The sequence below is a fragment of the Paenibacillus artemisiicola genome (assembly GCF_017652985.1).
GTDB classification, from domain to species: domain Bacteria; phylum Bacillota; class Bacilli; order Paenibacillales; family Paenibacillaceae; genus Paenibacillus_Z; species Paenibacillus_Z artemisiicola.
In genome coordinates, this window is record NZ_JAGGDJ010000026.1 from 1 (window position 1) to 57,671 (window position 57,671).

The window sequence follows — 57,671 nt, forward strand, 5'->3', positions numbered from 1 at the left end:
ATTTGATACTTCTTTGAGAATAGCAAGTTTCTCCAACGCACTATACTTTCCTAGAGACATGAAAAAACTCCCCTTACGATAACAGGTTTTATTATTTCACCTGTCTACCGTATGGGGAGCATATCAATCATCGGCTGCCGTCGTTGTGCTAACGGGGAGAATAATTCCAGTATGTGGTATTATTAAACTGGGCCTGAACTCTAAGTTCGGTTGTGTTTCGTTGAAGTTATAACCCCAAAAATACTGTGGAGGAACTATTAATTATGGAGGTACTACCCATGAGGAATATAGATTACACGAATTATTTTTGGCAGGATGAAGCTATTAGACTGCGTGCGATACAGCCAGAAGATTGGGAAAGTCATTACATTAACCGTTTCGATACACCGGCACGGCGCTTGTTAGAATACTCTGTTGAGCTGCCACCTACCGTTTTAGAAGCTAAAGCTTTTGCAGAAAACTTCTCTGACTTTTCATCGAATCGACTTATGTTTACAATTGAGAATTTGAATGGTGAAAATGTTGGAGGAATTAATTTAAACAGTATCAATGAAAGAAATGGTACCTTTAGCATCGGGATTCAAATCGACAGAGATCATCGAGGAAAGGGATACGGTACACGGGCTGTACATTTACTCTTGAAGTATGCATTCTTCGAGCGGAGGCTTAATAAATTTAATGATTCTGTTCTTGAAGGGAATGAGGCATCGGCTGCAATGCTTAGGAATGTGGGGTGTATTCAAGAAGGGATTCGTCGTCAAGTAGTGTACACTAATGGAAGATACTACGATTCCATATTGTTTGGGCTAACCAAGGACGAATATATAGAACGTTTTCTCAAAGGTTCTGTGTAATCATACAGAACCAGAAATTAAGCGCTAACGGGACACGATAGTTCAATCATGACATGACGGCGGCCGGACCCAGAACGATAGGCTGCCGTCTTTGCGTTAACGGGCAGGTTTGTAGTACAGACTTCACGAATTAAATACCTGAATGTAAGGCATTGCTTTAGTGCTATATGTGACTTGAAGAAAACATAAATGAGGATGTCGAGAAAATGCGTTTAATAGAATCAATTCAGCCGGACAAAATTATGGTTAATGAGGTGGTTTGCATAAGATGTAATAAAAATGCGTTCCATCTACAAAGACATAAAACGGAAGGTGTAGCCAAAATAAAATGTACATCTTGTATGAATGGATTCTTTTTATTTGATAGTGGAGAACATTGGTATGATGTTTATGAAAAAAATCCGCCAAAAATAAAATGCAAACAATGCAAGAATGATGAGTATAAAATCTTTGCAGGGTTGCAATATCGAGAAATAGGAGGAGAGATATCTTGGGTATATATTGGTTCAAAGTGTACCAATTGTGAAAAAGAAGAGATTGAAGTCGATTGGAAAATAGATTATTCACCAACAAACGATTTAGAGAAAATTCTCTTTGATGAAGAGTTGAATCAGAAAAAGGAAAAGCTTGTATTCGATTTGTTACTTACTGATGAGGATTTTCATAAAGCTACAAAATTTTTAAATGGATTGGACCTAATTAATGGAAACAACATGAGAAAGTTTTATTATCATGTAGGCATGAAAGGGCAAGTTTATATGCTACAGTGGTCTGAAGATGAAGCCGAGGAGAAACTGCGGAAATTAATCGAATGGATTGATGTTAATTTGAAAAAATGGGGCAAAAAGCAATCATTTGCAAGTGAAAGTCTGTTATATTAGAACGCGAAAGGAGCTTGTTTTTGACTGAAGGTGAAGAATATCTTAGGATGTATCCTCAATTGAGAAAATGGATTAATCAATGCAATGCTTGTCAAGATACTGGATACAAGCCTGAATTGCCGAAAGAACTTTCAACCTACGGCGGTGAAACATCTTTCGCAGCAAAAAATCTTAGGAAGTTTTTCAAACCACTCCCATTAAATGAAATTGGTCTTTGTGCTGTTTGTAATAGATTTAATTGAACTACACATAAACGACGGCAGCCGGTCTCAGAACGATCGGCTGCCGTCGTTGCGCTAACGGGCAGGATAGCTCAATCGTATCTCGAATACTTTTGAATTGGAGTATTTAAGAAGTTCGCAAAAAAGAAGTTATCTGAATCCGGTGAAATACCAACTTTGTCTGAGGTGATTCAATGGAGTACAAGGATTTAAAAAACCTAATTCATGTTGATTTAATTGATTATAAAGAGATAGAGGGTATGAAGCTTATTTTACGTTTTAGAATTCATAGAGATTCAAACGAACAATCTTATACAGATTTGATTAACTTCGTAGGTGATACATCGTTAGATCAAGATGATGCTAAATTTCCATTAATTGAAATAGCGTTTGATTCTTATATAGGATTTTCAATAAGGAAGGAAAGTTACACATTATGGGATGATTATGAAGAGTTTGAAGGTAAGATATTTCGAGTTTTTGAGAAATCTAGGTACTTAGATTTTATTAGGTTAGCGACCTTTGCATCTGAAGAACACCCAGGTCCATTTAAACATTATGGAGTGGCAGGATTAAACCATATTGTAGACATTATTTCCTCTGATGATCCCATAGTAAGGGTCTAATCATTAGGTAGCTCAAGGAAGTACCGGCATCAGATAACACCATATTCACGCATCGGGCATTCGCACTTCATTAAGTTAAATGGGAACGTTAGCTCCAAAGGCAGGGAGGGCGCAAACCAGATATGGAGTCCAGACGATCGGTAAAAGCCTTTATTACATGGGAAAAAGACCCTGCACAATTTCCATTAAATATGTGGATAACGGACATTATTGTGAACTATGGTGAGCTGAAGGGAAAACATATAATTGGGAATTCATGGATGGTACCTGTGAGAATTACAGGCTTTGTTGCAGGTACCTGGGATACATTTGCAGACGTAGGTTTTCTTGTTGACGAAGCCCCTTGGCATCTCCTTGTAAGTGGATATACCTTTAGACTTTGGGCTGGGAAAGAGATTGCGACAGTCAAAATCCTTTAGCATTTCGGTACGTTTTTTATTGAGCCTATTTATGATTCCCTCATACGCTCGGTTGCCGTCGTTGCGCTAACGGAAAGGATAAATTAAAGTTGTTTCTCAATATTAAGCAAACAGAGATTTTGCGTAGTTGGTAGCTGATTTGCAGTACCTTCGTAATTGGCTGACCCTACGTTAACATTCGACTGCTATGCTGTGAGCGGGAGCGTCATGCTTATCCCGTTCTTTGACTTGCGTGGAATCGCAATAATTGCGGATTATCCAAGCCAGTGAATTTAAATCAATAGATATGACGATTAAGCACGGATACGCGCCAATTATCGGTAAAAGAAGGTGGCAGCTATCAAATCTTGGTTTTCGAGCCGAAGTCTACGCGTGGGGAAACGAACGGAACGCGGACGGCTCTTTCGAAAAAATCTGGCGATTGTGCTGTTCATCTCCAGCGTACCGATGGCGCTTATTGCCTTCAGCACGTATTTGATCAGTTCGAAGCAAATCGAGCGGGAAGTCGATTATACGCATCAGCTTCGGCTGATTCAGACGGCGGATCAGCTGAAGGAGCAATTCGGTCAGGTAGAAATCATCGTCAGTCAATATGCGCAGCAGGATTTGTTTCAAAATCAGCTGAATCACGAATCATATCAGGATAATTTTCGCCTGGCGCAAAATATGTTCGAGTTGCTTACGCGCCTTAACTCTGCCGATCGGATGATCAAGCGGGTTCAAATGTATGACAAGCGTGATGATACGCTGATTTCACCCGATGAAGGTGCTAGGGCCATTGTGAACCGACAGGATCGGGATAAGTATGCCGCGCTGCTGGATTCCGGTGAAGGGTTCTACTGGAAGTTCGGCGTCACTTCGAACCCCGACGCCCCGCTGACGTCGATGACACTCATTCATAAGCTGCCGGTGATCGCCACGGATCCGTATGGCGCATTCATCATCGACCTGGATCCAGAAGAAATGAACAGCCTGCTTCGCGTCTTAAATCCCGAGAATTCAGGCGCGGCGTTTATTTTGGACGATCAGATGGATTGGATCGCAAACGGCGCGGCGTCGGCCAGTCCACTTGCCGCCGCATTGCGGGATGAGATGGCGAAGGGCAAGAACGCCGGAGCATCATCGTTCAGATTCGATTGGGACGGTCAGACGTATGCGGTCGGACAGTACGAGCTGCCGAAGGTAGGCTTGAAATTCATAACGGCGACACCACTTAGTCTGCTGAGCCGGCCGACCATCCTTTTATCCCGGTTGATGATCGTGGCCAGCTTCGCCGGGCTGGTCATCGCCTTCCTGTTATCCTGGGTTGCGACCAACCAACTGTATCGTCCGATCAACAGGCTTGTGGGTTTATTTCGCAGCAAGCGGATCGGATCGGGATCGCATGACAGCAGGGATGAGCTCGCATTTATCGAGAAGCAGTGGCAGCATTTGACGTATGAGAGCCGGGAGTTTCAGGAGCGGTTCGAGAACAGCCTGCCGGCGCTTCGCAACGCGTTTCTAATTCAGTTCGTGGACGGTCAATATTATGTCATGTCGGAGCAGGAAATTCGGAAGCGGATGGAATCGTACGGCTGGAAGGTCGAAAGCAGAAGCTTCTCTTTCACCACTATCGAGCTGTTCGACCTTCCGGGGCAGGAAAACGGCTTCTCGGGCGGGGATGATAAGCAGCCAATTACTTTTGCCGCGGCCAATATCGTCGAAGAGCTGCTGCGCAGCCGTGCTCAGGACGTGAGCGTGGTTAACATCCAAGGCATGTCGCTGGGCATATTCCTAGCCTTCGAAGGGGTCGGGAACAAGGAGCAGCTGAAGGTGAAACTGATACAGCTTTCCGAGGAGATCATCCATTACCTGTACACGATGCTGAAGGTGAACGTCACGATCGGCGTGGGGAAGTTGACCGATCAGCTGAAATCGATTCCGGATCTGTATGCGCAGGCGAGGAAGGCGCACCGTTTCCGCGACCTGGATGCTGTCAATCAAATAATCGATCTAGACGGCTGGACGGAAATCGATTATGACGGCTTTACCTATCCGATGACGGCCGAGAAGGAGGTTTTGCAGGCACTGCGCACAAGCGATACCGGGGAAACGATGCGTCTAATCGAATCATTCATTGCGGAGCTTCACGCGAACTCCACCCAGGAATTCTACGTGCTACAGGGGATGCAACAATTGCTGGGCAGCATCCACTATACCCTGATTCAATCGGGCTGCAATCTTCATGAAATCTATGGCGTTGGCAATCTTTACGAAGAGCTTACCGGGCTGCGCAATAGCAGTGATGTGCTGTCATGGTGCCGATCGAGGTTGATCGAACCGTATATGCGCTGGGTCGCGGAGACGCAGGGCATGAAGCTGAAGCAGCTGGTGGAGCAGGTCATCATGGTCATTCACCGCGAATATATGACGGATATCACGCTGGAGTCGTGCGCCGATCTTCAGGGCACGTACATGAAGAAGCTAAGCCTCGGCTTTAAGCAGGTTACGGGCATGAATTTCATTGATTATTTGACCAAGGTTCGTCTGGACAAGGCGAAGGAACTCTTGCGGGAGACCGACAGCAAGATTCATGACATCGCCGAACAGGTAGGCTACCAGCCGTCGTATTTTACGCGCATCTTCAAAAAATACGAAGGCAAGACACCTGGTCAGTATCGCGGGGCATTGGGACAATCGTAAGTGGAGCACAATAGTAGACTGCGGGTGACAGCCTGCAGTCTTTTGTTATTTGCTGGACCCCCAGCCGCGTCGCAGTCTGCGGAGGGGAATTGCCGCAACATTCCGGGATTTCCGGCGATGGGACAAATATTCTTTTGGGATTGTAAAGGTGAAAAACCGGGCAGAGCCGCATAAATAGTAGACTTTCTGGCAGCAAACGAACGAGAAAATATGTCTCCTTGCCGGAAAATTGGTTGCTGCCTACAATCAAACTCGTGAAAGGAGGAGAGGCGCAATCAATCATTCAAAAGCAATCCCGGGCGCAGCCGGGGCAGTCGAACAAAGCAGGACGAAACGGAAAAAGGCTATCGGCCGGATCATGCGTGACAGGCAGCTGATCTTGCTCGCGCTGCCGGGCGCGGCGTTCATGATTCTATTCAAGTATGTACCATTGTGGGGCTTGATCATCGCCTTTATGGATTACTCGCCGTATAGGGGGCTGCTGCATAGTGATTGGGTAGGTCTGGCTCATTTTCGTCGCTTTTTCGAGAATTCGGATTTTATCCTGCTGTTCCGGAATACGCTGGGCATCAACCTGCTCAGCCTAATCTTCTTCTTCCCGCTGCCGATTATCTTGTCACTGCTGCTCAACGAAGTGCGTAACATGGCGTTCAAACGGATCGTGCAGTCCATCGTGTACCTGCCTCATTTTTTATCATGGGTTATTATCGCCGGCCTGTGCTTCCTCCTGCTCGGCTCGGAGGGCGTGGTCAACAAGCTCATCGCCGCCGCGGGTATGCAGCAGGTCGACTTTCTGACGAATCCCAAGCTGTTCTGGATCTTGCTGACGGCTCAATCGATCTGGAAGGAAGCGGGCTGGGGCACGATCATCTTCCTCGCGGCGATCGCAGGGGTCGATTCGAGATTATACGAGGCGGCGAGAATTGATGGAGCCGGCCGGCTGCGGCAGGCATGGCATATTACGCTGCCGGCGATCCGGGGCGTGATCGTCGTGCTGTTTATCTTGCGGATGGGCCATATGATGGACGTCGGCTTCGAGCAGGTGTATCTCATGGCTAATGGTGCCGTCGCCGATGTGGCGGATGTTTTCGACACCTATGTCTATCGTTTGGGCATCCAGCAGAGTCAGTACAGCTTCACGTCGGCGGTCGGCTTGTTTAAGTCTGTGATCGGATTCATTCTGGTGCTTATTGCCAACAGCTTGTCCAAACGTTTCGGGGAGGAGGGCGTGTATTAAGATGAAAGAGCGATGGGGGAGCCGAGCGTTCAATGCCGGCAATCTGATTGTGCTTGCCGTGCTGGCGGCGGTTACACTGTTCCCGATCTACTATGTCTTCGTCATCTCCTTCGTCACCCCGGAACAGTATTACCGCGGCGGCCTGATTTTGTTCCCGGAGAAGTGGACGCTCGAATCGTACCGGTATCTGCTTTCAACCGGCTCGTTCGTCCGTGCGTCGGGAGTCAGCGCGTTTCTCGCGACGGTAGGAACGGCGTGCAGCCTCATTGTGACAGCTTCTTTCGCCTATGCGCTATCCCGCAAGCGGATGCCGGGTAGGAAAACGCTCCTGCTGCTGGTCCTGCTAACGACGCTGCTAAACCCGGGCATAATTCCGCACTATCTGCTCGTGCGAGATATCGGATTGATTAACAGCTTATGGTCGCTCATCATTCCTTCGCTCACCAGCGGCTGGTACATCTTCTTAATGAAAGGATTTTTCGACAGCGTGCCAGCCAGCCTGGAGGAAGCGGCGAAAATCGACGGCAGCTCCGACATCGGCGTATGGGCAAAAATCATTCTTCCGCTCTCGATGCCGTCGATCGCGGCGGTCGGCTTGTTTTACGCGGTGGGCTATTGGAATACGTTCTTCAATGCGGTGCTGTATATTAACGACGCCGGCAAATATCCGCTACAGGTGCTGCTGCAGAACATGCTGATCGATTCATCTACGGCACTGGGAGGCGACGGGTCCGATCTGAGCCTGGAGAAGCGGATGCCTCCGGAAATGCTGAAGATGGCCGCCGTCATCGTGGCGACCGTACCGATTCTGTTCGTGTATCCGTTCCTGCAGAAGCATTTTACCAAAGGCGTCATGCTGGGCTCCGTGAAGGAGTAGCCGGCAGCCCTTTTACTATAGATGAGTCGATAACAAGGAGGATGTTCATGAAATCGGTAGGAAAGAAATGGCTGCTTCCGCTGCTTGCGTTCGTGCTTCTGGCGGCTGGCTGCGGCAAGGAAGCTGGAAATGATGCGGCTTCGAACAGCAATGGTTCAGGTACCACGACTTCGGACAATGCAACCTCAGGTGCTACAGAGGACAAGATCACGGAAATTACGGTCATGTCGCCTTATTATCAACCGGAGCCTTTCGCCGACGACAACGTGATCAAGCGGGAATACGAGAAGCGCACGAACATGAAAATGGACGTCACGCTCATCTCCAGCAATAATTACGAGGAAAAAGCGAACGTTACGCTCGCATCCGGCGATATTCCGGATCTGATGGTGCTGACGGATCCCTTCACCCCGAACGTGCTTACTATGATGGAGCAGGGCGCCTTCTGGGATATTACGCCATACATTAAAGATTACCCGAATTTGGCGGCGTATCCGGCGGACATCTGGAACAATACGAAGGTTAAGGGCAAGAACTATATGATTCCGCGCGTGCGCGCGCTTGACGGTGACAGCTTCCCGATTATTCGCCAGGATTGGCTGGACAAGCTCGGACTGCCGGTTCCGCAGACGCTGGACGATTTGTATAACGTCATGGAAGCCTTTACCGAGAAGGACCCGGACGGCGACGGACAAAAAGATACGTACGGCTTTACGGGAAGCGTGGACTCGGATGCGATGGGCAACTTCGTCATCTTTCAAAACCTGTTCAATAACGCCAACGGCAAATGGAAACTCGATGGTGACAAGCTCGAAGATACCGATTTGCTGCCGGGCACGCGCGACATGCTGGTTTACCTAAACAAGGCGTTCACCGAAGGACTGATTCCGAAGGATTTTGCCCTCATGAAGACGTCGCAACACGAGGATCAGTTGAAATCGAACAAGGCGGGCATCTTCAACAATACGCTCAACAACATCAACAACATTGGGGTCGACCTGGTGAAGGTCGCGCCTGACGCGCAGTTGATGTCGCCGCTCTATATGATCAGCCCGAACGGCGCGAAGATGTCGATCAAGGGTACGGGGATGGCCGGCGCGCTCGTCATTCCGAAGAAGACCGTGTCCGAACAGAAATTGAAGGCGATACTCGCCATGCTCGACTACGGCGGTTCTCCGGATGGCTTGATGTTGAAGAAGGGCTTGCTGGGCGTTCACATCAAGGAAGCGGAATGCGGATACGTGGATTTGCCGCAGAAGCAGCTCGACAACTTCGGCGACATCGGTCAAATCTTCAACGGGTATGACAAATATGGCCGCGTGCCTGCGGCGGGCGCGTTCGTGACCTGCCAGCAGTATGCGGATATGCAGAAGCTAATCGATGACCGCGCGCAGTACAGCATCGGCAGCCCTGCGGTCGGCTTACAAAGCCCGACGTACAATGAAGTGGGACCGGAATATATGAAGAAGATTCAAGACTTGAAAATCCAGGTCATCATGGGCAAACAGCCGATCGAGTCATGGGACAAGTACGTGAGCGAATTGAAGGCGGATACCAAGTACCAGCAGATTAGCAAAGAAATGAACGAAGCGTATCAAGACCGTTTTGCCAAATAAGTCATTGCCAGGCCGCTTGCCGCCTTTAATCGGTAGGCGGCAAGTGTGCCATAAGGGGGACCTAGCGGATGAACATGACGTTTCTGGGAACGGGCGCGGCTGAAGGGGTACCGTCTTACTTTTGCCGCTGCACGCTGTGCAGCCGGATCCGGGAGGCGGGCGGACGAAACATTCGCAGCCGAACTTCATTTCGCATTGACGCGCAACATCAGATCGATTTTAGCCCGGATATTTTCTATCAGATGATCAAGCTTGGATTGGACGTATACGACCTGGAGCATCTGCTGATCACCCATACGCATAAGGATCATTTCGCCGTCGGTGAAATCATGTCCAAGCTGAACCGTATCGAGCACAACAATCGGCCGCTGCATGTCTATCTGAGCGAGCCGGCAGCCGAATGGAGCGCCAAACTGCTCGCCGTATATGGCCTTGACGCAACGCCCGGCCGGTCGAATTGGGATGGTAAGTTTATCATTCACCCGCTTCGATATTTCGAAAGCTATGATGTCGGAAGGTTGAAAGTGACCACCGTGCCCGGCAATCACTATGGCATGAGCCGGAGCGAGCTCGCGATTAATTATCTTATTGAACTGCCGGATGGCAGGAAGCTGCTGTATGCTTCGGACACCGGCTGGTACACGGAGGCTACATGGCGGTTCCTGGAGGGAAAGTCGGTGGATCTGCTCATTATGGAGTGCACGTTCGGCAATCGCGAAGGGTATCCGAAGTATGCGGATTCTCATCTGGATATCCCCAACTATGTATTGATGCTGGAGCGCATGAAAGAGATCGAATTCGTGCATGAACATACGCGGGTATGGGCGACACACATTAATACGGCTCATCATCTGCTGCACGACGAAATGCAGGCAGAATTCGACCGCTCCGGTTACCGGGTTGTCGTTGCGTACGACGGGCTGGCTATCGATGCAGACGGCATTTGAGCGGCCCTGTATTAATTTCGAGATAAAGGCGGTTACCATATTTGAATACTTTGGCAAATCAACAACGCGTTCTTCGGTTGGAAGGCGCCTATAACGTAAGGGATCTCGGCGGTTACGAAACGAAAGACGGCAGCATGACGCGTTGGGGGCTGCTCTACCGGGCGGACAACCTGCACGCGTTAAGTGAGGGAAGCCGGCAGGAACTTGTGAAGCGGGGGATCACTACGGTTATCGACCTGAGATACAGCAGCGAGCTGGCCTTGCAGCGGGACGTATTCTCGGATTCAAGAGATGCGGCCTATCATAACGTCAGTCTCGTGCTTGCGAGTCAAGGCGATTATGTGCGCGGCTTAGGAGAGCAATATATCGATCTGCTTGAAGGGGCCAAGGAACCAATTCGACGCGTATTCGAGCTGTTGGCGGGCTCCACCGAGAACGGTGCGGCGTTGTTTCACTGCAAAGTCGGCAAGGACCGTACGGGTATCATCGCGGCGCTGCTGCTGGAGTTGGCGGGCGTTCCGCACGCGACCATCGCGGAGGATTACGCGCTGACAGCCGGATGCCTCGCTCCCTTGATGGATGAGCTGCGCCAAGACCGTCCGCCGGCGGTGAGCCCGGAAGCGTACGAGGTTCATCTCGGGAGTCCGCCGGAAAATATGATCGTGTTGCTGAATCACTTAATGTCGGCCTACGGAGATGCAGAGGGCTACTTGAGATCGAGCGGGATAGAGCCTGAACAGATTCAAGCGCTGAAGCAGCGGATGCTTGCAGACTAGATAGATGCGATTGAGGAAAGGACAGATTGCGAATGGAAATGACAGTCATGACCTACAACTTGCGGACGAGCACGTCAAAGGACGGCGATAACGACTGGGTTTACCGTTCTGGTCAGGCGACTCGAATGATTCGAGATCATGAGCCGGTAATCGTCGGCACTCAGGAAATGCGCGCCCATATGCTGGCAGAGCTGCAGTTAGATGAGTTTGCCTGGGTCGGCGAGGGACGTCGGGGAGGCAGCGAGGACGAGCACTGTGCGATCTTTTATAAGAAGGCAGTCGTAGCGATGCTTGAGCACGGCACCTTTTGGTTGTCGGAGCGTCCCGAAACGCCTAGTATGGGCTGGGATACTTCGCTGCCCCGCGTCTGCACATGGGCGCATATGCGGTATCTAGTGGACGACACCGAGTTCGTCGTGTTCAATACGCATCTGGATCATAAAGGCGCGCTCGCGAAGGAAATGGGGATCAAGTTGATTTGGAGCCGGATCCAGGAAATGCGCGAACGTAAGCATTTGCCCATCATCCTTATGGGAGATTTCAACTCCACCCCGGGGGAGATCGTGGTTCGCATCATGCGAGGAGAGGCGCCCGTCATGGACGGCTTCGTGGATATGCGGGATACATACGCGGTGATTGACGGCCCTGTAGGCACGTCCGCCAATCCGAATTTCTCTGGGAATACGGAGGGCGAGACGATTGATTATATTTTCGTCACGCCAGACATTACTGTTCTCTCCGCCGAGATCGACCGGCGCCGCATCGACGGCAAGTTTCCTTCGGATCATTATCCGGTGGTGGCGCGACTGCGGTTGAGTCCAGACATTATTAAGTAGTTAACCAACTAGCGCAGAAGAAAGCGGAGCAATTGTCCACGTCTCTTCTGTGCTTGTTGTTTCCATAGTACCAGTCGAGCCTGATGTGGAGCTTAGAAAGACATAGACTACTTCCTGACGATGATGAAGCAGCCTGCGAGGCTGCTTTTTGTTTGAACTCGATTACAACGTACTTCCAATGGATAAGATTGAGTCGTAAGACACCGTACTCGACAGCTTCCCCGGTTAAAGGTGTCGGAGCCGATTTCGCTGACATCGCCTTCGGATCGATCGTCTCGAATCAACACGCAGAAGTTATTCATTCGTAGCGTGACAAAGACCGCGTCTGGTTACGATATCGTCATCGCACGGGCGCAGTTTACGCAACTCGACACCGACCAGTTATTCGTACAAGCCGGCGGCAAGCGAGTGTTAATCGCTTCGATATCACAAGCGTGCATGGGATCTGGGGAATAATAATGTGTGCTGGGAGCAGACGTATTCCGTGCAAACAACGGATACGCCGGAATTTCTTCTGTTAACTGGCTTCCACTATATGAAATCTTTTCAAAAACGTTAGCCATTCCGATCGACGCCAACAAATAGAACGTTAAAGGCGCTAGGTGGACAGCAAAAGAAACGGCTGCCGGTTAATGCCGGCTGCCGTTTTTTATTCTTATATGATTTTAATATGCGGCTACCGGCCGAAGCTTATCATCACAAGCACGAATCGATCGAGGCCGACATCAAGCCTAACAGTGCATAGATGCCTGGCATGCAGACCTATATACACAGCAGCGATCTGAGGAAAGCGGCGAGCAGCGATATGGCTTGGCGCCGACCGAAAACATAGACGAGCCCATCAATACGCTTCATGACCGGTGTACAGATAAACGAGGGTAAAACGACAGTCCGTGCAGGATTGAAATGGTTTCATTACTTAACGGACAGACTAACGAAGATTACCCATCAAAATGGGAAAAAATAAACTCGAGGTGGAATTATGAAAAGAATACTGTCCGTGATGTTAGGTAGTATCCTTCTAGTTGGTGCTTCAACAGTTCATGCTGATTCGGCACAGAAAAACACACCTTCGAAAGGTTACACTGAAAATACACCGACAAAAAATAGAGCTGAAGCTCGTATGGATGTTAAAGTTACGTATGTCTTAGATGGATACGGAACGAAAGATAAACCTTTCAGTGATGCGTCGTTTAAACCTATTCCTAATGCTCGCTTAATAATCATTGATTGCAATGGAAAAATTGTTGGAAACGGTATAACGGATAGTAAGGGGGAGTGGAGCATGAAAATTAATACTCCTATTGATCGACGATTTCCAACTAAGAATATGGGTATAGTGACTGTTATCGCCGTAGCGGATGGTTTTAACGAATTCATTAATTTTAATGTGCTCGTTAACGAAAATGGAGATGGAGCGGGTAAGGTAGGGATGGTTCTTAGACCGATTATACCCGACTCTCGAAACGAACCATTATTCAATGCCCAGTTTCACCGTTTTACGGTATTTGATATGTTGGATTACTATGCAAAGAAAGTTGGACTTGTAAAACAGAAACAGATTCAAGGAGCAGTGGGCTTTGGTGAGGTTGATATGCCATGGAGTGCGACAATTAACTAAAAAAATTTGATACTAGGAGCACATACTTTCACAATGTTTTTCCAATCATACTGTTCATGATAAACGTCTGGTGCTAGCCCAGAACAGAATCGCCAACAAGCCTTTGCGGGCTCCAAGCCAGCATACCTCGCTCCATCCAGAAAAGGCGTACATACTTCATACCTGACCGGATATGACTTTGTCCCAACCACAGACAAGATGATTACATAAACTTGATTTCTGATGGAGTTGCACACGGCTTTACCCGACATGGAATAGCTGGGATGTTCAAAGCCGGTTTCCATGGCAACTGCGGTAATGCTAATAACGGGGTCAAGCAGCAATTGCCTCGGCCTATCGTTGCGCAGAAAAGTGATGTTTTGCATATAGGAGGCTCGCATAAGGCTATTGAAGACAAGCTTTTGGAGCTAAGTGAACATACACCAGGCTGGTAAATCTATTTGTCACTTATTTATATCTGACTGGACTGCTTCTTGAACGTAGCAGGGTCTGCTGCAGGAATTTCGATTATGACTCTTGTCCCCTCGCCCGGCCGGCTTTTAATAGTGACGTCGTATTGATCGCCGTAAGCAAGCTTAATCCGTTTACGGGAATTTTCGATACCGAAGCCCTTATACAGCTGCTGAAGCTCAGAGGAGGCAATGGTATTCAGCGTTCTTGCATCGAAGCCTAAACCGTTATCATCAATGATGAAGAAAATGCTGCTGCCTTCGAGATAGGCTGCAATCCGCAGAAGGCCACCAGTCTTCTTCGGGTTCAGTCCGTGCAGGATGGCGTTCTCCACAAAAGGCTGCAAAATAAGCTTCATGCAGGTACAGTCAGCAACCTGTTCATCGATGTCCCATTCCACCTTATAATTGGCGTCATAGGTGAACTTCTGCACATTGACGTACTCCCTAATGAGCTGTAGTTCATCCTGAACCCGGATCGTTTCTTTTCCCTTATTTAAGCTCAGCCGGTAGAATCGAACAAGCGAATCGATGACCCCGTCAAGATCTTTGTATTTCGGCGTGTTCACCGCCCATTTCATAGAGGACAGGGAGTTGTACAGGAAGTGGGGGTTAATTTGCGCCTGCAGAATTTCCATCTCCATCGCTTTCTTCGCAACTTCTGCTTCCAACTGTTTCTCGGTCAGCTTATTAATTCGAGCGATCATTGTGTTCAGCAGCTTTCCGATATCCGCTACTTCATCATGACCTGGCGTATTGAATGTAATATCTGTATTGCCGGTATCACGGATATGCTTAATTTTATCCATCAACTTGTCGAGACGCTTCGTAATGAGATTCGCCAGGAGAAACGAAATAATGGTGACCAGCACAATCGACAACACAATCGTTAGCCGCGTGATTTTGCGAATGGAAGCAATTTGATCCGTAATATAGCTCTTCGGATATGAGATTAAAATCGTGCCATGATTAAGGGGTGTCTTCCCATATACGAGAATATGATCCTGGTCCTTGATCGTGCCGAACCTGCTGCTAATAGACAGAACGGCGTTGATGGAGCTGTCCGCAATCGATCCTTGTCCAAAGCTCGTAAGAACTTGCCGACGCTCGTCGATGTAGATCCCGGCGCTTTCCTCGGACAGCTTCAAATTTTTGAAGACATCGTCCAGCATTTTGACTGGTATATACATATCGGCAATGCCCAACAACGAACCGTTATAGCTATTGATGCTTCTTGAGAAGGTAAGGATCTTTTCATATTGCTTGTCCGTGCTTCCGGCTTTCTCGCTCAGGGTGAAATAACCGAGCTCGCTGTTTTGGTTGACTTTAATCATTGAAGAGGTAGGGAGCCAGGAGAACTGAATCTCATCATTCAGCAGCTTCTTGTAATTAGGGTTGTCTGCAATTTCATCAATGCTGGCGATGTTTCGATTGCCACTCAACAGCGACTGGTTGGTCGTATAGATCATAATGTCGGCTGATGGCTGAATGAGCCGAAGATCATAGAAGGTTGGATCGATTACATCGATGTAGGCCTCGTTCAGCCCTTGAATATCCTGGCTGAAATCGGTCATCAGCACGGTACGAAGCTGCTTGTTATTAAAGAGGGCATCACTCTCCTTGCGGCTTAGATCCAGCTTATAATTAATATCCTCCGTCACCTGGTTCAATTCTTTCTCTAGTGAAGATTCGGCCTCCTTGATCATGAAGCCCTCCGACTTTTGATAGGAATATTCGCCTACAACGATAATCGGAACAATAATAACCGCCATATAAACAAGAGATAGCTTATAGCGGAGCTTGAGGTTAAACGTAAAATTGCGATGGACTTTCCGAAAGTTGATCATATGACGCCTCGGTCGCGATATTCGAGCGGTGTCATGCCGCATCTTTCCTTGAATACCGTGCTGAAATAGGAGTTGTTTTTGTAACCAACCTTCTCAGAAATCTCGTATACCTTCAGCAGCGAGCCTTTTAGCAGCTTCTTGGCTTCCTCAATTCGGGTGCCGGCGAGGTGCTCCATGAGCGTTTCACCGGTTTCCTTCCTGAAGATATAGTTTGTATAGCAAGGACTCAGGTACACCTTCGAGGCAATGCTCGATACGGATAACTCTTCGAAATAATGCTCCTCCATAAAGGCCAGAATTGTATCGATCACCTTCTTGTTTTTCTTGTGGTGTTTCGAATTGAGATGAAGGCTGACAGACTCAATCAGGGATTTCAGCCACTGCTGCAACTCAGGGATCGTGTGCATCTGCGAAATCTTCTCGAAGACGATGAATTCATTATCAAAAATGCTGCTTAAGCTTTCGTTCAGCTCAATAAGATGAATCTGGATATAAGAAATGACGCTGATACAAACGAACTGAATGTACTGGCGGTTCATTTCGTCTCTGTCATGGTGAAACAGCTCGTCGACGAACTTGCTGATATCGGAGCGCTCGCCGGTTTTGAGTAGATATTTCAACTCGTTCTGTACGGCGACGGCGTTAAAAGTGTTGAGTTCGTTTGGACTGCTGTCACTGTAGATATCGGCATAATTAATCGTCTGATTGGCACCGAGATAAGACTTGAATTTTAGCGCATCGCAAGCCTCCTGATAGCGGCGCCCGATATGGAGGATGTCTGTAGTCGAACTGCTCACGCCAATGGTAAGCACTAGTCCGAACTGGCTGTGGATGCCGCTTTTCAGCTTGTCTGCCAGCGCCTCTGTCGTGAAGTCCTTTGCGCTGTCCTCCGAATGATTCAGAATAAGCGCGAATCTCGCTTTATCCACTGAGGTGATACAGAAGCTGCTGCCGAGACCCGATTCCATACAAATTTTCTCGATGCATTCGGCGATCTTCATGTGAAGCAGTTGCTTAGAAATTTCGGACGATTCGCCGAGCTTTCCGCCGGAGCCGTCAAGCTCTGTCATCATGACAATGAATTGACCCGGCATCAGGCGCGCGTCAAGGAACTTGTTTTTGTCCCAGACCTCGTCGCTCGATTCGAATTTGCCGATCAGAATATCCTTATAAAATTGTTCTCGCAAAATAGGAAGGCTCTCTCTCAGACGCCTTAGCAAATCCTCTTCTTCCTTGCGTCGCTCTAACTCGCGGATATGGATGCCGGTCACTTTGCTTACCGTAGCCAGCAGCTCTCCGGAGATAACCGGCTTGAGTACATAGCCCATCGCATCAAGATCAATTGCGGATTTCACAAAATTAAAATTATCGAAACAGCTCATAAAGATGACTTTGATGTCGGGGAGGAAGGAGCGTATCTCCTCGATCATTTTAAAGCCGTCGAATTGGGGCATGACGATATCCGTGATGATAATATCTGGAAGCAACTGCTTTGCTTTCTCGATTCCTTCCCTGCCATTCTCCGCTTCGCCGACAATGTGGATTCCGATGCTGTCCCAGTTGAATATGTCCCGTATGCCTTCACGTTCTGCTGGCTTGTCGTCAACAATCAATAGTTTGAGCGCATAATGATCCATAACAGACTCCTTCATCACTTAATGGACAACTATGAAGCGCCCTCTTATCAAGAAAGCGCTTTCCCTTTTTTGCGAGCAATCCCTTTACCAGCGTAAGGTCAAATCTTTAATGTATTTTGACATAGGAATACAGCGGTTTTCAAGTGTTTCTCTAGGTTTGAAAATAACAGAATGTGGATGATTTTGGTCAATATTAGAATTCATCGATTTGTTATAGAATACATGAGTATACTTACAAATCTTGCATTTTAAGTAATAGTGATTTTGATGTAAACCAACATATTTCAATTTCTGGTAGATTGAATCGACGTCGTCAGCCCGCCATAATTAGACTCATCTCACAACAATTATCACGTAAATCCGCATTGGATGGTGAAGGGAATGGAACTGGCAACCAAGCCGGAAGTGAACGTCAAGCAGCCGGGTGTGAAGCAAAGACAGCTTCTACGTACGATAAGGAGCCAGAAGTGGCTGTTATTATTTGTAGCGCCCGCGGTCGTGTTGACCTTCGTTTTTTCGTATTTGCCTATGTTTGGCAACATCATTGCGTTCCAGGATTATGACATTGTGAAAGGATTTTTTGGAAGCCCTTTCGTAGGCTTCAAGCACTTTAAGGAGCTCTTCCAGGATCCTCATTCGTTACTCGTTATTAAGAACACGGTCATCTTGAGTACATGCAACCTCATCTTTACTTTTCCGGCGCCAATCCTGCTTGCATTACTCCTCAACGAGCTGCGCAGCATGGTATTTAAACGGACGGTGCAGACCATTTCGTATTTGCCTCATTTTATTTCGTGGGTCATTATACTGGGCTTCTATAAGGAAATGACATCGCTTGATGGGGGCTTGTTCAATGAAATCAAGATGTATCTCTATGGGGGAGAGCCCGTCATGTTTCAGGCGAAGGCAGGATGGTTTCTGCCTGTAGTTGTCATCTCGAACATTTGGAAAGAGATCGGCTGGAATACGATTATCTTCCTGGCTGCACTTAGCGGCATCGACGAACAGCTCTATGAAGCGGCAGCGATTGACGGAGCAGGCAAGCTGAAGCGGGTACTGCATATTACATTGCCGGGCATTCTGCCGACCATTATGATTTTGCTCATTCTAAGTTTGAGCCATATTTTCGGAACGAACTTCGATCAGGTGTACAACCTCATTAACGTCCATATCCAGGATAAAGTGGACGTGCTCGAAACTTACGTATTTACAGAGGGCATTGAGAAGGCCAGATTCCCGTTTGCGACAGCGGTCGGTCTGTTCCAGGGCGTCATCTCCTTCATTCTCGTCGTCGTATCCAACAAGCTTTCTAAGAAGTTTACAGAGATTTCGATCTGGTAAGGAGAAGGGAGGGACACCTGTGAATAATGCAATAAGCAGACCAATGTCTGAGAAAGTTTTTGATGCATTCAATGTCTGCGCCATGCTGCTGCTCTGTATGATCACGCTTTATCCATTTTTGAACGTGCTGGCAATAGCTCTTAATGAGGGGAATGATTCCGCGCTGGGTGGCATAACAATCTTTCCCCGTGATGTAACCTTCGAGAACTTCAAGACTGTATTCCAAAATAAAGATTTGCTTCAGGCTGGGGTAATCACGATAAGCAGGACGTTGTTCGGTACACTTCTGAGCCTATTGATCACGTCGCTGGCAGCCTATGCACTGTCGAAGAAGAAGCTGCTCGGCAGAAGCGCTATACTCGTCTTCATGACGATTCCGATGTTTATCGGCGGTACGCTCGTATCTAACTTTATTATCATGCATGACCTTCATCTGCTCAATAGTTTCTTTGTTTATATCATCCCGGGGGCTTTCAGCTTCTTTAATATGATCATCATGCGAACGTACTTCTACACGATACCGGAGAGTCTAGAGGAATCCGCGAGGATCGACGGAGCTTCCGATGTGACGATCTTCTTCCGTATCATGCTCCCGCTGGCGATGCCGATGATTGCCGCGCTCGGCTTGTTTATCGGCGTGGGCCATTGGAATGATTTTTTCACAAACCTGCTGTACATCACGAATGCGAAATTGAATACGCTTCAATTCATTCTCATGCGGATTGTCAAGTCGCAGGACATGTCGAACTTCCTGGATGAATTGAAGAACTATAAGCCGGGCATGACGAACTTAAGGCAGGTTACGCCACAGTCGATTCGCAATGCGACGACGGTCGTTACGGTGTTTCCGATTATCGTGATCTATCCATTTCTTCAGAAGTATTTTATTAAGGGCATGATGATTGGCGCAGTGAAGGAGTAGGTTCTGGGCAACATTCAGTTTACCGGCATAGGCGGGGAGACTGGTAGTATTGCATAAATAACAATAAGACTGGGGGAAATCGAAGTGAAGAGTTCTGCAAAAGTGGTTAGCTCGGGGGCGGCGCTTATTTTGGCGGTCTCGCTGCTGTCCGGTTGCAGCGGCAACGGCAATACCAGTAGAGGCAATAATACGTCTGCAAACCAAGGAACGAATGCGAATGAAGCTGGCACAACGAACAATAGTGCCTCGGCGACCGATGGCAAATATGTTCCTGAGAAGGATTTGAATCTGAAAGTCTGGTACACCTGGGCTGACACGGCACCGACAAAAGGCCCTTCGGAAGATGTCGTATCTCCTGAAATTAAGAAGATTACCAAAGTCAATTTCACTCAAAAAGATATTATTGTCAATAATGGCGTTACGGGCTTAGAGCGTCTCAATATGTACCTGGCAACAGGCGATCTGCCACATGTGATTTATGCACAAAGGAGCAGCTCCGAAGACATTATTAAGAAGCTCGTTGAGGCAGATAAAGTATGGAATTTGGATGATTACTTAGCGAAATACGCACCTAATGTATTGAAGCGGGTAACGAAGGATGCATGGGATTCGACGAAGATCGGCGGCAAAATCTACGGTATTCCAAGCGATGTTGCTGCGAATACGACCAATGCGCCAGAGCTTAAAGGAACGACGTTTGAGAAGAACTCATCCGGAAACGGTGCATGGCAACTGGTCGTACGTGACGATATTTTGAAAGCGTATGATCCAAGTGCTAAATCGGTCGCTGAGCTTGGCGATGCGCTGAAGAAGAACGGCACACTCTCGTATGACGATATGAAGGTTAATATGAGGACACCGGATGATCTAATGGATTTCCTTCAGAAATCAAAGGGCATGAACATGAAGACTGTAAACGGCAAGGATGTCGTTCCGCTCGATATGTGGACGCAGGGTTGGTGGATCGGTCCATGGTCGCAGGCGTGGGGGTTTGCGGGAGGATCCAGCGGTCCGGTGTGGGACGATGAGAAGAACACGGTTTACTGGGCTCCGGCTACAGAGGATTACAAGAATTACTTGAAATGGCTGCATACAGCATATCAGAATAAACTCATGGATCAAGAAACGTTCACAATGAGCGATGACCAGCGTACCAGTAAGCTGAATAACGGCCAATACGCCGTTACGCATTTTTGGCAGGATATCAATGCACTCAACGATACGCTGAAGAAGAACGGGGAGAAGTTCCAGTACCGCCTTATCCAGGCGCCTGCGAATACGATTGCCGATTCTCCGCAATATGACTTCCAAGATCCACGCGGCGGAAATTTTATTATGATCTCCAAGAGCGTACCCGAGGACGAACTTAAGCAGATCTTGAACTGGATCGACTTCCAGTACTCTGAAGAAGGCGAGACTCTTATGTCTTGGGGGCCAGAAAGCGCAGGACTATGGGAAGTGAAGGACGGCAAGCGGAAGTTCAAGGATCCGGCGCTTGATCAAAACGCCCTGCTCGGCACACAGACGGATAAAGACTTGGCCTACTACGGTCTCAGCGGTGGAAACTTGAACCAAATTGATTTGGGCAGACTTATCTATACGCATGATACGATTCGCGGCTATAAGTCCATTTATGAAACTCCGAAAAATGTGGACAATCCGTACGGAGAAGAGTGGAACGTTCTTACACAAGCAACGGTTCGTCCGATCAAGATGGATTTGACCGGTATGTTCATTAACCAAGTGCCGGAGTGGGGCAAGCTTACCGGTGAAGACGGCGTTATCGGCTGTATGAAAAATGAGTGGGCAAAAGCCATTGTTGCTGATAACGATGCCAATTTCGAGAAGTATTACGAAGCAGGCATGAAGCGTCTGAAGGATCTGGGACTCGATAAGGCGACTACTGACTTGACAAAGTTAATAACCGAATATCAAACAAGCGTAGGCAAATAAGTCGATTATAGGCATGATAGGGATGAATCCATTCACTCCTATTCTTATTGAAGGGATAAGCCACTTAATCCGTCAGTCGTACGGTTTTAAGAATCGCCGGTATATATCTCCTGCTTATAGTCTGATCTGGTACGCGGGACCTCGGGCCTGTTGAACTCCTCAAAGTCTGTTATTAATTCCATCTTCAATTTCAATATTGCTACCGTTCCAGTAAATTGAACAAAGGTAGCCGGTCATTCCTAACCGGCTACCTTTTGTTAACGAAGAGAGGATGGCTGTATTAGCCACCAACCCGATTTCCACGCAAAGTGGAAGTCGGGTTTATTCGGTTCTAAGCGAGTTCATTAAAACAACATGGTCTGGTCGAGCACCGACAAGGCATGCCTTGACAACCGCTTAAGGATAGGATTGATGGTCCGTGTCGCGACGTCTGTACATGCTCATCAACTTGTCCACGGGAAGCTTATCGGGAAGCGGTGCAGCCTGATCCTGATACCAGTAGGCGGTCGACGAAAACCAGTAGGGCTTCAGGTGCTTCGACTCCCATGGGTTCACAAACGAGATGCTGAGATTTTTTTCGAACGCGACGGCGTCACGCTCATGGAACCGATACATGCTGATCATCGAACGCAGCGTATCTTTCAGCGGCACGCCGTGCAGTTCTGCGTAGAATTCACCATCCCTGAAATACCAGCCGCCATTGAAATAATCTTCTAATCCAGTGCCAACGATCGTTGGGTTGTCGCGGTCTTCCGTGTCAATGAACATATATTCTGGCGCTTCTAAGTAAGACAAGTAGTTTAGATCTTCTCCCTGCATGGACAGGCAACATCCAATGTAATGGCCGCGTCCTTGAATATCTACCAGAGGAAGCGGGTCTGAACCTCCAAGGCGGGCCGTCCGGAAGAGGCAATGAAACCGTCCAGAATCTTTCGGTAGTTCGGCGTATTCCTCGTAATTTGCGTTAAAGAAAACATCAAGCGGTATGCGCTCATGCAAGTTTTCAAGTTCAATGCGCACCTGATTATATGGCATTGGGAGATAGGAATAGAAACCTCCGCTCGACATTCCGATATACCGTGAGACGAAGTGCCGGAATTCGCAATGGCCAATACCGAAGAAGTCGCCGATCGGACATTCAACGGACGGTTGAGACTCGCCGTCCCAATAAATACGGATGATGAGCTTCTTTAATGTAGATGTATCATTCTCGGCCTGCGTATCCCAATGTCGCCAGAACCATCCGGGAAAGGTCAGCCATATCCGATTGATGATGCCTGGTTTGTCGCTCTTTACAATCGTGCGTGGAGGCTCGCCGGGCATGATTCTCACCGTCTTACTCTTGGTGGCAGGATCGAAGGTCGTGAACTGTCGGGTGTTTGCTTTTCTGATTTCGTATAGAGGTGGGAACATGCTCATCTCTCCTCTGTTGTTAGTGATAGGCTAACGCTTCCATGATCATTCGGAATAGGTGCAGATCGTCTTTATAATCCCAGTAGGAGCGATTTTTACTTGCGATGACCGTCCTGCATAACGGCCTAGCCATACCCCTTGCGGTTGCGCTGCACCGCTCACTAAAGTCACGTAATTTGTTGCGGACCATTTTCGCCGCGCCGGCGGTGCTCAGTTCGATGGTCGCCTGCTTCTTGTGGGGCTATATCATGTCAACGACGGACCACGGTCTACTTAACCAGCTGCTGGCGCTGTTCGGTTTTGGTCAGGTTAACTGGCTCGGCAATCCCAAGCTGGCGCTCTATCCCGCATCATTAAGAACGCGTGCCGGACGCAAGCCTCTTCTCGTTCTCCCTAATTTCCTCCATAAACTGCGGCCACCATTCCTGCCGCTTGCCCCCAAGCTTTCATTGCTTGATCTGCGATTTCCGTCGTAGCCGTCAGGCTTCCGTAATCCGGGATGAGCCACTTGCTCCGGTAAGAGGGGGTATACCTTTATTGTCAATATCAACCCGATTCAAAGCTCGCCACTCCCTTTGAATAATAGAATATGTCTATTATATAAGGTCAAGGGAATAAAGGATTGGTCTAAATGAATTCTGTTATTTGTCAAAATCAACTGTGAAAGAAGCATTCGGATAGAAACGGATAAACGCCGCTGTCCATCTGGGAGGCTGCAACGAACAAGATCGGGCGTTGCAATCCAATAGGCATCAGATCAAAGTTTTACAATAGAATCCAATTAAGACTGGCGTTATACTGGTATAAGTGGGTTTTAAGGGAGTATACAGGAAGTGACTGAACAGCAGAAACGATAAATAACAGATGCCCAACGCGTAGCGCTCAAAAAAGGTAGGCAGAAAAAACAAAGAAAGATAACAAGAGCGAAAGAGAAGAAAGAGAGGGAGGGATCGGTATGAGTGAATGGAGAAAGCTTCTCGAGACAAACGATCCGGATGGTAACAGTGCAAAGTGGAACATTACGAAACGTAACATCATCGGGTTTCTTATCTCATTTGCCATTATCGGAGTAGTCATCACATTGGTTCTTACGAATTGGTAAGTTTGAAAATGAGTGGGCCGTGAAGGCGGAAGGAATTGCATGTTTATAAGTGATGACCATAATAGCTCGGATTGGTGAATAAGACGGCTTTCGATTCCGGATATCGCTGCAGCGTCAGCTCCACCTGCTCAAGCGAAGGGATAAGATGAAGCTCGGTGCGCTCTTCCGTCTCCGGCATTAGAAAGACCGCTCGCGCGCCCGCAAGCCGCAGCCCGTTCAGCACGGACTTATGGGCATTGCGCTGAACGAGAACCAACTCTTCCGGCCCGCAAACGGCAAGCAGCATGGCCAGATTGCCGGCATTGCCTTTGTTCAACTAACTGGCAGCTTTAGTTCAACGTACCAAGAAGCAGCCCGCGGTTCGTAGCTGCTTCTTTTTATTAAACGGGCAGAATAGGGTATGGTACAAAATGATTTGAAGATCGCCTTAAAAGTTGACTGTTCTTATTGCTTTTTAAACTTTTCGGGGTTTTCAACCCTAATGGATTGCACTTCTCCGCAGTCTGTACAGATTGTAAATATAGCTGAAGAACCGCGAGCAAACAATTTATTTAAAGGAAACACCACAGCTTGCCCGGTCGTTTGTCCGAAACCAAAGGATGTTCCACCACATTGATTACATGGTGTTATTAAATCTGACATTACATCATCTCTTTCTGCGGGGATTTTATTCTTACACTTTATACGTTAGCTATCTGTTAAAAGTATCATGAGTTGCACAGATGGAATGAGTCTTTATGATTTCACTCTTCATGTTGAGGTTCGAGGAAGTTAAATCTTAGACTGGAAATGAGACTTGTCCCAGCCACGTTCCCAAGGTTGCGCAACCGCAATCTGTTATTGGCCGTCGAAAAGACATTTAAATTCACCATACACTCTTCAACAATATACTTGTTAGCACCCTTACCTTATCCGCCGCCCCCGACATTCGGCGCGTTCATCCAACCTGCCGCTGCGGCGCACCGAGTGCTCCTTTTCTTCGTCCGATGGTCTGTGCTTCCTTTAATTCGACTGTCCAACCTGCTGCAGATTCGCTTCCTTAGCTACTCAGCTATTGTTCATTACCTAGATCCCGCTCCTGCTGCCTGCCACGTCCCGCTGCTCAAGAACAATCGATGTCTGTGGCCGCTCCCTTCAACGCGCCCTTGACCTGCCATTTGAGACCTGGTTAGGTTCCCTTTTCAACCCGGTTTTTGCGCGTCGCGCCGGCCCCCCGGGCGGTCGGAAACTGCTCCTAGATCCGATTTAAGGAGCAGGGAGGAGGTCTGCAACTAAACTCGAGAAACACCAAAGATAGACACGGATATAGTAGAAGGGGTGCAGTTCTGCAGCTAAGTTCGGATCTAGATACAGCCAGGAGGGGAAGGGCGGGTATAAAGAGGCAAAGTCCGACGAATCGAAGGAGCGGGGGCGGTGGCATGGTAAGAGTGTTAACAAGTATATTGATAGGGAGTGTGTGGAGTGGTATAATGTGGATATGGGCGGCGGGAATGTATGTTCGTTATAATAGAAGTATAATAGGGGTGTAATGCATGTTAAATGAGGGCTCATCCGCTAATTTTGAACCTCTGGAACGCGCAATCGCGAAGCAGGGATTAACGGCCATGGAGCGGGGGCGAACGCTTTCGAATTACAGGTTTATGTACTGCGAGGCGCATGTATTTGCGTATAAACATCTTTGGACGCAGCACTACGTTTATTTGGATGAAATCGGCGCCATTCAAGATGGTATACTGGATACAAGCGATTATAGCTCGCAGGTTGACGTACGTCTTAAATCTTGATTTCGGAAAGGATGATAGGGGCTGAAAGACGCCGGCTATTAGATTAAGCAATATTAGTGGCTTCGAGGAGCTTACAGCGTCCCTACCCTGCCGGAATTTCTAAAGGAACTGGAAGTAATGAAGCGTCTCACCTGGAAACCAAAATGAACTCGGCGACGCCTCCCAGAGCCACAGCCGAAATGAACGATGGTCAAGGGATGAAAGGGAGAATCGTGTTCTCTTTTGTAAACCGTGTTTTCTGTGCTCTTAGCTTTCGTTGAAAAAGAAAATGAGGGCATCTGACGGTAGGATTCCAGACCACATTTGGTTTGGTGGAACGATAAGGGGATTATCAATTCAATAAAGTCTCGTATTCGGACGGTAGGGTTATTCTTGTCGTATTGGAAGGCGCACCAACATTGCTTGCCGATGATCCTCTACTTGTAGGTGATCCGATGGAAAAGACGATTTTACTGGCCGCGAATCTGTACGAGTACAACCGGGAAACCCGTTTAACGTTTTATTGCCTGATCCCTGGCGTGAAGGAAGGCTATATGGCCCTTAACGTTGGAGGGGGGCGCGCAGACCACGCGTTTTGGACAGGCTTGCTTCGCGTGCTTGGCATCCTTCATCGCGCTTATAAGGGCTTTGGTCTGCAGCTTGCCGTTCACAATGCGACATTGACGCTGGATGGACGCCATGCTGAAAAAGATCAGGTCATGCGTCTGCTTGGTGCGTTTGCATCTTATACGCAACGTTCATGCGACCCTTATCTGAAGCAGCTCGATGTGGTCAACGATCTCGCAATCGTCGATCAAATTGAGCGGGGTGAACTGAAGGGTTATCCACTCGAGTCGATCCATGCTGCAAAAGTCTCCCCGCCAGTGGTTGTCAAAGACAAGAAGCTAAAGGCATTTGACTATTATAGCGATCTCGCCATGCCGCAAGAGGGCGTTGTCCTCGACTTTGAAACAACATCCCCGATTGTGGACTATGCCAAAATTATCGAAATCAGTGCGCTAAAGTTCCGAAATGGGAAGATTATCGACCGTTTTGAGACACTTTGCAATCCTAAATGCAAGATTCCGAAGCAAGTGCGAGAGCTCACCGGTATTACCGATGTAGACGTTGCGGATAAGCTCAGCTCGTTTCAGGCGATGAAGCAACTAAGCAAGTTTCTAGCTGGAGAGCCTGTTCTTGTTGGCCATAACATTCAATATGACTATCGGGTGCTAAAGACAGTATGCGAGAAAGCTCATATTCCGGTGTGGACCGGTAAGCTGCTTTGCACCATGAAGCTCGCCCGGCAATTGGATCTACCGATCGACAACTATGACCTAACGACACTCTGTAACGCCTTTGGCATCCACAACGAACGACCGCACCGCGCATGGGCGGATACGAGAGCAACCTTTGACGTCATGCAAGCGATCTACCGCTCTCTGCTCGTTTAGTAGGTGATCACTTCTGAAGGAGGGGCTTTCCATGCCTCGTAACGAAAACCCTATTGAGAAAACAGAATCTCTCGGTCATTTGGTTAAGGTACAGCGAGTTATCGACTTCATGGTGTTATCCGATCTCATAAACGGCCAGCGTTACCATAGTGAGATGGAACAATTTATTACCCAAACACTAGGCAATGGTGTTGGTGTAAACGACGCCTATTTCAGTAAACGGCTACAAGTCCTCTACGAAAACGGGCATGTGACCCGTCATTGGGATGGGGACAATCGATACAATCGGTTCTATCGGATTACCGACGCGGGTATTGAATATTTTAAGCTAATGCTCCGCGAGCTTCCAGGCAGGGTGAGCCTGGCCAAACAAGTTTATGATCGCTTTGACGCGTATTTAGACAAATTTGGCCACGTGCATTTGAAGTAGAGAGGAAACCATGGTAGAAGGATGGAATTACGCCGAAGAGATTGAGCGAATCAAGGAGCGGTTTCCCAAAGGGCCTGTGAAAAGCACCATGATAACGCTCGGTCGAGAGAAATTGAAGCGGATCCTTTAAAAGGAATTCGGTAAGCCACTGCCACATGCGAGTGTAACATAGGAGGGAGCGGGCTTTATGGACGAGTTTAACTACCAGGAAGCGATCGCCAAAATTAAGGCTCGCTTTCCGGAAGGTACCGTAAAGAAAAGAGAGGATACCGGACGCGCCTATATCCCGAACCAGGTTTACAATGACCGCGTAGAACTGGCTACACAAAGCCAGTGGACGCTGGAATATAGTGAGGTCGAGATTAATGTCCCGCAACGATATGTCAAAGTTGTAGCACGTGTAACGATCGGTCCGCACACCCGGGATGGGATCGGATTTCATGAACTAAACGTGGATGGCAGCGGGAACGTTAAAAAGCTTTCAACCGCGGTTGACCAGGCGAAGGCTGAGGCTTTTAGAGAAGCGCTGGATACATGGCAAATTGGCTGGCAGGATCTTGCCCCCTATTATCAACTAGAAAAAGATTGGGGGAGCAATCCTGCGCTTCAGCATCTGCTCCATTCATCTCCACCTGAGGAATCCGAGCGGTTCTCGCAGGCGTCTGAAGTGATTGACCGGCAATGTATTTACACTAATTGTGGGGCTCAGTTGACGCGCGACGAGTGGGCGCTGCTCGGGACAATTCCAAAACTCGATCGTACTCGAATGACATACTGCTTCGAACACATTCCAAATCATTATAAGAAGAAGATTCCTTCAGCTGAGCTCGAAACGTTTCTTAAGAAAACAAACGATCGATAAACCCTTAATCGCTTGTCCCGCTTCCATCATCAATCCTTAGGCAATCTTATAGCGTAGATGACCTATATGAAGAGCTTCGATGACAAGGGTCACTGAGTCTACAAAGGGGAGCTTTTTAAAAAGCTACCCGTTTTTTGTCGGTTGACGGAAAATGTTGGTTGTACTATTATGGATTTATTACTAATGACGCTTTTCTTTTCTTTGTCGCTAATGTTTCGATGGAGAAGGAGTTCGCCGGTTTACGGCACATTCAAATAGGGCTTATTTGGCCATGGAGACGCAAAACACCTTTAATAGGTGTTTTTTTGTGTTTCATGGCTATTTTTTTGCCCAAACAGAAGAGGGGCTCGAATGGCTAATGCAGTATCCCACATACGCTGAGCGCCCTTATTAATGAAATGAAGACAGTGCACACTCTTCTAAATATGAATAATATACATCCGGCACGGGGCGCCAGAGGCCCTAATTGCTAAAATGCTTAAAAACAATGAAGGTGTTATTACATATTCCAAATTCAGATCTGATTTTGAAGTAAGCGACCGAGCCGTGCTTGATAAGCATCCCGGTATCTATAGCTGGTATGTTCACGATTAAGGAACGCACCTCATGCCTTGCTTGCCACTGCAATTTAAGCGTACGGACGTCTTGAGGGGTTCTGAAGCTTTAGCTTCGGTTCTCCGACTAGGCTGCCCGTGCAGTCCTAATATAAAGGATCCTGGGAGGAAACCAACATGATGAACCAAGAACTGAGCTTTCAACTTTTGATTGAAGAGGACAAGATTCAAGGCGACTTTATCGGATATATCCCGGCCGTTCGCCTAGGTGTTCAAGGCGAAACGCTAGAAGAAGTTCGCATGAATGCCACCGAACTGCTGCACATGGAAATCGAGTCGCGTTTGCAGATGGGTAAAAGTATTCCCGAAGACAATACAGCAACCATGGAACGCCTCACAATCAACGTCCCACTTCCAGCTGCTAAATAAACTCCTGGTCGCCAATCGCCAATACCTCGGCTTAATTAATTGAGCAGGTTCAGCGGAGATATCACTTGTCAGATGTAATTTTGACAGTTGTCCCATCGATTCCATATACCAATGTTAAACCCTCCATGCTAAGGTCAAAGTGGCCTGTGTTACATCAACCTTTAAAACCAATGCTGCTTCAGCCTATACAGCCTTCTGAAATAAAAAAGGGTTGGAAGTCGAGCTTAAAGTGGGATGGATTTAGAATCATCATTCATTATGATCATGGTAGCATAAGGGTATTTTCAAGACACGGTACAGAGGTTACGGATCGATTTCCGGAGCTCCAACATATCAAGTTGCTCAGAATGCGATTTTAGATGGGGAACGTATCGCATTTGATCTCTCACAACCACCCGATCAGCCAAATAAGCTCTGATGGGATGATGAGATGATGCGGTTCAACACGAAAAAGACGGCAGCTGTTAAGCAAATCAGCAAGACCTTAAAAGCCCATTTCCCAGTCTGGGATGTCTTATGGGTGAATGGGCAATCCGTGATGAACAGGACGTTCCTTGAACGCAGAGAAATACTACAGTCGATCGTACCGGCATCAGTCGTCTTTTCCGTCACGCCCTAATTCGATGACGGCCACCAGCTCTTCTTGAACACGCAGCGGCAAGGACTAGAAAGCATTGTTCAGTATAACGGGGACCCGATCTATAGACTGGACTCCCGGCCGCATGAAGTGATTGTAAAAGTTAAGAATTATCAATACGCAATATGCCAGCTCTCCTATTTGAAAGAGCCCATTTGGCTGGGGATATCGCTTCAAGCACGGAATATTGGCGTCATTGAGTTCCCGCCAAGTTGAGATGTCATAAGAATCTTTCATGCGATCTCAAAACACATCATAAATTGCGAAAACAAGGAATGGATCTTTTTGGAATCTATTTTAAGCTGTCGCGTCAAATTTCAATGTTTCACAAAAGAAGTAATGCTACGAAGCTCGGAATTCTGCATGCAACCTCCTGAACAGGGGATATCAGGTTGCCCCTAGATCGATACAAAGGAATTAGAAGATGTGAGCTAACCGTTCATAAAGCAGTCCATATAAAAAATGACCGGAGGTCGGTTTTTGTAAGTACAGCAAAATAACCCAGTTGATTGATGCGCTGGAGTGTACCAACTGCATGACCAGAGATCAGCACTTTTCGTTCAAAACTTACATTTGTTAAAGAGAATGAATTCAATTGAATAAAGCTTAACTAACGGGTCTAATCAATTCCCTTGAGGGTTGTCGACTGAATAGATTCAAGGTTTCCTTAAATATTGCCAGGCTAACTGACTTAAGCGCATTGAAAGAGGCAATATATCTATGCTCGTATTCTGAGGCTACCAGAAAGCAAAGCGGATATCTAGTTGTTTGAACCGGCTGTGGCTGGATGCTTTTCATTTTCTATTTTCTACAATGCTTTGCTTAGTTGTAATTGGAAAAAGAGGAATAACCTAGCCTTTGTCGAAAAGGGGATTTAGGGAATGTTTTTAAGTAGGTCTTTAATTCAACGGGGAGGCTTTAGCATGAGTACGCAGGACAGAAGGATAGGGTTTTTCGGCATTGTGTTTGACAAGTTTAGGTCTGATGAAACGTATTTTGACAGAGAGTTCTTTAAAAATTTTATTATTTACATCCTTGGACGTCCTACAGAAGAGCAAATTATTTCGATACCGCAATATAATAAAGCAATTGCCTTAGATAGGTATGCATTGTTCCAGTTGCATGCTGATTATGTCGCTAATATAGTTTTCAAATCATGTAAATACAATCATTCACCTGATTATATGTCAAGCATTGATGGCACTGAGAGAGCAAGTGATAAACAAAATCATGAAGGTGAGAAGGAAAAGACACATCTTTGCATTCGTATTTCAACTTATGAAGCTCAAGTTATACTAGAGGAACGGAGAAGTGGAGTATCCATTAGAGAAATCGTTAGTTACCTCAATAAACAATTAAGGCACTACTTTGCAGCATTGCAGCAACCTCGTACGTTCAAACTAATACATAATATTGAACCTTCAAATGATTTTCTAGAGATGGTAAATGGAATGCGTGATATAAAAATAGCTGAACTTTACACGACAAAGACTGTAATGGGCAGTGAAATGATGAATTTAATGGAACTTGAAGACTTTTCAATGAAGGAAGATATAATAATTACTTCCAAAGCAAAACCTAGAGAATCGTTACTGAAAAGGAACTTTACCAGTCTGTATAATTCGTTTATTGGTGGGGAAAGTCGAGTTAGCCGTATCCGGTTATATGGTCATGATGAAGACAACAACTACATAAGATTGGATACATCAAACTTGAAAAAAGTTGACTATGTTACAGTCGAACTTGAAACTAATGGAACTGTCAATACAGAATCAATGTTTACGGAGATGTATGAAATTCTAGAAATTACAGAGGAGCATCTAACCGCTTATGATGGGTAAAAGAGTATACGGTGAATGGCTTGTGCCAATTGTCCATTACTTTGCCACATTGAAGAAAAACGAAAGGAATTACGAAATTGTAATGCCTTTACTAATTTCAATAATGGCAGTAACGGTATACTTTTTTTACGGAGACTCGTTACGTGCTTTGATTAAGCTAAGGGATATACTACCGAATGCATTGGCTATTCTAATTGGCTTTACAATTTCGTGCATAACAATACTTGTATCGAGTGACAATGACTCAGTGAAAATGTTAAAAACAGAACAGACAGAAGAGCGATTTGTTAACCGAAAACTTATATCTCTTTATCAGTGGTTATTGATTACATTTGTGTATATCTTAATAGTTCAAGTGTTTCTGCTGACGTTTATTTTCTTCGTATCGTTCATTCTACAAATCCATAAAGGTAAAGTCTTCATTACCGGTGCATTACTTGCAGAAGTCTTCTGCATTCTTCACATTCTACTTCTGTTGATAAGGAACATTTCAAACTTTTACTTCGTTTTCTATGTAAGGCCTAGGGAATCAAAAGACAAGTAAAGCAGGGAGCGCCATTAGGCGCTCTTATTGTTTTCTTGATTTCCGCATAAATTGTATAGCGTGGTCTAGACTATGTTTTAGACAATGAGAAGTGTGAAAATGGTGGAACTTATGTACTTAAATTGAGCTGTTCAAAAGTTAACACTTTTAGACAATTAATTAAGAATACCTTTCAGTATTTGTGCATATGAAGATGGAGTTTTGACAGGTATAATGGAATGACATATAGAATTTCATATAAGAAAACAGGCTCGAGGGAGATACAAAATGAACTTTTCAGAAAAAGTCAGTTTAATATGGAACATCGCGGAGCTGCTCCGTGGCGATTACAAACAATCTGAATATGGCAAGGTAGTACTACCATTTACGGTTCTACGGCGACTTGATTATGTATTGAAAGATACAAAAGATAAAGTTTTGGAAAGTTATAAATTGATGAATGAGCCTTTAACTACTATTCAGCAGCGAATGCTTGAGCGTGTAGCAGGTGCAAGATTTTATAATACCAGCAAATTTACACTGGAAACTATACGTGATTTTCCTGGGTTGTTATCTGATAACCTAAAAGAGTACATTCAGGGTTTTTCTGAAAATGCACGTGAGATTATCCGGTATTTCGATTTTGAAATACAAATAAATAAACTTCAAGATAGCAATATTTTATATAGCGTTCTTGGGGAGATGCTCAAAATTGATCTTTCTCCAAAAACAGTGAGCAATATTGAAATGGGATATCTTTTCGAGGAATTGATTCGCCGTTTCTCAGAGCAATCGAACGAAACCGCAGGGGAGCACTTCACGCCACGTGAAGTTATTCAATTGATGGTTAATATTCTGTTTGAAGCAGATGCTTCTGCTCTTACAGGTGAAAAGGTTGTTCGCAAAATTTATGATCCAGCATGTGGTACAGGCGGCATGCTCGCTGTCGCATACGATTACTTACGCAAGCTCAATCCGACGATGAATGTAGAAGTGTTTGGTCAAGAATTGAACAGTGAGTCGTACGCTATCTGTAAATCTGACATGCTGCTCAAAGGGCTCAATGTGTCCAATATCAAATTCGGAAACAGTTTCACACAGGATGGGCTTGAGAATGAAGAGTTCCATTACTTCCTTTCCAATCCTCCTTTCGGCGTTGACTGGAAGAAGACTCAAAAAGAAATTGAAAATGAACATAAGACCAAAGGATACAAAGGACGTTTTGGCGCTGGTCTACCGCGCGTTAGCGATGGATCGATGTTATTCCTTCAACATATGATTTCTAAAATGAAACCGGGTGAAGGACGAATTGCCATCGTTCTAAACGGCAGTCCTCTCTTTACCGGTGGTGCAGGATCAGGAGAAAGCGAGATCCGCCGTTGGATTATTGAGAATGATTGGCTGGAAGCAATTATTGCGTTGCCGACAGATCTGTTCTACAACACGGGTATTGCTACTTATATCTGGGTGCTTAGCAATCACAAACCAGTGAACCGTCAGGGCAAAGTGCAGCTAATCAATGTTGTGGACTTTTACCAAAAGATGCGAAAAAGCCTGGGAAGTAAGCGTAATGAACTTGGCCCGGAACATATTGATGAGATCCTGAAGTTTTATAGCTATTTTACCGAAGGCGAAAACTGCAAAGTATTTGATAATGAGGATTTTGGATATCGACGAATCACAATCGAGCGTCCGCTCCGATTAAACTTTCAGGTTTCGCTTGATAGGATAGAACTCCTATTCTCACAGACGGCTTTTGTAAAATTAAGCGAAACTGAACAAAAGAACATACAAGCTGCACTTGAAAAAATGAATGCTGGAACTCTTTTTATGGATCGCTCTAAGTTTGAAGTGGAAATGAAGAAAACATTTAAGCAAGCTGGTGTTGTTGTGAAGCCTCCTGTATTTAAAGCTATCTTGTCGGCATTATCTGAGCGCGATGAAAACGCGGAAATCTGTTATGACGCTAAAGGCAACAAAGAGGCTGATGCTGAACTTCGCGATTTTGAAAATGTACCTCTGAAACGAAGCATTTTTGACTTTTTCGATGCGGAAGTTCGACCACATGTGGAAGATGCTTGGATTAACGAAGATGTCCGAGATGAAAAAGATGGGGGCATCGGTAATGTAGGTTATGAAATTCCATTTACGCGACATTTTTATAAGTATCAAAACATTCGCTCTACAAAAGAAATAAAAAGTGAAATTAGTGAATTAGAACGCGATATCCTCAAGCTTCTTGAGGAGGTTATGAAGTAAAAATGAATTGGACATCAAAAAAGCTTAAACGCATCATTAAATATCCATTAGCGTATGGTGTTTTGAAGCCAGATAGATATCTAGGACCAAACTCTGTTCCCTTAATAAGGATTATGGATATTATCGGACATAATCAAGTAGCTGATAAGGGATTTGAAATGATATCCCCACAGATTAACCAAGAATTTAAAAGAACCATCCTTAAGAAAGGCGATGTTGTCCTATCAGTTGTAGGTACAATTGGGAAAGTTTTTATTGTTAATGATTTTTTAGAGGGCTTTAACTTATCTAGGGCATTAGCAAGAATCCAATTACGCTCGAATTTTGATCCCCAATATATTATGTATTATTTTCAAAGCAAGCTTTTTGAAAACCAATCGCAGCTAATTGCTTATGGATCTGCTCAAAAGGTGCTGAATCTTGGGGATCTAGATAATTTCAAGATACCTTTACCTAATAATATTGATGAGCAACGGGCAGTTGTATCTTTTCTAAACCATAACATTAATAAGTTAGATGAATTAATTATCAAGAAAAAAAACATGATTGAACTTTTAAAAGAATATCGCCAAGCGATCATCGACGAAGCCGTCACGAAAGGGCTCGATTCGAATGCGCCGATGAAAGAATCTGGAGTTAAATGGCTGGGTAAAGTACCTGCACATTGGGAAGTCAAGCGATTGAAATTTATTGCGGATGTTCGATCTGGCGTTACTAAAGGTAAAGATTTAACTGATAAAGAAGTGATTGAGTTGCCATATCTAAGGGTCGCAAATGTTCAGGATGGATATCTAGATTTAACAGATGTAGCAAACATACAAGTCGCTCAAGGTGAAGAAAAAAGATATCAACTTAAATATGGTGACGTTTTAATGAATGAAGGCGGAGACTACGATAAATTAGGTCGAGGAGCCAAATGGGAAGCGCAAATTGAACTCTGTCTTCATCAAAACCACGTTTTTGCTGTTCGTCCAAAAGTTTTAATGCATTCAGATTGGTTGGACCTTATCACTTCGACTAGTTACGCTAAATTTTACTTTATGATGCATTCTAAACAATCAACAAACTTGGCTTCGATTTCTTCTTCAAGCATAAAAGAACTGCCTATAATACTTCCTCCGGATGAAGAACTCGATAGATTAATTAAGTATACAAGAAATAAAATCCACGGCGTTGATTCATTATCATTAAAGGTCAAGCTCCAGCTTGAAAAACTCCTAGAATATCGTCAATCGCTTATTAGCAAAGCGGTTATTGGTAAAATTGATGTACGAGAATTTTCAAAGGAGGGTGTTCAATGACCATTGATTTTCGTGAAATTGTATTTGAATCCGCCATTGAGTATGCGTTACTTCAGCAGGGTTACCTTAAAGGCGATAAAAAAGAGTTTGATCCTTCTTCAGGTTTATTCCGAGTTCGGTTAATTAATTTTTTAAAAGAAACGCAGCCCAAACATTGGGCTGCTCTTCAAACGATTTATGGTGAAGCAGTAGAAAGTGGCGTCATCCAGTCTATGACAAAGGCAATTCAAATGCACCCGAAGGGCCTAATTGGCTTTCTTCGGGACAGTGCACAAGGGAAATACAAAGATCGAGGTATTGAACTGCGCATGTTTTTCATGAAGCCAGACAATGATTATAATCCTAATGCAGTTTTGAATTACCAAAAAAACCGGTTATCGGTTACACGGCAAGTTTATTACAGCATTAAAAATGAAAATTCACTTGATGTTGTCATCGACCTAAACGGTTTTCCTATTATTACAATGGAGCTGAAAAACCCGCTGACCGGCCAAACGTTTGAAAATGCAATCCATCAATACAAAAACGATCGTGATCCGGCTGAACCTATATTCCGATTTAATGAACGATCGCTTGTGCATTTCGCATTAGACACAGATGAAATACACATGACGACTGAGCTGAAAAAAGAAAAAACATACTTTTTGCCATTTAACAAAGGCGATGGATTCGGAAAAGGTAATCCTGAGCATCCGACAGGATATAAAACCACGTATCTTTGGGAAGACATATTGCAAATAGACAGCCTTTTTGAAATCCTGCAACGCTTCATTGAACTAAAAATTGAAAAAGAAAAAAAAGATAAAAAGAAGAAGAAACAGCTTCTCTTCCCTCGCTATCATCAGCTGAACGCGGTACGAAAAATTGCTGCTCATGTTTATAAAAACGGTACGGGACATCGCTACCTGATTCAGCATTCTGCCGGCAGCGGCAAAAGCAATACGATCGCATGGACGGCGCATCGACTAGCTTCACTAGCTGATGCTAGTGGGAAAGTCATTTTTAATACGGTTGTTGTAGTTACAGACCGGATTGTCCTTGACTCACAAATTCAAGATACTATCCGTCAATTTGATTCGACGCCCGGTTTTGTGGCTTATATTGATAAAGGTTCGCAGCAACTTGCCGATGCTCTTAGCGGCGGCTCGAAAGTGATTGTCACGACACTTCAAAAGTTTCCGTTTGTTATAGGTAAGCTGAAAGAAATGCCGCAAAACTCCAAGTATGCCATCATCATGGATGAAGCCCATAGCTCGCAAACTGGCATGAGCTCTGCCAAGATGAAGGATATGCTTACATATAAATCGCTGGACGATGCAGTGAAAATGGACAGCCGTGATGAAGATGAGCTGGATATGGATGATCAAATTGCAGAAGTGATGGCAGCGTACGAACGGCGTCAAAATTTAAGCATGTTTGCTTTCACGGCAACACCGAAGAAGAAGACGATGCAAACGTTCGGAACGAAAAATCAAGAAGGCGATTACGAAGCGTTCGATCTTTATTCAATGAGACAAGCGATAGAAGAAAGATTCATCCATGATGTACTTAAAAACTACACTACGTACGATACGTACTATAAAATTAACAAAGCCGTCAACGACGATCCTGAAGTTGAATCTAAAAAAGCGAAAAAAGGGATAGCAAAGTACATATCCATTCACCCAACCAATCTATCACAAAAAGCTTTTGTGATTATCGAACACTTCAGATCGTTCACCAAGGACAAAATCGGCGGTAAAGCTAAAGCGATGGTAGTCACCTCTTCACGCCTGCATGCAAAGCGCTATATGGATGCATTTAAAGCGTATTTAAAGCAAAAGGAATATACCGATCTGCGCGTTCTAGTCGCATTTTCTAGCACCGTTGAGGATGTGGAGTTGGATGAAATCGTCAGCGAAGCTGGTATGAACGGTTTTCCGGATACGCAAACAGCTGATGTATTTGAGGAAGAGGAATACAAAATAATGATCGTAGCAGACAAATATCAAACCGGTTTTGATCAACCTCTGTTGCATACGATGTACGTTGATAAAAAATTGACCGGTATCAAAGCCGTTCAGACGCTGTCGCGCTTAAACCGCATGCATCCTGAGAAGTCCGATACGTTTGTTCTCGATTTCGTCAATGATCGGGAAACGATTAAAAAAGCATTTCAGCCGTATTACGAAAAAACGGAAATTGATGAGGAAACTGATCCGAACTTGCTGTATGATTACCGCCGGAAGCTTGACGACACAAGGATATATGAGGAGAACGAAATAAATGCATTCTGTGACGTATTCTTTCAGCCTAAGGCGAAGCAATCGGCTACTGATCAGGCAAAGCTTTATAAAATCCTCCAGACGCCGGAGAAAAGGTTTAAAGAGCTTTCAAAAGATGAGCAGAATGATATTAAAGTGATGATGAAAAAGTTCGTTTCGCTGTATCTATTCCTCTCCCAGCTCGTGGAATATGAAGAAGATATGAAACGTTACTTTACATTTATCCGGCTCTTTTATAAAAAGATAAGTGATCCGATTGGCAAAAGTAGTTGGACTCTCGATGCAGACCTGGTGGATTTGGAATTTTATCGCATAAAAAAAGCGGAAGAAGGACAAATCGAGCTAGAGAAAGGTGTTTCTGCACCGCTTACCGGTGGAGTATCTGCAGCAGGTGGCAAGCGGCAAGAAGATTACAAATACCTCTCCGTCATTGTTCAGCAGATCAATGAAAGGTTCGGAACGAACCTGGATGGCGAAATTATCAGCGGTCAGCTATATGAAGTGGCGGAGAAATTTATAAGCGTGCCCGGCATGAAAGAACAAGTAGACAACAACTCCTACGACGACTTCAAATATCCATTCGAGAACCAATTCATCGACGGAATGGTCGACTCATTCGAAGAACAAAAAGAGCAGCTGGAGAACCAAAATGATCAGTTAAATAAACTCGTGCAATTCGTTTCAACTAGTGACGAAGGCTGTAAAATGATTAGTGATGCCGTTGGTAAAATCGTGTACAACCTGCTTAAGAAATAGCGACACGATGACGTTGAACTTTACAATTTTCATAATTAGATCAAACAGAAAGGCCACATTGGAGTGGTCTTACCCCCGTCAAGTAGACAGTGAAAAAAAACGTACTATGCAACGGCCGTCTCCCGATAATCAACTGGGGGACGGTTATTTAATTTTTTCTGAAACCTGTTGTGGTTGTAAAATGCGATGTATTCTTCAATCGCCGTGTAAAGCGACTCAGCCGTTTTGGGGCGAGTAAGATGAATTTTCTCTGTCTTCAGATGTGAAAAGAAAGATTCTATACAGGCGTTATCATGGCAATTTCCACGTCTGGAATGGCTCGCAATCATCCCATATTCCTCTAAGCGCTTGTTATAGTGATGGGTTGTGTATTGAAATCCTTGGTCTGAATGCAGCATAGTGCCATGTAGATCCGTTACACCATGCAGCTTCTCAAGTGTCTGCATGACGAGCTTTAAGTCGTTACGTATCGAAAGCTGCCAGGAAACAACTTCGTTATTGTAGAGATCCTGGATCACGGACAGGTAATAAAACTGCTCTCCTGCTCGGATGTAGGTAATATCGGTAACTAATTTTTGGAATGGTCTCTCTGACTGAAACTCCCTATCTAGACGATTTGGGTTTACGAGCACGTTTCTTTACTGAAGAAACGTCTTTTCTTACGGATAACAGACTGGATCTCGAGACGCTTCATCAATCTGTAGACACGTTTATGGTTGATGTGTAGGCCTTCTTTTCGTAACGCTGTGGTCATTCTTTTGTAGCCATAATAAGGATGGAGACGATGGATAGCCATAATATGCTCTTTAATCGTCTGTTCTGCTTCTCGTCTTAAGCTTCTTTGCGTACAGCTCTTAAGCCACTTGTAGTAGCCTGCACGAGAAACCTGGGCAATCACAAGCAGCCAGCTTAAAGGGTACCGTTGATGCATTTCTTGGATGATTAGAAACCGATCGCCTTTTCGTGTCACTCCTTGTGCAGATTTGGATACTGCTTTTTTAGATATTCATTCTCCGCCTTTAAAAAGGCCAACTTTTCCTCTAGACTTGCGAACTTCGTTTTAGGTCGACCTCTGAGGGATGAATGCAGTCCACGACCATCCTCTAATGAAATACCGTTTTGGGATTTCTTAACCCAATCCAACACTTGAGCTTTACTACGAATATTCAATTGTTTCGCTACTTCGCGAGAGCTTACACCTGATTCATAAAGACGAATAGCCTCGCTTTTTAATTGTGCCGTGTATTGGAAAAATAGTTGTCCCTTTTTGCCAGAAAAATCCCCTCCGATTGCAGCTTTTAAGTCCATTGTACCAATGGGCTTTTCTTCACTGTCAACCATGAGGGGATAATACCAATACCGCGGCTTTTTTTATATGCACGTAAGTAGAAGATATCTTAATTGATATATGCCTATTGCAGGTTTAGATGCTCCGAATGAAAAAAGTCGATTCGAAGAATTAGTTTATCTGATGCTGTATGTGCTCAACTAGGCGAATATTATACATTCGCATTACAGAAATGGAGTCTTCTGGAACAAACTAGGAACCAAAATCATTTCTTTGTCTTTTTTAATCAATATGGACAAGCGTTCTATCCGGAAAGTCCGTATTTATGGTTTCGCAACTTCCTCAAGAAGCACCAGTTAAGATATATTAAATTTCACGATTTGCGCCATACATCGGCCACACTACTGATCAATCAAGGTGTCCATGCAAAAATTATCTCTGAACGATTGGGTCACGCGAGCATCACGAGAACCATGAATATATATGGCCATGTATTATCGAAAGCAGACAAAGAAGCTGCGAATAAGTTTGACTTGGCTCTTCCCTTTTTAGCCGGTATAAAGCCAAAAGAACCTGAACGATATTCTGAATAAGCGCTCAGGTTCCTTAACAATCAGAAGCCCGTTAATTCAACGTTCATCTAACAAGCAGTGCGACAGACTCTACGTGCACAGTGTGTGGAAACATATCCACCGGCTGCACCTCCACAGTCCGGTACCCGCCATCTTCCAGCAAGCGCAAGTCACGCGCCAAGGTAGCCGGATTGCACGACACGTACACTACGCGTTCCGGCTTCATCGCCAGGATCGTACCCAGCAGCGCTTCGTCGCAGCCTTTGCGCGGGGGATCGACGACGATGACGTCGGGGACGATGCCCTCTTCGCGCCAGCGCGGGATGACGACCTCGGCCGGGCCGGCTTCGAAGGCGGCGTTGGCGACGCCGTTGAGCGCGGCGTTGCGCTTGGCGTCTTCAATGGCCTCCGGCACGATCTCGACGCCGTGGACATGGCCGGCTTGGCGCGCCAGGAAGAGTGAGATCGTCCCGATGCCGCAGTACGCATCGATGACTTGCTCCGTGCCGGTCAGCGCGGCGTATTCGACCGCCTTGCGGTACAGCTCTACCGTCTGCACCGGGTTCACTTGGTAGAACGACCGGGCGGAGATGGCGAAGCGGATGCCGTCGAGCTCGTCGTAGATAACCTCGCTGCCCCAGAGGACGCGGGTCTCGTCGCCGAAGATGACGTTGGTGTCGCGATTGTTGATGTTTTGCACGATGCTCGTCACGCCAGGGATCGTTTCGCGGATGCGCGAGATCCATTCCTCCGCATTCGGGATGCGCTTGCCGTTCGTAATCAGCACGATCATCGCCTCGCCGGTCACGAACCCGACGCGGGCCATGACGTGGCGGAGCAGACCTTGGCCGGTCTCCTCGTTGTACGCGGTGATGCCGAGCTCGCGGCCGATGCGCTTCACGCGGACGACGATCTCGTCGTTGCTGTTGTGCTGGATCAGGCACTCGTCCATGTCGATGATCCGGTGGCTGCCGCGGGCATAGAAGCCGCCGATCAGGCGCTCGCCGTTCAGATCCGACTGCGGCAGGCCATCCTTGCCGTGGATCGCTCCGCTCACCGCCATGCCCATCGGCACGGACGCCTTATTGCGGTAGCGCCACGGCTCGCCCATGCCGATCGTCGGATGCACGATTAACGCGTGCTGCTCTGCCTCTTCAACCGCATCGCTGCTCTCGCCTCCGGCGGCGCGAACCGCCTCTCCAGCGACCCGCATCTTCCCGATCCGCTCCAGGCTGTCCACCACATGCTGCCGCTTCCACTTCAGCTGTGCGGCATAGCCCATATGCTGCAGCTGGCAGCCGCCGCACTGCTTGTAGATCGAACACGGCGCGTCGACGCGGTCAGCACTCGGCGCGACGATCTCCGTCAGTTTCGCGTAGCCGTACGTCTTCTTAATTTTCATCACGCGCGCACGCACGGTTTCGCCTGGAAGCGCCCCCTGCACAAAAAGGGTAAAGCCGTCCACGCGGCCTACCCCTTCGCCTTCATGTGTCAGGCCAATGATCTCGACGGTGACCTCATCATTTTTAATGACTGGCGCGGTAGCATTGTCTTTCCTGCCTTCGTTTTTACCTGCCTTCTTGACGTGCTTGCTCTTGAACTTGCTCATCTTAAATATCCGCTCCATCATCAGCTTCGCTTGATCACTCGGTTATCTTTGTCATTCGAACACTGCGGTGCTGTTAATTCCGATCCCAATGTTACATAAATATTATCCCCTCATATTAACACATGTAATAAGTCGAAAACTATCTATTTGAGCAATGAATCCATGATCTTACAACACGGAAATGAGAAGTCATATCGGATGCATGGATGAAAAGGGTAGTGCAGAGGCGGCCGTTCGCTTCCTAAACGGAAGCGGAAGCAGTCCGGAATCCTGCCGAGGACTTGAACGTCTACAAATCCCGGAAGTACGACCCCGCATCGCAACACCCCACTACGATCATAACCTCTTTACTATTGATGTGTCCGAGCTACTCCTACGAAAGACCACTGCCTGAAACGATCTTCCATTTATCGACATCCTTTCTCATTGAGGTTTGATCAGTTATAGCCTAGAATAGGCGGTACTCGACGTGATTGAATGCGTTTACATAAGGAGGAGGGAAGGCGTGAATCGGCTCAGGCATTTGTTCTTGCGCAGCATTCAGGCTCGTTTGATGACGTTTATTTTCGTGACGATCATTCTACCGCTGCTCTTTCTAGGGTTCATGACGTTCCGTGCTTCATCTGGCATTATCGAGCGCAGCGTCACCTTAAACACGTCGGAAACGATGGACCAGGTGCTCGACAATATCGAGTTCCATCTGAGCGGCATGGAGAGTGTGGCCACCGATATCATCTTCAATTACTCGATTAACAGCAACTTGCGTAAAATGTCGGGCCGGTACGACGAAGCGGAGATACAGGCTGTCAACGAAATCAAAGCATTGCTCACTAAGCAGCTTAGTATGCAGGACGGCATCGAGTCCGTCTTCCTGATCGGCGATGATTATTTCCTCGTCAGCAGCAGCAATACGAACCGGGCGTCGTCGTTGGACCACGTGCCCTCACTGATGAAAAAGCAGGACTGGTACCGGGCCACCTCGGAGCAGGGTGGAAAGAGCTATTTTACGATCGTGCCGGACGAAACCACTGAAAAAACGGATGTAGAGACGAAGTCAATCGTGGTGGACGGCGAGCAGAACAGGCCGATTCGAATGGCGCGGCTGTTTCGGGATATCCAAACCGGTAACCCGCTCGGATTGCTCGGTGTTGACATGGATTACCGCGTTATCGACGCAATCGTATCGCGGCTGCACAGCGGGTATAACGGCTCGCTCATCCTGGTAGACGAAGACGGCAATACGATCTACAAGCGAGATCCGAGTCAGCGGTTCTCCTCGTCCGCTTCGCTCGCTGGGTTAAAGCTCGTAAGCGGCGTTGACCGAGTGAATGTAAATGGAAAGCGGATGCTGCGCATTTATCGAACCTCTCATCTCAGTGGCTGGAAAGCGGTTCAGCTGATCCCGTATTCCGAAATTTTAGCACCGGTCCAGTTCATCAAGCGCTTGACCTTGCTTCTTGTATTGATCTGCCTTGCGGCGTCCCTGGTTATGGCGGCCTTCCTGTCCAGCAGACTCGTAAAACCACTCAAAAATTTGGTACGCCTGATCAAGAAGGTACAGCATGGTGACCTGGACGTGCGCTTGGATACGATCCGCAATGACGAGATTGGGTATTTAAGCAAGAACTTCAACATGATGACCGCGCGGCTCAAGGAGATGCGCAGTGAAATATACCGGGAACAGGAATTAAAACGGCAGGCCGAGTTGTCCGCACTGCAGGCGCAGATCCAGCCGCATTTTTTGTACAACACACTCGATTCCATCAAGTGGATGGCGGTGATCCGGGGCGAGCAGCAGATCAGCGACATGATCTCCGCGCTCGTGAATCTGCTGCGCAGCAGCGTGAATTTGGGAGACGAGACTATTCCGCTTCGCAGGGAAATCGAGAATCTCAAACATTACATTCATATCCAACAGATGCGTTACTGCCATTCGTTCTCGATAGAATACGATGTAGCCGAGGAGGTGCTCGACTGCGTCGTCCCGAAGCTGACCCTGCAGCCGCTCGTGGAAAATGCTTTGTTTCACGGACTCGAGGCGATTGAAAGCGGCGGGTTAATCACCTTGGAAGCCAAGCTGGAGGACGGGCATCTTGTCTGTCGAATCGTCGACAACGGCAAGGGTATGAGCGCAGACCTCATTAAAGACGTCCTGGCTGGGCGATTCCAATCCCGCTTCTCGGGCATAAGCGTCAAGAATGTACATGAACGACTTCAGCTTCATTGTGGACTGCAGTACGGACTCACTTTTCAAAGTACGGAAGGAAAGGGAACGACGGTCACAGTCCGGTTCCCCGCATTACGGCTGAAGGGGGGAGCTCAGATTGCATAAGGTCTTGTTTGTGGACGACGATATCCTCGTGCGAGTCGGCCTTCGCATCTTGATCAATTGGACAGACGCGGGGTGGGAGATCGCCGGAGAGGCATCGAACGGCGCCCAGGCACTGGAAATGATTGAGGCACTGCGGCCGGACCTGCTGATCATGGACATGAAAATGCCTCAGATGGATGGCGCCGTCCTGCTTCAGCGCCTGCGGGAACGCGACCGGAGGCTCCGGATCATCGTGCTCAGCTGTTACGACGACTATGCCTACATGCGCGAGGCACTGGCAGCCGGGGCAAATGAATACATCCTGAAGCCGGAGCTGACCAGTGCCGTCCTCGAAGCAGCGATCGGTCGTATTCGCGAGCAGATCAATGAGACCGAGCAGCGGGACAAAGAATATTACCAGCTGAAGAAACAAGCAGCCCTACAGACACATTTCGCTAGGGACAGTTTCTTTCGTGAGCTGCTTCGCGGCAGCTACACATCGCGCGACGAGCTGGACGCAGCGGTGGTGAAGCACGGCATTGACTTGCCCGATCGCGCATACGCGGTGATGTTGTTCTCAGCCGACAAGCATCTTGGCGTGCCCGACCATCAAGGGACCCAAAAACGGGAAGCTGTTGACAACGCACTGTTCAATATCATCCACGGACAGCTACAGACAATCTCCGTCTCCTGCATGATCCGGGAGGCGGACAGCGGCGATTATATCGCGGTAGTCAGCGGTTCGTCGGATGAGGGCCTCCTGCAAGAAGCGGAACACGCAGCGAACCGGGCGGTGCAGGCAGCGGCGGCTTACACGAGGCTGCAGCTCACGGTGGGGATTGGCGCGCCCGTTCGGGATCCGCTGCGCCTGCGTGAAGCGTTTGTCAGTGCGCGAGATGCTCTGCGCTGCAGACTGCTGTGTGAAAATCAAGCCGTCTTCACATACGTACAAGCCGGCGGGGTCGATGATGGACGGCTGCGGGAAGGATTAAAGGCGCTGCAGGTTCGGCTGCAGGAGCTGTTCACCGCGCTGGCAGGCGGGGACATGAACCGAGGAGAAGCGTTGACCTATTCGCTCGTCGGCGACATCTGCCGCAGCGGCAGTGTCAGGATGCTCAAAGCCTTGTGTGTGGAATTGGCCGGCTGGTATAACAGGCAGGCGGATTATGCACATTTCGAGGACGGGCCTGTTCCGGAATGCGTTAACTTAAGCGCCGATGAATTGTTAAATACCCGGGTACCCTCGGAATTGGCACAGCTTTTCTTAGAGCGGGCAGGCAGGCTGCAGGCAACCGGCATGCCGTTGCCTTCCGCCGCGGTAGCGCCCCCGATTCGGAAGGCAATCGAATATATTCAGACCTACTACGAGCGCCATATCACGCTAGCCGATCTGTCAGATCACATCGGAATGAGCAAGAGTCATTTAAGCGCAGTGTTCCGGGAGCAGACGGGCCTTAATTTCGTGGACTACGTAACCCATTACCGCATTGAGCGTGCGAAGCGACTGCTACGGACGGACGCCGGCAAAATATACGAAATCGCTACAAAGGTTGGCTTTGACAACGAGAAGTACTTCAGCCAGGTGTTTCGAAGCAAAGTCGGTGTAACGCCGACCGAGTACAAGAAGATGACCTTCTAATCGGCATGCCCAGCCGTAAGATTTTGCACCATACCGAAAAATCGTGGAGGTTTTATGCTAACCCTTCGGCTTTAGTCGGAGCTTGCCAGACAAACGGATAAGAAATTGGGGGGAATCAAAAGACTGGCGCATTGTGCCTCCTTGCCCCCAGAGCTATCATGATCTTAACGGTAGTAAGCGTTTACATAAACGATTGCTCACACCGCACTGCCGTAATGAACAGTAGGGGGATGCTGTTGAATGATCGGAAAGAAGAAGCTGCTGGCTACCGTGCCACTCTTTGCCATGCTGCTTGCCAGCGCTTGCGGCAATGGCGGAAACGGCAGCGATGCCGGTACTAACGAAAACGGAACAGCACAGGTCAACGACGGCGCCGCGAATGCGGGAACGAATGGAACGAATGAAGCTCAGTCCACAAGAGATCCTGTCACGCTTCGCATTCTAGGCAGCTCGGGCTTCACCGAGGATATCATCAAGTCGATTACGCCGGAACTCGTAGCGAAAGGAATCAAGCTGGAGACGGAATTTTACGACTGGGTGACCTATGATGGCAAGCAGAAGCTCGCGATGACGAGCCAGGGCGGAGATTACGACGTGGTGTTTTTACCGGGAAATTACACTGTCCTATGGGCGAATTCAAAAGCCGCGCTTCCGATGGACGACTTCTTTTCGAAATACGGTTATGACGAGAACGATTATTACGAATCCGTCAAAAGCTACGGAAAAGTGGACGGCAGTTGGTACATGGCTCCATTCTCAGCGGAAGCCATGGTCTATTTCTATCGGAAGGATCTTTATGACGCGGCAGGTCTCCAGCCGCCAAAAACGATGGATGAGATGTATGAAACCGCGAAGAAGTTGACGAAGGATGGCATGTACGGCATCGCCTACCCTGGAGGGCCAGACGAAGGTTCATCGAGCTTCTGGAGCTATTTCTTCTGGTCCTACGGAGGCAAGTATTACGATGAAAGCATGAAGCCGCTTCTGAACACCCCGGAAGCCGTTCAATCCGCCGAGATGTTTGCCAAGATTCTTAAAGAAACAGCGCCGAAAGGTGTAGCGACGTGGCAGAACGAAGAGACCGTGGCCGCCTTCAACTCCGGCAGCGTGGCGGCAACCGTCATGTGGCCTGGCTACCTCAGTTCTTTCACCGACAAGAGCAAAAGTAAGATTTACGATAAATTCGCTGTAGCGCCGGTGCCGGCTGGACCGAGCGGCAAGGCAGTACCGCGCTTTGGTGCGTGGGGAATCGCAGTTACCTCCAACGTCAAGAACAAGGACGCTGCGTACGAATTCATCCATGCGTTTACAAAGCCCGAAACGATGAAAGAAATCGCCAAGCAGACGTCCACGGCAAGCAAATCGATTAATGCCGATCCGGAACTCCGGAAACTCAATCCGACGCTCGGCGCATCCGCTGACGTGCTGAACACCGCGCAGGAACGGCCCTCGTTCGCTGAATCGGCGCAAATCAACACGCAGGTCGGTAACGCAATCAACTCAATCGTCGCGGGCAAATCGGCATCCGCGACACTGGACGATCTGCAGAAGACGGTGGAAGGCATCTTGAAGGATGCGGGCTATTACGACAAATAAAGCGGCTGGTTACATGCGGGAGTCGGACGGCTTTGCAGCCGCTCGGCTCCTTCATATGCACTTGTCACGAAAGGAGAGCGCCATGCGTAAAAATGCCGCCCCCTATGTGTTTCTAGCACCGACCCTGCTCTTATTTCTCTGCATTTTCTTGTTTCCGATCGGATACGTGATCTGGACGAGCATGTTTCGCTGGAATCTGATGAAGCCGCAGGCGGGCAAACGCTTTATCGGGCTTGATAATTTCACCAGCATGCTAGCCAGCGACCAATTCAGAACCTCGATGCTTGTCACGCTAAAATTCGTCCTTCTCTCGGCTCCCACAGGCATTGTGCTAGGGCTCGGCCTGGCGCTGCTGCTGAACCGCCCGTTCCGGGGAAAAAGGCCAATCCAGGCGCTCGTACTCACCCCCATGATGATTGCTCCGGTCGCCGTTTACCTGTCTTGGAAATTCCTGCTCGATCCCACCTTCGGCATTGTCAACTATCTGCTTGGGCAGCTGGGTATCGAAGGACCGGGCTGGTTTTCTGACTCAGGCACGGCGCTCATCTCCGTAGCGATTGTCGACATTTGGAGCACAATTCCATTCGTGTTCCTGGTCATGTATGCCGCGCTTCAAGCCGTGCCGCAGGATCCTGTAGAATCGGCGCAGGTGGACGGGGCAAACCGGCTGCAGATCTTCTGGCACGTGACGTTGCCGAGTATTAAGCCAGTGCTGCTTGTGATGCTCATTATCCGCATTATGGACACGATCCGCATCTTCGACAACATTTATGTGCTGACGAAGGGCGGCCCGGCCAATGCGACGCGGACGGTTCAGTTCCTCGACTATGAGCTGGCGTTCAACTCCTTCGATATCGGGAAAGGATCCGCCTTGGCGTTGATTATCGTCGCAGTTATTCTAATCGTCGGGTCACTCTTGATCCGCGAAATGAATAGGACGAACGAGGAGCTGAGACTATGAGCGGGATGACGGGTCAAGGTCGGAGCATGCCCGGATCCGAGCTGAACAAGGCACGAATGCGGACGGCCAGCATCCATACCAGGAATGCGGCGGAGCCCGCATTGTTCACGCTGCTTACTGCGGTGACGCTGATTTTCCTGCTTACGCCAACGATCTGGATGATCGTAACGGCGTTCAAGCCGAACAGCGAAGCGATGTCGCTGCCGCCCAAATTGCTGTTCACGCCGGTGCTGGATAATTTCAAGACGGTGCTGAAAAATCCAAGCTTCCTCAAGTCGTTCCTGAACAGCGCCGTCATTGCGGTACTGACGACACTGCTTACCTTGTTTTGCAGTGCGACAAGCTCCTACGCGTTGACACGGTTTCGGCTCGTTGGCGCCAACACACTGTCAACGCTGATTCTGATTTCCCGCATGATACCGGCCATTGTACTCGGCCTTCCGCTATACATCATCGCGAGAACGTTCGAGCTTCTCGATACGTATTTCATCATGGTCATCGCCATCACGACATTCGCGCTACCATTCCAGATCTGGCTGCTGCTCGGCTTCTTCGCGCAGATCCCGAAGGCACTGGATGAATCGGCCCTCATTGACGGCTGCAGCTGGTATTCCGCTTTCTTGCGGGTCATTCTGCCGATCGCGGCGCCCGGCCTGGCAGCGACGGCAATCATGACGTTCCTGTTCAGTTACAACGACTTCTTCTTTTCCCTCATCCTGACGGGGAAGAACATCAAGACTGCGCCGCTCGCCGTCATGGAGTACATGGGGCTGCGGACGTTCGACTGGGGCGCGATCATGGCAACCGGCGTGCTGCTTGCCGTGCCCACGCTGGTCATTGGCATTGTCTTTCAGCGGTTCATGATTCAAGGCATGACAGCCGGCGCGGTTAAAGGATAGTTCCGAATTACGCGCTGCAAAACACACAACTGAGAGCACTCTTGTCCGCTTCGGTAGATAAGAGTGTTTTTTATTTTTGCTTCAAGGGAATAGGTCTTACATTGAACACGCTCCAAACCATTCAGCTGAGGAGGAATGTTCATATGAGCGATGCAGCTGAAACCTTTCCGACCGAAAGCGTGCAGACCGCGGATTGTGGAACAATCGTGTACTCGCCAGGAGGTCGGTACGGCCCGCGATATCAATCGGATTTTCAGCTCGTTCTGCTCCACACGGGACATTTAAAGGTCACGATCGACGATGCAAGTCATGTCGTGACGCCTGGAAACGCCGTGCTGCTGAGGCCCGGCCACTGGGAATATTTCGAGTTCGCGTCGGACCAAGAGACGTGGCATCGCTGGATCGCTGTGGCCGTCGCGGACGCGGACGCGACGAAATGGGACGAGCTTCCATTCATTCTGCCGATCTCGTCCGAAATGAATAAATTGACGGACCTCATGCTGGAGATGAAGCCCGGCGCCTCCGCAGACAGCCTCCGGATGAAATGCCTGGGGCTTGCCGCCCTGTATCAATTTTCGCACGAAGCTAAATGCGAGGATTACGAAGAGAACATCCATGTATCGGTCGCCTTGGCAAAGCGCATGATTCACGAGCGTTACGCCCAAAACTGGACGCTCGTTGACCTTGCCATGCAGGCAAACGTCACGCCTGAACATTTGATCCGGCTGTTCCACACGTACGAGAATACGACACCGATCAAATATTTATGGCATTACCGGGTCAGGCAGGCTGCGGAAATGCTCGCCGTTACAGGGTATTCCGTAGCGGAAATCGCTGAACGCTGCGGATTCAAGTCGACCATCCATTTCTCAAAATGTCTGAAGCAGCGCACCGGGAAATCGCCGTCTGAAATCAGACGGGATGCCTGGCAGAGGAAGGAGGCGTTCCGGCTCGCCGAGCGATATCAATTCTAGTTCATTTTTCGTCAATGGGGTGATATTGTCCGACTGCCATACCGGTGCTATCCTTCATGTAGACATTTACAGCGCTTACAAAACACTTACAAAATCGGTTAACGATGGAGGGGTATTCGTGAAAAGAGGGCTTGGTTTGCTCGCTGCAAGCAGCTGCTTACTCTACTTGGTCGGATGCAGCACGGATGCGGGGAATTCAGAAGAGAACGTTTCGTCTTCTGCCGGCAAGAAGACGATAACGATTTGGACATTCGCGGACACACACAAGCAGTACTACGACGAAATGAAAGCGAACTACGAAAAGGAACATCCGGACATAAACATCAAGATTGAATTACTGGAATTCACGGCGATGTTCGATAAATACACGGTTATCGCCCAGTCTGGCGGCAAAGGTGCCCCAGACCTGATCGACGTCGAGCAAGGGGCGTTCCCCCGGTATATCAAAGGGGATGTCCCGTTTGAGCCGCTTAACCCCTACATGGAAAGGGACGGTCTGTCGGAGGCAATTCCAAAAGGGCGACTGGATCTTTACACGGTCAACGATAATGTTTTCGGTATCGAAATCGCCGCCTGCGTCTCCGCACTCTACTACCGGAAAGACATTTACGACGCGGCGGGCATCGACGTTTCGAAGCTGAAGACATGGGATGCCTTCATGGAAGCATCCAAACCGCTGATCGACAAGAACACGTTCATTCTGAGCGGCACCGAGAAAGACGAAGGGGTATTCGAGCAGTTGCTTCGCCAAGAAGGCGGCGACATGGTCACGAAAGACGGCAAGATCGGCTTCGACACCCCGACGGGGATCGAAGTGCTGCAGCGAATCAAAGACTGGAAGGATCAAGGCCTGATGAGCAAATCGTCACCGGAAGGGCCGCAGGCTTGGGAAGCGTACACGAAAGGGCAATTTATCGCAGCGTTCGGACCCGACTGGTGGGCGGGACAGCTCGTGCAGAACGCTCCGGACCTGAGCGGGAAATGGGCGGCCGTACCGATGCCGCTCGGCGGACCAAGCTCTATACCGACGACCGTGAACGGCGGAACGGGCATGGCGCTCAGCAAGTTCAGCGCCAACAAGGAAGAAGCGTGGGATTTTTTGAAATACACGCATTTAAATACAGAAAACATTGTGAGCAGCTTCCAAATCATCAACCTGTTCCCAGCCTTGACGAGTGCAGCAGTATCGCCCGACCTGCACAAAGAAAACGCCACAACCAAGTACTTTGACGGTCAGGACATTGCCTCGCTCTACGCGGATCTTGGCACGCAGGCGCCGAGCCAGAATCAGGCTTGGTGGCGCTCGCTGATAGGCAAAGCCTGGGACAAATATGAGCCTGATTACCAGAACGGCAAAATGACGCCGGAAACGTTCCTCGGCAGCGTGGATAAAGAGCTGCAAAGCCTGATCGATGCAGAGCAAGCGCGGAAATAAGGAGGACGAACGATGACGACGCATGCATCTGCGCGCTGGAAGCTGGCACCGCTGCTGTTCATCTGCCCGTTTTTTGCCCTCTACGCCGTATTTGGATTGTATCCCATCCTGTACGGCTTCTGGCTCAGCTTGATGAAAGGGACGGACAGCTACACTTTCGCAGGGTTGTCCAACTATCTGTTCGTTCTGAAGGACGGCTTCTTCTGGAAAGCGATGTGGAACGGCACCAAGCTCGCGCTTGGCAGCCTCTTCCTCATTCTGCCGGTCGCGCTCGGCGTGTCCCTGCTGCTTAATCGGCCGTATATCGCGAAGCGCAAAGGTTTCTTCGCGACATTCTTTTTCACCCCGAATATTACATCCGCGGTCGCGGTCGGAATCATCTTCAAGCTGCTGCTCGACCGGGACAATGGCGTGCTCAACCAGTTGCTCGGCCTTGTCGGCGTTTCGCCGATCGGATGGCTAAAGGATCCGGCATGGACAATTCCAGCGCTGATCCTTCTGTGTGGGTGGAAATACTTGGGCGTAAACATTTTGTTCTTCCTTGCCGGGCTGCAGAACGTGCCGCGCGAGTTAATTGAAGCGGCTAAGATTGACGGCGCGGCACCGGCGCAGCGGCTGTGGTTCGTGACGATTCCACTGCTGCGGCCGATAATGACCTTCATCGTGTTTCAATGCCTGCTCGGCTCCTACGGGATGTTCAGCGAAGCATTCATCTTGGCGGGGAGCGGCTTTGGACCGGAGAACTCCCTGGTATTCCCGACCTCGTATTTATACGACGAAGCGTTCCGGCGTCAGGATTTCACGTACTCATCGGCACTCGGATACGTCTTCACGCTGTTGCTGCTGGTCATCGGTTTCATTCAGCTCAAGATGTTCAAGCTAAACAATTCGGAGGAATAGGAGGGGAGACAACGTGCAGAAATTAGCTGCGGCAACCGCCGAAAGTCTCCCGGTGAAACAATCGTCCCGAATAAGCGGGCACGGATCAGGCCGCCTTCTGGCGTTCGCTGTACTCATCCTATTAAGCCTGCTGTTCCTAACCCCGTTCCTGTTCATGATTGGTACGGCGTTCAAACGATACGAAGATATCGTAGGTGATCCGCTCAATCCGCTACCGATTCGCCCGACATTAAGCAACTTCAGCCATTTATTTGAGAAACTTCCCTTCTTTGCGCTCCTGGCCAACAGCTTGATCATCGCCGTGTCTGTGACCTTGCTCGCCATCGTGTTCAATTCGCTCGTAGCGTATGGGTTCGCCCGATTCGAGTTTAAAGGCAAGCACGGGCTGTTCATGGGCATGCTGGCGACGATGATGATTCCGGGCCAAATTACGCTAGTTCCGTCTTTTATGATGTTCCGCTCCTTCGGCTGGCTGGATACGTTTTGGCCGCTCATCCTGCCAGGTATCGTCGGCGCCTTCGGTGTCTTTCTCATTAGGCAGGTGATGACGGCTATCCCGAAGGAAATTTTCGACAGCGCCAGAATCGACGGCTGCTCGGAGCTTGGCAGCTTCTTCCGCATTGCCCTTCCGCTCAGTGGAAGCGCGATTGGAATCGTCGCACTACTGACGTTCATGGGGGCGTGGAACGATTACCTGGGACCACTTATTTACTTAAGCTCGGGCTCCAAAATGACACTCGCCGTCGGGTTAACGACGATGAACAATCCATATAAGATCGACTACGCATCCCCGATTACTGGCGCGCTGCTGATGTCGCTCCCCGTGCTTGCGCTGCTCAGTGTAATAGGGCACAAATATTTCGTCGACGGTATCACAGCAGGTTCGATTAAGGGCTAGCTCGCTGCCGATCGCCACGCATGACGGCCGCTTCCGGCAATATTTTATAGCGGCATGGAAAACAAACTGAAACATATATGTGTCAGCCAAAACGGGCGAGGCGGTCAAATTTGACTAAAGAGCGCGACAAGACAAAAGTGGAAATCGACGTCTTGGGGCTGCCCTTGGCCGGCATATGCACTTACGAGGAGGCTTGCCGGCCGCCTCATGGCATTGATCCAGGCGATATTCCGCTGCTCCAGATGAGGCATCCGCTCAAAGTCCGTTTCGCCTTCCAAAAATAAGGAGGTTTGTAGATGCGATTTAAGCGTTTGAAGCTCGTATTGCTTCCATTTGTATTGGTTTTCACCCTAGTTTTGAATGGATGTACACAAGATAACACCAAAGTATTCCGAGATTTAGGCGGGTGGCCGAAACCGCCGTTGTTTCAAGGTAACCCTTTTGCTTCAGGAGGCGTAGGCCAGGCTTGGCAGTATACGTATGAGGGATTATTTCAGATTGTTCGCTCAACGGATAAAATTTATAACCGTTTGGCCGAATCGGTTGAGCATAATGGCAACAAAACCGTAATCAAAATAAGACCGGGTGTAACTTGGCAGGACGGCAAGCCATTTACCAGCAAGGATGTAAAAAGCTATTACTTGCTCAATAACGGTGTCGAGATCACGAAGTATCTAAGCAGCGTTGGAATCGTCGACGATACGACGGTTGTATTTGAGTGGCAGGAACCCGCCCCGTTTATGGAAATGAAAAATTTGTTTCTTGCGCAAGATTATCAGGCCACGATTCCTTATCATCTCTATGGTAAATATGTAGATAAGGCGGATGAATTGTTAAAGCAGGCCAAAAAGACAGACGATCCCGACAAAAAGGGGCCTTTCGGCTTGGAAATTACAGATAAGCTGCGCAAAGAGATCGATAAGAACTGGCAGGACTTTTTAAAGGCAGGTCCTAAGATGCCTGTCGGAACGGGTCCGTTTATCGTGAAGAAAGTAACTGCTTCCGATATGATTTTGGAGAAAAACGAGAAGTATTGGAGGGCTGAAAATATTAAATTCGACCGGATTTTCATTAAAAATCCGGGGTCCGATTCATCCGGCTTAGCCTTGTTGAAATCGGGCAAGATCGATACATTTCCTGGTACGCCACCTAGAGATATTCTGGAGAATATGTTGGCTACCAACAAGGATCTTGTCCATTACCGAATGTTCGACCCCGCTACGATCGGAATGGTATTCAATCTGGATAAACCGCCATTCGATAATCAGAAATTCCGTCAGGCCATCGTTTACGCGCTGGATCGAACGAAGATTCGCGAGGTCGGCAACTACTATGGGCAGGAAGCGGACGTCTCGATGAGCGGAATGCCGCAATCCGAACTTTCCAAATGGATCACGCCGGACAACCGCGAGACAATGACAAAGTTCACGTATAACCCTGACAAGGCGGGAGAACTGTTAACCGAGCTGGGCTGGAAGAAAGGCGATGACGGCAACTGGGTAGACCCGAGCGGCAAGACGCCGAACTTTATAATCGGGGTGAGCGGCGGATGGCTGCAAGCGGTGAACTCCGCCCAGATCGCCGCAGAGCAGATGACGAAATTCGGTCTTCCGACCAAATTGCTGGCTGTCGATGGCAGCGTGTATTATAACAACGCGACCAAGGACAAAGGCGCTTATCATATGTCCGTCGATTGGGTGGACGTTTCCTGGGGCTTCATGTTCCCGTGGAATTCACTGCGGAATTTCTACTGGGGCAACATCGGAAATATGGCTCATTTGCCCAAATATAAGGATGGCCCGGATAAAGGGAAATTGAATTTGAAGGTGCCGGGTCCCGGCGGACAGGTCGTTGACATTGAAAAGACATTAAATGCAATGCCCTATATGCAGACGGATGAGGAGCGCAAGGAGGCCATTTACAAGCTGGCATGGATAACGAATGAAAACGCATATGGAGTCGGATTTTTCCAAAATACGACCGGTTATTTCGAGAATGTAAAGACGGTCAAGGGCTGGCCGAGAGAAGACGAATTCGAGAAATACAATCGCAGCCTTCCAGTGCCGACTGAACCTGAAGACATCGATGCGGTTTCCGAAATTAACTTTGGTTTCGGGGGGATCACGTACTTCGTGGAAGGAAGATTGTCGCCTAGAGAGCAGCCTTGATTAAGAAATAACTAAAGCTCACTCTCCATTATCGAACCATGCTCGGGCTTCACGGTGATCGAACGTATCTTGTGTACGTGTCCATTGTTATGAAGCCCGAAACCTACCCCATTTTCTAAAGGAGGCTCAGGATGTGACACCCTTTATTGTGCTTAAGAGAATTGGGATGGCTTTTGTTACCGTATGTTTGGCTACGGTATTAACCTTCGTATTGCTACGTTTAACGCCGGGTAACGCTATTGATGCATGGGCCCGCGATTATGCAACGCAGTTGGGGAGTACATTGGAAGAAGCCTACCGGCGCATTGCAGCGATGATTAATTACAATCCGAATGAACCGATACATGAACAGTTTGTTCGATATATTTCTGGTCTTCTGCGAGGGAACCTTGGCGTTTCCATGGTTTATCAGCAAATTACGGTAAACTCCATTATTGCCAACGCGATGCCTTGGACGATTTTCGTTGCAACCATTTCTCTTTTCATCAGTTTTGTAATCGGGATGCTGCTGGGCGTGAGAATGGCTTGGAAAAGAAACTCTGTCCTGGAGCCGGTGGTTTCCTTATTTACCGTTATTACCTCGGCTATACCGGATTTTATTTTTGCGATCTTGCTGTTGGTTGTTTTTGCATATGGGTTAAACTGGTTTCCCGTTAACGGCGCATACGATCCCTTTGTGACTCCTGGCTTCAATCTCGACTTTATTGTGAGCGTGCTCTACTATGCCGCTATGCCGATCCTGACCTTCGTCATAACGAATATCGGTGGATGGGCACTTATGATGAAAGGCAATGCCGTAAGCGTACTTGGTGAAGATTATATTATCGCAGCGAAGGCGCGAGGAATTTCCGAATCGGTCATCATGAACCGGTATGTTATGAAGAATGCGATGCTGCCGATGATCACGATGCTAGCCATCACCTTCGGCAGCATGCTTGGCGGGGCAACGTTGATCGAGAATATCTTCCAATACCCTGGAATTGGATACTTTCTGGGTGAAGCGACGAGAACAAGAGATTATACGGTAATGCAGGGAATCATGCTATTTCTCAGTATCACGATGATCGTTGCCAATCTCATTGCGGATTTGG

The 57,671-nt window shown here is 47.8% G+C and carries 46 protein-coding genes and 1 pseudogene (1 of these 47 running past the window's edge); 40 read left to right on the top strand and 7 right to left on the bottom strand.

What is annotated here, in order from left to right:
- Window positions 1-278 precede the first annotated feature (278 nt).
- From I8J29_RS22520 to I8J29_RS22580, 13 genes are all read left to right on the top strand, one after another.
- Window positions 279-854, top strand: coding sequence for a GNAT family N-acetyltransferase (locus I8J29_RS22520; RefSeq protein ID WP_208849721.1), 576 nt, complete (start codon window positions 279-281; stop codon window positions 852-854).
- A gap of 206 nt (window positions 855-1,060) precedes the next feature.
- Window positions 1,061-1,735 (top strand): hypothetical protein, encoded by a 675-nt coding sequence (locus I8J29_RS22525; protein ID WP_208849722.1) that lies wholly within the window; start codon window positions 1,061-1,063, stop codon window positions 1,733-1,735.
- Between the two features lie 20 nt (window positions 1,736-1,755).
- Window positions 1,756-1,977, top strand: coding sequence for a hypothetical protein (locus I8J29_RS22530; protein ID WP_208849723.1), 222 nt, complete (start codon window positions 1,756-1,758; stop codon window positions 1,975-1,977).
- Between the two features lie 173 nt (window positions 1,978-2,150).
- Entirely contained in the window at window positions 2,151-2,582 is a 432-nt protein-coding gene (locus I8J29_RS22535; RefSeq protein ID WP_208849724.1) for a hypothetical protein, read from the top strand.
- Between the two features lie 122 nt (window positions 2,583-2,704).
- A complete protein-coding gene (locus I8J29_RS22540; RefSeq protein WP_208849725.1) occupies window positions 2,705-3,001 on the top strand; it encodes a hypothetical protein in 297 nt (98 codons plus the stop codon).
- Between the two features lie 372 nt (window positions 3,002-3,373).
- Entirely contained in the window at window positions 3,374-5,683 is a 2,310-nt protein-coding gene (locus I8J29_RS22545; protein WP_208849726.1) for a helix-turn-helix domain-containing protein, read from the top strand.
- Between the two features lie 358 nt (window positions 5,684-6,041).
- On the top strand, window positions 6,042-6,920 hold the full coding sequence (locus tag I8J29_RS22550) for an ABC transporter permease (protein WP_208849727.1): 879 nt from the start codon (window positions 6,042-6,044) through the stop codon (window positions 6,918-6,920).
- 1 nt (window position 6,921) lies between these two features.
- The gene (locus I8J29_RS22555) at window positions 6,922-7,797 is read left to right on the top strand and encodes a carbohydrate ABC transporter permease (RefSeq protein ID WP_208849728.1); all 876 of its coding nucleotides are present in this window, start codon (window positions 6,922-6,924) and stop codon (window positions 7,795-7,797) included.
- Between the two features lie 47 nt (window positions 7,798-7,844).
- A complete protein-coding gene (locus I8J29_RS22560) occupies window positions 7,845-9,413 on the top strand; it encodes an extracellular solute-binding protein (protein WP_208849729.1) in 1,569 nt (522 codons plus the stop codon).
- A gap of 68 nt (window positions 9,414-9,481) precedes the next feature.
- Complete coding sequence (locus tag I8J29_RS22565) at window positions 9,482-10,360, top strand: MBL fold metallo-hydrolase (protein ID WP_208849730.1); 879 nt, start codon at window positions 9,482-9,484, stop codon at window positions 10,358-10,360.
- A 41-nt stretch (window positions 10,361-10,401) separates the two neighbouring features.
- Complete coding sequence (locus I8J29_RS22570; protein WP_208849731.1) at window positions 10,402-11,136, top strand: tyrosine-protein phosphatase; 735 nt, start codon at window positions 10,402-10,404, stop codon at window positions 11,134-11,136.
- A gap of 32 nt (window positions 11,137-11,168) precedes the next feature.
- Window positions 11,169-11,972, top strand: a complete 804-nt coding sequence (locus I8J29_RS22575) for an endonuclease/exonuclease/phosphatase family protein (RefSeq protein WP_208849732.1) — start codon at window positions 11,169-11,171, stop codon at window positions 11,970-11,972.
- 982 nt (window positions 11,973-12,954) lie between these two features.
- Complete coding sequence (locus I8J29_RS22580; RefSeq protein WP_143089067.1) at window positions 12,955-13,593, top strand: hypothetical protein; 639 nt, start codon at window positions 12,955-12,957, stop codon at window positions 13,591-13,593.
- Window positions 13,594-14,044: 451 nt separating this feature from the next.
- Here I8J29_RS22580 and I8J29_RS22585 read toward each other — a convergent pair whose 3' ends face one another.
- Both I8J29_RS22585 and I8J29_RS22590 read right to left on the bottom strand, forming a co-directional pair.
- Entirely contained in the window at window positions 14,045-15,889 is a 1,845-nt protein-coding gene (locus tag I8J29_RS22585; protein ID WP_208849733.1) for a sensor histidine kinase, read from the bottom strand.
- Window positions 15,886-17,526: a response regulator gene (locus tag I8J29_RS22590; protein ID WP_208849734.1), complete on the bottom strand. Its 1,641-nt coding sequence runs from the start codon at window positions 17,524-17,526 to the stop codon at window positions 15,886-15,888. The genes I8J29_RS22585 and I8J29_RS22590 overlap by 4 nt, the downstream gene beginning before the upstream one ends.
- Before the next feature lie 381 nt (window positions 17,527-17,907).
- Here I8J29_RS22590 and I8J29_RS22595 point away from each other — a divergent pair, with 381 nt between their 5' ends.
- The 3 genes from I8J29_RS22595 to I8J29_RS22605 all read left to right on the top strand — a co-directional run bounded on the left by I8J29_RS22595 (window position 17,908) and on the right by I8J29_RS22605 (window position 21,742).
- On the top strand, window positions 17,908-18,867 hold the full coding sequence (locus I8J29_RS22595) for an ABC transporter permease (protein ID WP_208849735.1): 960 nt from the start codon (window positions 17,908-17,910) through the stop codon (window positions 18,865-18,867).
- Window positions 18,868-18,886: 19 nt separating this feature from the next.
- The gene (locus I8J29_RS22600) at window positions 18,887-19,789 is read left to right on the top strand and encodes a carbohydrate ABC transporter permease (RefSeq protein WP_208849736.1); all 903 of its coding nucleotides are present in this window, start codon (window positions 18,887-18,889) and stop codon (window positions 19,787-19,789) included.
- Window positions 19,790-19,873: 84 nt separating this feature from the next.
- Complete coding sequence (locus I8J29_RS22605) at window positions 19,874-21,742, top strand: type 2 periplasmic-binding domain-containing protein (RefSeq protein WP_208849737.1); 1,869 nt, start codon at window positions 19,874-19,876, stop codon at window positions 21,740-21,742.
- A gap of 396 nt (window positions 21,743-22,138) precedes the next feature.
- Here I8J29_RS22605 and I8J29_RS22610 read toward each other — a convergent pair whose 3' ends face one another.
- Window positions 22,139-23,155 (bottom strand): glycoside hydrolase family 172 protein, encoded by a 1,017-nt coding sequence (locus I8J29_RS22610; RefSeq protein WP_208849738.1) that lies wholly within the window; start codon window positions 23,153-23,155, stop codon window positions 22,139-22,141.
- A gap of 104 nt (window positions 23,156-23,259) precedes the next feature.
- On the opposite strand from I8J29_RS22610, the gene I8J29_RS22615 reads away from it, so the two are divergent.
- On the top strand, window positions 23,260-23,631 hold the full coding sequence (locus I8J29_RS22615; RefSeq protein WP_208849739.1) for a sugar ABC transporter permease: 372 nt from the start codon (window positions 23,260-23,262) through the stop codon (window positions 23,629-23,631).
- 669 nt (window positions 23,632-24,300) lie between these two features.
- On the opposite strand, the gene I8J29_RS22620 is transcribed toward I8J29_RS22615, so the two are convergent.
- Together I8J29_RS22620 and I8J29_RS22625 are read right to left on the bottom strand one after the other, a co-directional pair.
- Entirely contained in the window at window positions 24,301-24,573 is a 273-nt protein-coding gene (locus tag I8J29_RS22620) for a hypothetical protein (protein WP_208849740.1), read from the bottom strand.
- A gap of 128 nt (window positions 24,574-24,701) precedes the next feature.
- On the bottom strand, window positions 24,702-24,899 hold the full coding sequence (locus I8J29_RS22625; protein ID WP_208849741.1) for a hypothetical protein: 198 nt from the start codon (window positions 24,897-24,899) through the stop codon (window positions 24,702-24,704).
- Window positions 24,900-26,475: 1,576 nt separating this feature from the next.
- Between I8J29_RS22625 and I8J29_RS22630 the strand changes: the two genes are divergently transcribed.
- The 10 genes from I8J29_RS22630 to I8J29_RS22675 all read left to right on the top strand — a co-directional run bounded on the left by I8J29_RS22630 (window position 26,476) and on the right by I8J29_RS22675 (window position 39,330).
- Complete coding sequence (locus I8J29_RS22630) at window positions 26,476-27,474, top strand: 3'-5' exonuclease (protein WP_208849742.1); 999 nt, start codon at window positions 26,476-26,478, stop codon at window positions 27,472-27,474.
- A 31-nt stretch (window positions 27,475-27,505) separates the two neighbouring features.
- Window positions 27,506-27,904: a helix-turn-helix transcriptional regulator gene (locus I8J29_RS22635; protein ID WP_208849743.1), complete on the top strand. Its 399-nt coding sequence runs from the start codon at window positions 27,506-27,508 to the stop codon at window positions 27,902-27,904.
- 187 nt (window positions 27,905-28,091) lie between these two features.
- Window positions 28,092-28,766: a hypothetical protein gene (locus tag I8J29_RS22640; RefSeq protein ID WP_208849744.1), complete on the top strand. Its 675-nt coding sequence runs from the start codon at window positions 28,092-28,094 to the stop codon at window positions 28,764-28,766.
- 731 nt (window positions 28,767-29,497) lie between these two features.
- Window positions 29,498-29,749 carry a type II toxin-antitoxin system HicB family antitoxin gene (locus tag I8J29_RS22645; protein WP_240546408.1) on the top strand — a complete coding sequence of 84 codons (252 nt, stop codon included), beginning with the start codon at window positions 29,498-29,500 and terminating at the stop codon, window positions 29,747-29,749.
- A gap of 170 nt (window positions 29,750-29,919) precedes the next feature.
- The gene (locus tag I8J29_RS34665; RefSeq protein WP_420831148.1) at window positions 29,920-30,108 is read left to right on the top strand and encodes an ATP-dependent DNA ligase; all 189 of its coding nucleotides are present in this window, start codon (window positions 29,920-29,922) and stop codon (window positions 30,106-30,108) included.
- 74 nt (window positions 30,109-30,182) lie between these two features.
- A complete protein-coding gene (locus I8J29_RS34670) occupies window positions 30,183-30,368 on the top strand; it encodes an ATP-dependent DNA ligase (protein WP_420831149.1) in 186 nt (61 codons plus the stop codon).
- A 941-nt stretch (window positions 30,369-31,309) separates the two neighbouring features.
- A complete protein-coding gene (locus I8J29_RS22660) occupies window positions 31,310-32,227 on the top strand; it encodes a hypothetical protein (RefSeq protein WP_208849747.1) in 918 nt (305 codons plus the stop codon).
- 811 nt (window positions 32,228-33,038) lie between these two features.
- On the top strand, window positions 33,039-35,009 hold the full coding sequence (locus tag I8J29_RS22665; RefSeq protein ID WP_208849748.1) for a type I restriction-modification system subunit M: 1,971 nt from the start codon (window positions 33,039-33,041) through the stop codon (window positions 35,007-35,009).
- Between the two features lie 2 nt (window positions 35,010-35,011).
- On the top strand, window positions 35,012-36,310 hold the full coding sequence (locus tag I8J29_RS22670) for a restriction endonuclease subunit S (RefSeq protein ID WP_208849749.1): 1,299 nt from the start codon (window positions 35,012-35,014) through the stop codon (window positions 36,308-36,310).
- Window positions 36,307-39,330 (top strand): type I restriction endonuclease subunit R, encoded by a 3,024-nt coding sequence (locus I8J29_RS22675; protein WP_208849750.1) that lies wholly within the window; start codon window positions 36,307-36,309, stop codon window positions 39,328-39,330. Before I8J29_RS22670 ends, I8J29_RS22675 begins: the two co-directional genes overlap by 4 nt.
- A gap of 104 nt (window positions 39,331-39,434) precedes the next feature.
- On the opposite strand, the pseudogene I8J29_RS22680 reads toward I8J29_RS22675, so the two are convergent.
- Window positions 39,435-40,638, bottom strand: a pseudogene (locus I8J29_RS22680) (IS3 family transposase).
- Window positions 40,639-40,788: 150 nt separating this feature from the next.
- Here I8J29_RS22680 and I8J29_RS22685 point away from each other — a divergent pair.
- Window positions 40,789-41,211: a site-specific integrase gene (locus I8J29_RS22685; protein WP_420831150.1), complete on the top strand. Its 423-nt coding sequence runs from the start codon at window positions 40,789-40,791 to the stop codon at window positions 41,209-41,211.
- A 43-nt stretch (window positions 41,212-41,254) separates the two neighbouring features.
- Here the strand turns inward: I8J29_RS22685 and rlmD are convergent, their stop codons facing one another.
- Complete coding sequence (gene rlmD, locus I8J29_RS22690; protein WP_208849751.1) at window positions 41,255-42,799, bottom strand: 23S rRNA (uracil(1939)-C(5))-methyltransferase RlmD; 1,545 nt, start codon at window positions 42,797-42,799, stop codon at window positions 41,255-41,257.
- Between the two features lie 505 nt (window positions 42,800-43,304).
- Here rlmD and I8J29_RS22695 point away from each other — a divergent pair.
- From I8J29_RS22695 to I8J29_RS34515, 12 genes are all read left to right on the top strand, one after another.
- On the top strand, window positions 43,305-45,131 hold the full coding sequence (locus I8J29_RS22695) for a cache domain-containing sensor histidine kinase (RefSeq protein ID WP_208849752.1): 1,827 nt from the start codon (window positions 43,305-43,307) through the stop codon (window positions 45,129-45,131).
- Entirely contained in the window at window positions 45,124-46,749 is a 1,626-nt protein-coding gene (locus tag I8J29_RS22700; protein ID WP_208849753.1) for a response regulator, read from the top strand. The genes I8J29_RS22695 and I8J29_RS22700 overlap by 8 nt, the downstream gene beginning before the upstream one ends.
- A 240-nt stretch (window positions 46,750-46,989) precedes the next feature.
- A complete protein-coding gene (locus tag I8J29_RS22705) occupies window positions 46,990-48,345 on the top strand; it encodes an ABC transporter substrate-binding protein (RefSeq protein WP_208849754.1) in 1,356 nt (451 codons plus the stop codon).
- A gap of 82 nt (window positions 48,346-48,427) precedes the next feature.
- Window positions 48,428-49,306: a carbohydrate ABC transporter permease gene (locus tag I8J29_RS22710; RefSeq protein WP_208849755.1), complete on the top strand. Its 879-nt coding sequence runs from the start codon at window positions 48,428-48,430 to the stop codon at window positions 49,304-49,306.
- Complete coding sequence (locus tag I8J29_RS22715) at window positions 49,303-50,205, top strand: carbohydrate ABC transporter permease (RefSeq protein WP_208849756.1); 903 nt, start codon at window positions 49,303-49,305, stop codon at window positions 50,203-50,205. Before I8J29_RS22710 ends, I8J29_RS22715 begins: the two co-directional genes overlap by 4 nt.
- Before the next feature lie 143 nt (window positions 50,206-50,348).
- Window positions 50,349-51,179 carry a helix-turn-helix domain-containing protein gene (locus I8J29_RS22720; protein ID WP_208849757.1) on the top strand — a complete coding sequence of 277 codons (831 nt, stop codon included), beginning with the start codon at window positions 50,349-50,351 and terminating at the stop codon, window positions 51,177-51,179.
- Window positions 51,180-51,297: 118 nt separating this feature from the next.
- Entirely contained in the window at window positions 51,298-52,614 is a 1,317-nt protein-coding gene (locus I8J29_RS22725) for an ABC transporter substrate-binding protein (RefSeq protein WP_208849758.1), read from the top strand.
- A gap of 12 nt (window positions 52,615-52,626) precedes the next feature.
- A complete protein-coding gene (locus tag I8J29_RS22730) occupies window positions 52,627-53,514 on the top strand; it encodes a carbohydrate ABC transporter permease (protein ID WP_208849759.1) in 888 nt (295 codons plus the stop codon).
- 13 nt (window positions 53,515-53,527) lie between these two features.
- Window positions 53,528-54,412, top strand: coding sequence for a carbohydrate ABC transporter permease (locus I8J29_RS33915; protein WP_208849760.1), 885 nt, complete (start codon window positions 53,528-53,530; stop codon window positions 54,410-54,412).
- Between the two features lie 110 nt (window positions 54,413-54,522).
- Window positions 54,523-54,696, top strand: coding sequence for a hypothetical protein (locus tag I8J29_RS22740; RefSeq protein WP_208849761.1), 174 nt, complete (start codon window positions 54,523-54,525; stop codon window positions 54,694-54,696).
- 12 nt (window positions 54,697-54,708) lie between these two features.
- A complete protein-coding gene (locus tag I8J29_RS22745; RefSeq protein WP_208849762.1) occupies window positions 54,709-56,580 on the top strand; it encodes an ABC transporter substrate-binding protein in 1,872 nt (623 codons plus the stop codon).
- Window positions 56,581-56,713: 133 nt separating this feature from the next.
- Window positions 56,714-57,671, top strand: the 5' portion of a protein-coding gene (locus I8J29_RS34515; RefSeq protein ID WP_208849763.1) for an ABC transporter permease. Its footprint extends 41 nt past the window's final position; only the first 958 of its 999 coding nucleotides appear in the window; its start codon is at window positions 56,714-56,716; the stop codon falls past the right edge of the window.

Bases quoted from the DNA above. Each gene is read 5' to 3' on its own strand.
- I8J29_RS22520 (WP_208849721.1), top strand. From the start codon at position 279: ATGAGGAATATAGATTACACGAATTATTTTTGGCAGGATGAAGCTATT.
- I8J29_RS22525 (WP_208849722.1), top strand. From the start codon at position 1,061: ATGCGTTTAATAGAATCAATTCAGCCGGACAAAATTATGGTTAATGAG.
- I8J29_RS22535 (WP_208849724.1), top strand. From the start codon at position 2,151: ATGGAGTACAAGGATTTAAAAAACCTAATTCATGTTGATTTAATTGAT.
- I8J29_RS22540 (WP_208849725.1), top strand. From the start codon at position 2,705: ATGGAGTCCAGACGATCGGTAAAAGCCTTTATTACATGGGAAAAAGAC.
- I8J29_RS22550 (WP_208849727.1), top strand. From the start codon at position 6,042: ATGCGTGACAGGCAGCTGATCTTGCTCGCGCTGCCGGGCGCGGCGTTC.
- I8J29_RS22555 (WP_208849728.1), top strand. From the start codon at position 6,922: ATGAAAGAGCGATGGGGGAGCCGAGCGTTCAATGCCGGCAATCTGATT.
- I8J29_RS22560 (WP_208849729.1), top strand. From the start codon at position 7,845: ATGAAATCGGTAGGAAAGAAATGGCTGCTTCCGCTGCTTGCGTTCGTG.
- I8J29_RS22565 (WP_208849730.1), top strand. From the start codon at position 9,482: ATGAACATGACGTTTCTGGGAACGGGCGCGGCTGAAGGGGTACCGTCT.
- I8J29_RS22575 (WP_208849732.1), top strand. From the start codon at position 11,169: ATGGAAATGACAGTCATGACCTACAACTTGCGGACGAGCACGTCAAAG.
- I8J29_RS22580 (WP_143089067.1), top strand. From the start codon at position 12,955: ATGAAAAGAATACTGTCCGTGATGTTAGGTAGTATCCTTCTAGTTGGT.
- I8J29_RS22585 (WP_208849733.1), bottom strand. From the start codon at position 15,889: ATGATCAACTTTCGGAAAGTCCATCGCAATTTTACGTTTAACCTCAAG.
- I8J29_RS22590 (WP_208849734.1), bottom strand. From the start codon at position 17,526: ATGGATCATTATGCGCTCAAACTATTGATTGTTGACGACAAGCCAGCA.
- I8J29_RS22595 (WP_208849735.1), top strand. From the start codon at position 17,908: ATGGAACTGGCAACCAAGCCGGAAGTGAACGTCAAGCAGCCGGGTGTG.
- I8J29_RS22610 (WP_208849738.1), bottom strand. From the start codon at position 23,155: ATGTTCCCACCTCTATACGAAATCAGAAAAGCAAACACCCGACAGTTC.
- I8J29_RS22615 (WP_208849739.1), top strand. From the start codon at position 23,260: ATGACCGTCCTGCATAACGGCCTAGCCATACCCCTTGCGGTTGCGCTG.
- I8J29_RS22625 (WP_208849741.1), bottom strand. From the start codon at position 24,899: ATGTCAGATTTAATAACACCATGTAATCAATGTGGTGGAACATCCTTT.
- I8J29_RS22630 (WP_208849742.1), top strand. From the start codon at position 26,476: ATGGAAAAGACGATTTTACTGGCCGCGAATCTGTACGAGTACAACCGG.
- I8J29_RS22635 (WP_208849743.1), top strand. From the start codon at position 27,506: ATGCCTCGTAACGAAAACCCTATTGAGAAAACAGAATCTCTCGGTCAT.
- I8J29_RS22640 (WP_208849744.1), top strand. From the start codon at position 28,092: ATGGACGAGTTTAACTACCAGGAAGCGATCGCCAAAATTAAGGCTCGC.
- I8J29_RS22645 (WP_240546408.1), top strand. From the start codon at position 29,498: ATGATGAACCAAGAACTGAGCTTTCAACTTTTGATTGAAGAGGACAAG.
- I8J29_RS34665 (WP_420831148.1), top strand. From the start codon at position 29,920: ATGCTGCTTCAGCCTATACAGCCTTCTGAAATAAAAAAGGGTTGGAAG.
- I8J29_RS34670 (WP_420831149.1), top strand. From the start codon at position 30,183: ATGCGGTTCAACACGAAAAAGACGGCAGCTGTTAAGCAAATCAGCAAG.
- I8J29_RS22660 (WP_208849747.1), top strand. From the start codon at position 31,310: ATGAGTACGCAGGACAGAAGGATAGGGTTTTTCGGCATTGTGTTTGAC.
- I8J29_RS22665 (WP_208849748.1), top strand. From the start codon at position 33,039: ATGAACTTTTCAGAAAAAGTCAGTTTAATATGGAACATCGCGGAGCTG.
- I8J29_RS22670 (WP_208849749.1), top strand. From the start codon at position 35,012: ATGAATTGGACATCAAAAAAGCTTAAACGCATCATTAAATATCCATTA.
- I8J29_RS22675 (WP_208849750.1), top strand. From the start codon at position 36,307: ATGACCATTGATTTTCGTGAAATTGTATTTGAATCCGCCATTGAGTAT.
- rlmD (WP_208849751.1), bottom strand. From the start codon at position 42,799: ATGAGCAAGTTCAAGAGCAAGCACGTCAAGAAGGCAGGTAAAAACGAA.
- I8J29_RS22705 (WP_208849754.1), top strand. From the start codon at position 46,990: ATGATCGGAAAGAAGAAGCTGCTGGCTACCGTGCCACTCTTTGCCATG.
- I8J29_RS22710 (WP_208849755.1), top strand. From the start codon at position 48,428: ATGCGTAAAAATGCCGCCCCCTATGTGTTTCTAGCACCGACCCTGCTC.
- I8J29_RS22715 (WP_208849756.1), top strand. From the start codon at position 49,303: ATGAGCGGGATGACGGGTCAAGGTCGGAGCATGCCCGGATCCGAGCTG.
- I8J29_RS22720 (WP_208849757.1), top strand. From the start codon at position 50,349: ATGAGCGATGCAGCTGAAACCTTTCCGACCGAAAGCGTGCAGACCGCG.
- I8J29_RS22730 (WP_208849759.1), top strand. From the start codon at position 52,627: ATGACGACGCATGCATCTGCGCGCTGGAAGCTGGCACCGCTGCTGTTC.
- I8J29_RS22745 (WP_208849762.1), top strand. From the start codon at position 54,709: ATGCGATTTAAGCGTTTGAAGCTCGTATTGCTTCCATTTGTATTGGTT.